The organism is Aureimonas flava (assembly GCF_003583935.1).
Classification (GTDB): domain Bacteria; phylum Pseudomonadota; class Alphaproteobacteria; order Rhizobiales; family Rhizobiaceae; genus Aureimonas; species Aureimonas flava.
Window position 1 is genome coordinate 1 of sequence record NZ_QYRN01000009.1, and the last position, 54,675, is coordinate 54,675.

At 66.3% G+C, this 54,675-nt stretch carries 56 protein-coding genes, 1 tRNA gene and 4 pseudogenes; 24 read left to right on the plus strand and 37 right to left on the minus strand.

Annotated features, from left to right (window positions below):
- Positions 1 to 256: 256 nt before the first annotated feature.
- Together D3218_RS15980 and D3218_RS15985 are read left to right on the plus strand one after the other, a co-directional pair.
- Positions 257 to 592, plus strand: a pseudogene (locus tag D3218_RS15980) (integrase core domain-containing protein); the annotation flags it as partial.
- Positions 593 to 655: 63 nt separating this feature from the next.
- Positions 656 to 823 (plus strand): DUF2934 domain-containing protein, encoded by a 168-nt coding sequence (locus D3218_RS15985; RefSeq protein ID WP_119541084.1) that lies wholly within the window; start codon positions 656 to 658, stop codon positions 821 to 823.
- Positions 824 to 1,098: 275 nt separating this feature from the next.
- Here the strand turns inward: D3218_RS15985 and D3218_RS15990 are convergent, their stop codons facing one another.
- The 6 genes from D3218_RS15990 to D3218_RS16010 all read right to left on the minus strand — a co-directional run bounded on the left by D3218_RS15990 (position 1,099) and on the right by D3218_RS16010 (position 3,398).
- Entirely contained in the window at positions 1,099 to 1,638 is a 540-nt protein-coding gene (locus D3218_RS15990) for a sensor histidine kinase (RefSeq protein WP_119541085.1), read from the minus strand.
- A 78-nt stretch (positions 1,639 to 1,716) separates the two neighbouring features.
- Complete coding sequence (locus D3218_RS15995; RefSeq protein ID WP_119541086.1) at positions 1,717 to 2,211, minus strand: hypothetical protein; 495 nt, start codon at positions 2,209 to 2,211, stop codon at positions 1,717 to 1,719.
- Positions 2,212 to 2,498: 287 nt separating this feature from the next.
- Complete coding sequence (locus tag D3218_RS16000; protein WP_245415074.1) at positions 2,499 to 2,759, minus strand: hypothetical protein; 261 nt, start codon at positions 2,757 to 2,759, stop codon at positions 2,499 to 2,501.
- Positions 2,756 to 2,926: a hypothetical protein gene (locus tag D3218_RS19840; RefSeq protein WP_168990560.1), complete on the minus strand. Its 171-nt coding sequence runs from the start codon at positions 2,924 to 2,926 to the stop codon at positions 2,756 to 2,758. Before D3218_RS19840 ends, D3218_RS16000 begins: the two co-directional genes overlap by 4 nt.
- Complete coding sequence (locus tag D3218_RS19845; RefSeq protein WP_168990561.1) at positions 2,923 to 3,084, minus strand: hypothetical protein; 162 nt, start codon at positions 3,082 to 3,084, stop codon at positions 2,923 to 2,925. The genes D3218_RS19840 and D3218_RS19845 overlap by 4 nt, the downstream gene beginning before the upstream one ends.
- A 95-nt stretch (positions 3,085 to 3,179) precedes the next feature.
- Entirely contained in the window at positions 3,180 to 3,398 is a 219-nt protein-coding gene (locus D3218_RS16010) for a hypothetical protein (RefSeq protein WP_119541088.1), read from the minus strand.
- A gap of 364 nt (positions 3,399 to 3,762) precedes the next feature.
- On the opposite strand from D3218_RS16010, the gene D3218_RS16015 reads away from it, so the two are divergent.
- Both D3218_RS16015 and D3218_RS19565 read left to right on the plus strand, forming a co-directional pair.
- Positions 3,763 to 3,972, plus strand: coding sequence for a cold-shock protein (locus tag D3218_RS16015; protein ID WP_055889324.1), 210 nt, complete (start codon positions 3,763 to 3,765; stop codon positions 3,970 to 3,972).
- A 23-nt stretch (positions 3,973 to 3,995) separates the two neighbouring features.
- On the plus strand, positions 3,996 to 4,322 hold the full coding sequence (locus tag D3218_RS19565; protein WP_136625118.1) for a hypothetical protein: 327 nt from the start codon (positions 3,996 to 3,998) through the stop codon (positions 4,320 to 4,322).
- A 270-nt stretch (positions 4,323 to 4,592) separates the two neighbouring features.
- On the opposite strand, the gene D3218_RS16020 is transcribed toward D3218_RS19565, so the two are convergent.
- From D3218_RS16020 to D3218_RS16035, 4 genes and pseudogenes are all read right to left on the minus strand, one after another.
- Positions 4,593 to 4,967, minus strand: coding sequence for a hypothetical protein (locus tag D3218_RS16020; protein ID WP_245415075.1), 375 nt, complete (start codon positions 4,965 to 4,967; stop codon positions 4,593 to 4,595).
- A gap of 55 nt (positions 4,968 to 5,022) precedes the next feature.
- Positions 5,023 to 5,232, minus strand: a complete 210-nt coding sequence (locus D3218_RS16025; RefSeq protein ID WP_119541090.1) for a hypothetical protein — start codon at positions 5,230 to 5,232, stop codon at positions 5,023 to 5,025.
- Positions 5,225 to 5,443 (minus strand): hypothetical protein, encoded by a 219-nt coding sequence (locus tag D3218_RS16030; protein ID WP_119541091.1) that lies wholly within the window; start codon positions 5,441 to 5,443, stop codon positions 5,225 to 5,227. Before D3218_RS16030 ends, D3218_RS16025 begins: the two co-directional genes overlap by 8 nt.
- Before the next feature lie 361 nt (positions 5,444 to 5,804).
- Positions 5,805 to 6,770: pseudogene (locus tag D3218_RS16035) on the minus strand (IS1595 family transposase); the annotation flags it as partial.
- 210 nt (positions 6,771 to 6,980) lie between these two features.
- On the opposite strand from D3218_RS16035, the gene D3218_RS16040 reads away from it, so the two are divergent.
- Entirely contained in the window at positions 6,981 to 7,214 is a 234-nt protein-coding gene (locus D3218_RS16040; RefSeq protein WP_245415076.1) for a DUF6894 family protein, read from the plus strand.
- A 251-nt stretch (positions 7,215 to 7,465) separates the two neighbouring features.
- Here the strand turns inward: D3218_RS16040 and D3218_RS16045 are convergent, their stop codons facing one another.
- From D3218_RS16045 to D3218_RS20390, 3 genes and pseudogenes are all read right to left on the minus strand, one after another.
- Positions 7,466 to 7,837, minus strand: a complete 372-nt coding sequence (locus D3218_RS16045; RefSeq protein WP_342635120.1) for a response regulator — start codon at positions 7,835 to 7,837, stop codon at positions 7,466 to 7,468.
- Positions 7,838 to 7,841: 4 nt separating this feature from the next.
- Positions 7,842 to 9,710 carry a PAS domain-containing protein gene (locus tag D3218_RS16050; RefSeq protein WP_245415087.1) on the minus strand — a complete coding sequence of 623 codons (1,869 nt, stop codon included), beginning with the start codon at positions 9,708 to 9,710 and terminating at the stop codon, positions 7,842 to 7,844.
- A gap of 60 nt (positions 9,711 to 9,770) precedes the next feature.
- Positions 9,771 to 10,148: pseudogene (locus tag D3218_RS20390) on the minus strand (PAS domain-containing protein); the annotation flags it as partial.
- Positions 10,149 to 10,718: 570 nt separating this feature from the next.
- On the opposite strand from D3218_RS20390, the gene D3218_RS16055 reads away from it, so the two are divergent.
- The 3 genes from D3218_RS16055 (at position 10,719) to D3218_RS16065 (ending at position 13,631) form a co-directional block, all read left to right on the plus strand.
- Positions 10,719 to 11,678, plus strand: coding sequence for an AraC family transcriptional regulator (locus tag D3218_RS16055; RefSeq protein WP_119541095.1), 960 nt, complete (start codon positions 10,719 to 10,721; stop codon positions 11,676 to 11,678).
- A 196-nt stretch (positions 11,679 to 11,874) separates the two neighbouring features.
- Positions 11,875 to 12,435, plus strand: a complete 561-nt coding sequence (locus D3218_RS16060; RefSeq protein WP_168990562.1) for a DUF305 domain-containing protein — start codon at positions 11,875 to 11,877, stop codon at positions 12,433 to 12,435.
- A 44-nt stretch (positions 12,436 to 12,479) separates the two neighbouring features.
- The gene (locus tag D3218_RS16065) at positions 12,480 to 13,631 is read left to right on the plus strand and encodes an alpha/beta hydrolase (RefSeq protein WP_210209692.1); all 1,152 of its coding nucleotides are present in this window, start codon (positions 12,480 to 12,482) and stop codon (positions 13,629 to 13,631) included.
- Between the two features lie 818 nt (positions 13,632 to 14,449).
- Here D3218_RS16065 and D3218_RS16070 read toward each other — a convergent pair.
- The 3 genes from D3218_RS16070 to D3218_RS16080 all read right to left on the minus strand — a co-directional run bounded on the left by D3218_RS16070 (position 14,450) and on the right by D3218_RS16080 (position 16,510).
- Entirely contained in the window at positions 14,450 to 15,292 is an 843-nt protein-coding gene (locus tag D3218_RS16070; protein WP_119541097.1) for an intradiol ring-cleavage dioxygenase, read from the minus strand.
- Positions 15,293 to 15,413: 121 nt separating this feature from the next.
- Positions 15,414 to 16,214 carry an SDR family NAD(P)-dependent oxidoreductase gene (locus D3218_RS16075; protein ID WP_119541098.1) on the minus strand — a complete coding sequence of 267 codons (801 nt, stop codon included), beginning with the start codon at positions 16,212 to 16,214 and terminating at the stop codon, positions 15,414 to 15,416.
- A 47-nt stretch (positions 16,215 to 16,261) separates the two neighbouring features.
- Positions 16,262 to 16,510 (minus strand): Dabb family protein, encoded by a 249-nt coding sequence (locus tag D3218_RS16080; protein WP_245415077.1) that lies wholly within the window; start codon positions 16,508 to 16,510, stop codon positions 16,262 to 16,264.
- A gap of 240 nt (positions 16,511 to 16,750) precedes the next feature.
- Between D3218_RS16080 and D3218_RS16085 the strand changes: the two genes are divergently transcribed.
- The 3 genes and pseudogenes from D3218_RS16085 (at position 16,751) to D3218_RS16095 (ending at position 19,683) form a co-directional block, all read left to right on the plus strand.
- Positions 16,751 to 17,665, plus strand: coding sequence for a LysR family transcriptional regulator (locus D3218_RS16085; protein WP_119541099.1), 915 nt, complete (start codon positions 16,751 to 16,753; stop codon positions 17,663 to 17,665).
- Between the two features lie 455 nt (positions 17,666 to 18,120).
- Positions 18,121 to 18,969, plus strand: a pseudogene (locus D3218_RS20155) (amidohydrolase family protein).
- A gap of 228 nt (positions 18,970 to 19,197) precedes the next feature.
- Entirely contained in the window at positions 19,198 to 19,683 is a 486-nt protein-coding gene (locus D3218_RS16095) for a nuclear transport factor 2 family protein (protein WP_168990563.1), read from the plus strand.
- A gap of 74 nt (positions 19,684 to 19,757) precedes the next feature.
- Here D3218_RS16095 and D3218_RS16100 read toward each other — a convergent pair whose 3' ends face one another.
- The 5 genes from D3218_RS16100 to D3218_RS16120 form a co-directional block, all read right to left on the minus strand.
- Positions 19,758 to 21,404 carry a Fic family protein gene (locus D3218_RS16100; RefSeq protein ID WP_119541101.1) on the minus strand — a complete coding sequence of 549 codons (1,647 nt, stop codon included), beginning with the start codon at positions 21,402 to 21,404 and terminating at the stop codon, positions 19,758 to 19,760.
- Between the two features lie 462 nt (positions 21,405 to 21,866).
- Positions 21,867 to 22,526, minus strand: a complete 660-nt coding sequence (locus D3218_RS16105) for a hypothetical protein (RefSeq protein WP_119541102.1) — start codon at positions 22,524 to 22,526, stop codon at positions 21,867 to 21,869.
- Between the two features lie 58 nt (positions 22,527 to 22,584).
- Positions 22,585 to 22,800, minus strand: coding sequence for a DUF3892 domain-containing protein (locus tag D3218_RS16110; protein WP_119541103.1), 216 nt, complete (start codon positions 22,798 to 22,800; stop codon positions 22,585 to 22,587).
- Between the two features lie 312 nt (positions 22,801 to 23,112).
- Entirely contained in the window at positions 23,113 to 24,114 is a 1,002-nt protein-coding gene (locus D3218_RS16115) for a zinc-binding alcohol dehydrogenase family protein (RefSeq protein WP_245415078.1), read from the minus strand.
- Between the two features lie 92 nt (positions 24,115 to 24,206).
- Positions 24,207 to 25,103, minus strand: a complete 897-nt coding sequence (locus tag D3218_RS16120) for a LysR family transcriptional regulator (RefSeq protein WP_119541104.1) — start codon at positions 25,101 to 25,103, stop codon at positions 24,207 to 24,209.
- 148 nt (positions 25,104 to 25,251) lie between these two features.
- Between D3218_RS16120 and D3218_RS16125 the strand changes: the two genes are divergently transcribed.
- The 5 genes from D3218_RS16125 to D3218_RS16145 all read left to right on the plus strand — a co-directional run bounded on the left by D3218_RS16125 (position 25,252) and on the right by D3218_RS16145 (position 31,359).
- Complete coding sequence (locus D3218_RS16125) at positions 25,252 to 25,842, plus strand: nuclear transport factor 2 family protein (RefSeq protein WP_210209695.1); 591 nt, start codon at positions 25,252 to 25,254, stop codon at positions 25,840 to 25,842.
- A 110-nt stretch (positions 25,843 to 25,952) separates the two neighbouring features.
- On the plus strand, positions 25,953 to 26,909 hold the full coding sequence (locus D3218_RS16130) for a ring-cleaving dioxygenase (RefSeq protein ID WP_119541105.1): 957 nt from the start codon (positions 25,953 to 25,955) through the stop codon (positions 26,907 to 26,909).
- Between the two features lie 239 nt (positions 26,910 to 27,148).
- Entirely contained in the window at positions 27,149 to 27,505 is a 357-nt protein-coding gene (locus D3218_RS16135; protein WP_136625120.1) for a GIY-YIG nuclease family protein, read from the plus strand.
- A gap of 897 nt (positions 27,506 to 28,402) precedes the next feature.
- Positions 28,403 to 30,337, plus strand: a complete 1,935-nt coding sequence (locus tag D3218_RS16140) for a putative bifunctional diguanylate cyclase/phosphodiesterase (protein ID WP_168990564.1) — start codon at positions 28,403 to 28,405, stop codon at positions 30,335 to 30,337.
- Positions 30,338 to 30,405: 68 nt separating this feature from the next.
- Entirely contained in the window at positions 30,406 to 31,359 is a 954-nt protein-coding gene (locus D3218_RS16145; protein WP_119541108.1) for a Gfo/Idh/MocA family protein, read from the plus strand.
- Positions 31,360 to 31,363: 4 nt separating this feature from the next.
- On the opposite strand, the gene mnmA is transcribed toward D3218_RS16145, so the two are convergent.
- Complete coding sequence (gene mnmA / locus D3218_RS16150) at positions 31,364 to 32,536, minus strand: tRNA 2-thiouridine(34) synthase MnmA (RefSeq protein WP_119541109.1); 1,173 nt, start codon at positions 32,534 to 32,536, stop codon at positions 31,364 to 31,366.
- Between the two features lie 248 nt (positions 32,537 to 32,784).
- Between mnmA and sciP the strand changes: the two genes are divergently transcribed.
- Positions 32,785 to 33,075: a CtrA inhibitor SciP gene (gene sciP / locus D3218_RS16155; RefSeq protein WP_055888338.1), complete on the plus strand. Its 291-nt coding sequence runs from the start codon at positions 32,785 to 32,787 to the stop codon at positions 33,073 to 33,075.
- Between the two features lie 158 nt (positions 33,076 to 33,233).
- Here sciP and D3218_RS16160 read toward each other — a convergent pair whose 3' ends face one another.
- Complete coding sequence (locus D3218_RS16160) at positions 33,234 to 33,593, minus strand: flagellar export protein FliJ (RefSeq protein ID WP_119541110.1); 360 nt, start codon at positions 33,591 to 33,593, stop codon at positions 33,234 to 33,236.
- Positions 33,594 to 33,971: 378 nt separating this feature from the next.
- Here D3218_RS16160 and ctrA point away from each other — a divergent pair, with 378 nt between their 5' ends.
- Positions 33,972 to 34,667, plus strand: coding sequence for a response regulator transcription factor CtrA (gene ctrA, locus D3218_RS16165; RefSeq protein ID WP_119541111.1), 696 nt, complete (start codon positions 33,972 to 33,974; stop codon positions 34,665 to 34,667).
- A 67-nt stretch (positions 34,668 to 34,734) separates the two neighbouring features.
- Here ctrA and D3218_RS16170 read toward each other — a convergent pair whose 3' ends face one another.
- Together D3218_RS16170 and chpT are read right to left on the minus strand one after the other, a co-directional pair.
- Positions 34,735 to 35,127, minus strand: a complete 393-nt coding sequence (locus D3218_RS16170) for a PleD family two-component system response regulator (protein ID WP_119541112.1) — start codon at positions 35,125 to 35,127, stop codon at positions 34,735 to 34,737.
- 99 nt (positions 35,128 to 35,226) lie between these two features.
- The gene (chpT, locus tag D3218_RS16175) at positions 35,227 to 35,910 is read right to left on the minus strand and encodes a histidine phosphotransferase ChpT (RefSeq protein WP_119541113.1); all 684 of its coding nucleotides are present in this window, start codon (positions 35,908 to 35,910) and stop codon (positions 35,227 to 35,229) included.
- A 251-nt stretch (positions 35,911 to 36,161) separates the two neighbouring features.
- On the opposite strand from chpT, the gene D3218_RS16180 reads away from it, so the two are divergent.
- Positions 36,162 to 36,758: a DUF1134 domain-containing protein gene (locus D3218_RS16180; RefSeq protein WP_119541114.1), complete on the plus strand. Its 597-nt coding sequence runs from the start codon at positions 36,162 to 36,164 to the stop codon at positions 36,756 to 36,758.
- 125 nt (positions 36,759 to 36,883) lie between these two features.
- Positions 36,884 to 37,885 carry a hypothetical protein gene (locus D3218_RS16185; RefSeq protein ID WP_119541115.1) on the plus strand — a complete coding sequence of 334 codons (1,002 nt, stop codon included), beginning with the start codon at positions 36,884 to 36,886 and terminating at the stop codon, positions 37,883 to 37,885.
- On the opposite strand, the gene D3218_RS16190 is transcribed toward D3218_RS16185, so the two are convergent.
- The 3 genes from D3218_RS16190 to D3218_RS16200 form a co-directional block, all read right to left on the minus strand.
- The gene (locus D3218_RS16190) at positions 37,824 to 38,669 is read right to left on the minus strand and encodes a TrmH family RNA methyltransferase (protein WP_119541116.1); all 846 of its coding nucleotides are present in this window, start codon (positions 38,667 to 38,669) and stop codon (positions 37,824 to 37,826) included. The genes D3218_RS16185 and D3218_RS16190 overlap by 62 nt on opposite strands.
- Positions 38,670 to 38,796: 127 nt before the next feature.
- A tRNA-Glu gene (locus D3218_RS16195) sits at positions 38,797 to 38,871 on the minus strand.
- A gap of 58 nt (positions 38,872 to 38,929) precedes the next feature.
- Complete coding sequence (locus tag D3218_RS16200; RefSeq protein ID WP_136625121.1) at positions 38,930 to 39,307, minus strand: fimbrial protein; 378 nt, start codon at positions 39,305 to 39,307, stop codon at positions 38,930 to 38,932.
- 27 nt (positions 39,308 to 39,334) lie between these two features.
- Here D3218_RS16200 and D3218_RS16205 point away from each other — a divergent pair, with 27 nt between their 5' ends.
- Positions 39,335 to 40,363 (plus strand): RluA family pseudouridine synthase, encoded by a 1,029-nt coding sequence (locus D3218_RS16205; protein ID WP_119541118.1) that lies wholly within the window; start codon positions 39,335 to 39,337, stop codon positions 40,361 to 40,363.
- A gap of 199 nt (positions 40,364 to 40,562) precedes the next feature.
- Complete coding sequence (gene rpoH, locus D3218_RS16210; protein ID WP_119541119.1) at positions 40,563 to 41,474, plus strand: RNA polymerase sigma factor RpoH; 912 nt, start codon at positions 40,563 to 40,565, stop codon at positions 41,472 to 41,474.
- Between the two features lie 132 nt (positions 41,475 to 41,606).
- Here the strand turns inward: rpoH and D3218_RS16215 are convergent, their stop codons facing one another.
- The 3 genes from D3218_RS16215 to D3218_RS16225 all read right to left on the minus strand — a co-directional run bounded on the left by D3218_RS16215 (position 41,607) and on the right by D3218_RS16225 (position 45,959).
- A complete protein-coding gene (locus D3218_RS16215; protein ID WP_136625122.1) occupies positions 41,607 to 42,374 on the minus strand; it encodes a YfdX family protein in 768 nt (255 codons plus the stop codon).
- Between the two features lie 133 nt (positions 42,375 to 42,507).
- Positions 42,508 to 44,421 (minus strand): hypothetical protein, encoded by a 1,914-nt coding sequence (locus D3218_RS16220; protein WP_136625123.1) that lies wholly within the window; start codon positions 44,419 to 44,421, stop codon positions 42,508 to 42,510.
- Positions 44,422 to 44,666: 245 nt separating this feature from the next.
- Positions 44,667 to 45,959, minus strand: coding sequence for an adenylosuccinate synthase (locus tag D3218_RS16225; RefSeq protein WP_119541122.1), 1,293 nt, complete (start codon positions 45,957 to 45,959; stop codon positions 44,667 to 44,669).
- Between the two features lie 207 nt (positions 45,960 to 46,166).
- Between D3218_RS16225 and D3218_RS16230 the strand changes: the two genes are divergently transcribed.
- On the plus strand, positions 46,167 to 47,072 hold the full coding sequence (locus D3218_RS16230; protein WP_119541123.1) for a DMT family transporter: 906 nt from the start codon (positions 46,167 to 46,169) through the stop codon (positions 47,070 to 47,072).
- Between the two features lie 63 nt (positions 47,073 to 47,135).
- Here the strand turns inward: D3218_RS16230 and serA are convergent, their stop codons facing one another.
- The 3 genes from serA to D3218_RS16245 form a co-directional block, all read right to left on the minus strand.
- Complete coding sequence (serA, locus tag D3218_RS16235; protein ID WP_119541124.1) at positions 47,136 to 48,728, minus strand: phosphoglycerate dehydrogenase; 1,593 nt, start codon at positions 48,726 to 48,728, stop codon at positions 47,136 to 47,138.
- Between the two features lie 94 nt (positions 48,729 to 48,822).
- On the minus strand, positions 48,823 to 49,275 hold the full coding sequence (alaE, locus tag D3218_RS16240; RefSeq protein WP_119541125.1) for an L-alanine exporter AlaE: 453 nt from the start codon (positions 49,273 to 49,275) through the stop codon (positions 48,823 to 48,825).
- A gap of 19 nt (positions 49,276 to 49,294) precedes the next feature.
- The gene (locus tag D3218_RS16245; RefSeq protein ID WP_119541126.1) at positions 49,295 to 50,470 is read right to left on the minus strand and encodes a phosphoserine transaminase; all 1,176 of its coding nucleotides are present in this window, start codon (positions 50,468 to 50,470) and stop codon (positions 49,295 to 49,297) included.
- Between the two features lie 189 nt (positions 50,471 to 50,659).
- Here D3218_RS16245 and D3218_RS16250 point away from each other — a divergent pair, with 189 nt between their 5' ends.
- Positions 50,660 to 51,175: a hypothetical protein gene (locus tag D3218_RS16250; protein WP_119541127.1), complete on the plus strand. Its 516-nt coding sequence runs from the start codon at positions 50,660 to 50,662 to the stop codon at positions 51,173 to 51,175.
- 12 nt (positions 51,176 to 51,187) lie between these two features.
- On the opposite strand, the gene D3218_RS16255 is transcribed toward D3218_RS16250, so the two are convergent.
- The 3 genes from D3218_RS16255 to glmM form a co-directional block, all read right to left on the minus strand.
- Positions 51,188 to 51,976 (minus strand): outer membrane protein, encoded by a 789-nt coding sequence (locus D3218_RS16255; RefSeq protein WP_168990565.1) that lies wholly within the window; start codon positions 51,974 to 51,976, stop codon positions 51,188 to 51,190.
- Positions 51,977 to 52,191: 215 nt separating this feature from the next.
- Positions 52,192 to 53,022, minus strand: a complete 831-nt coding sequence (locus D3218_RS16260; protein WP_119541129.1) for an outer membrane protein — start codon at positions 53,020 to 53,022, stop codon at positions 52,192 to 52,194.
- 232 nt (positions 53,023 to 53,254) lie between these two features.
- On the minus strand, positions 53,255 to 54,604 hold the full coding sequence (gene glmM, locus D3218_RS16265) for a phosphoglucosamine mutase (protein WP_119541130.1): 1,350 nt from the start codon (positions 54,602 to 54,604) through the stop codon (positions 53,255 to 53,257).
- Positions 54,605 to 54,675 lie beyond the last annotated feature (71 nt).

The window sequence follows — 54,675 nt, forward strand, 5'->3', positions numbered from 1 at the left end:
CCATCGGAAACATCCCGCCAGCCGAAGCCGAGGCCGCATACTACGCCCAGCTTGAGGCATTTCCGATCGCCGCGTAGGACTCAAACCAATCAGCCTCCGGCAAACCCGGGGCGGTTCAGTCACGCTCCAAAGTGTTGTCTCGACAACCTCACTTTAGAGACCTGTTGGCCGGCCATGGCCGCCTGAGAATGCCCTGCGCCCTATCGGGCTCCGCGCATCCTCAGGCGGCCCCAGCATCCGCTTCCCAATGTGCTACGGCCCGGAGTTCATCGCCAAGGCCGTGCGCAACTGGATTGCGGCAATCGGGGCCAGGAGCGCCTTCATCGAACCGGGCTCGCCTTGGGAGAACGGCTACTGCGAGATCTTCAACTCCAGGCTCCGCGACGAGCTTCTGAACGGCGAGATCTTCTACAGCCTCGCCGAAGCCCGGATCATCATCGAGAAATGGCGCTGCCACTACAACACCAAGCGACCACACTCGAGCCTGGGCTACCGTCCACCCGCTCCAGCCGTCATGGCATGGCCGGCTGCGCTACCCCAACCCGCTTCGCCGGCCACCTCAACCATCGCCGACAAGCCCACCGTGCATTAGATTTGAACCGGGCCACCTGATGGGGCAGGCCACCCTTTGAGCAGCATAGACGGGAGATGCTGGATGGTCATCGAGGATCGGGACGCCGAAGTACGAAAACGGGCCTATGAACTGTGGCAAGCCGCAGGTAGTCCTTGGGGACGTGAGCATGAGTTCTGGGCGGCTGCTGGATTGGAGATCGAGGGAGAGAGACAGGAACAGGAAGCGATCGAGCGGTCCGTGGCCAGGTGAATGATCACCCGACGAGTGCCGCTCCCCGCCGTCCGGGCGCGGGATCGTTACGCCTTCTCGTCGGGTTCCTCGTCCACTGCCGTGGCCCGATCGAGCTCCTCGAGCAGCCGAGCCAGGTGTTCGGGGATCGTAGGATCGATGCGGTGGCTGTCAGCCTTGCACATTGCCGTACGCACCTGCGCTCGGATAGCAGGCTCAGACAGCCCCTTGGCAACTTCGCTTTTCGGCAAGATCAATCTTCTATTGGTGTCGGATCGACGATGCTGCCGGATTGGCTATGATAGTGACCCGATCATGATGTATGTGAGGCCGCTCGAGGCATAGTCCAGCGTCGCCTTGCCGTTGAAATAGGTGGGCACGACCCGCCCGACGAGGCGCGAGCCGAAGCCCGTTGTCAGGTGCTCCGCAACCGTAGGTCCATCGACCTCGCTCCAGCGGAATGAGAAGTTGCCGTCTCCTCCGGTTTCCCACGAAATCTCGACGTTCCCCGATGCGTTCGAAAGCGCGCCATATTTGGCGGCGTTGGTCGCCAGTTCATGGATTGCCAAGGCAAGCCCCATTCCCTGCTGAGCGGTAAGATCCACGCTTTCGCCCTCGACCGTGAACCGGTTGCCCCCGTCCGTGTGCGGGGCGATCGCGGCCTGAACGACATCGCGGATGTCGGTCGTCTCCCAGTTCGTCTCGGTGAGCATATCCTGCGCCGGACCGAGCGCCTGGATACGATCGGCGACAGTGTGGGTTGCCGCTTCGAGGGAAGTCGCATTGCGCAGGCTCTGCGTGACCACCGCCTGCACCATGGCCAAGGTGTTCTTCACTCGAACGGTCCGGCGCTTCAACGAATGGGGTTGCGCAACTGGCCAAGAAACATTCGATGACGTGCCCGAGACAGCCGTTTACGGGCCAAGGGCCAGCATGTCCGGACCATCGGCGCTGTTCAGAACGTCCATCATCCGCTCGGCGTCGGGCAGGCTCATCCTGCTCATATCGACATCGTTGATCGAGACCATTTCCCCCGTCGCGACGGACGACACTGTCCAGGTCCCGTGCGGGTCCCGCGCGATCGCGTAAGCAGGCGTCCTCTGGGCGCCCAAGAAAAGGTCGATGCCGAAACGCCGTGAGGGCTGGGGCGACGGCGGCAAATCGGATGCCGGAAAATCCGGACGATCGAACACCATTTCGATTTCGTCGCCCTCGAAGTGAGCGATGTCAGTGTCGATCGTGCATTGGAACCGCTTCTCGCTTTTGTCGTCGACCAGAAACCGAACGGCCGCGTCGAGAGAAGCGAACTTCCGAAACCGCAGCGACCCTTTCGGCATCTGCCGCTTGGCGGACGCGCACCAGAAGACATCGGCCGGCCGAGTGTAGTCGATCGTCTTCGCGATGCTCATTTGCCTGACCTCGCTGCGTTGTCGGGAAGGCGGATCGCCGCGGCGGCGTCCTCTCGTTCCATGCGCCCCTTCCGAAGCAGCAGGGACTTCGCACGCGTCGCCCGTGCGGCAGCGTTGACGGCCTCGAAGGTCGAAAGGGGTGCGGACGCAGAGCGTGCCGCTTTGAAGTGCCTGTTGGCAGCGTCGAGTGAATGGGAGCGGGTCATTGATCACACCTTTCAAGGAAGCATGGGGTGGTCTGCGAAAGGCAGGTCTCTTCCGCGTTGCAGATGGGGGCTCGGAACGCTTCAGTCCGCCAGTCTCAGGCGTTCGATGTTGCCTCGAACGATGGTCCGGTAGTCGCCGATCATGCTCTCGAACGATCCGCCGGCTATCGCGGCCCCCATCGCGTCGGTGAACGCATCGATCTTTTCGCGCACCATCAGGCTCGCTTCGTCGAACGCTGCCGGTCCACCAAGCCGAAGGCGGTAGAGCCGCAGGTGCATCGCCTGCTGCGACTCCATCGCCAGAAGCACGACGTTCGTGGCGGACGCGAACAGGGCGTTCAAGTCGATGATCCGTCCGTTTCGCGGAGCGTGGCGAGATCGGCCATGGCGCGCCACGTAGCCTCTGCTTCGCTGTGCTTCTTCTGCACGTTCGCGAGCGAAGCGTTGGCTGCGGCCACTCGGGACTCGTTTGCCCGATCGAGATAGAACTGCGCGAAGGAAGACTTCACGACGGCACTCCGACCGGGGAGATTGGCAGGCGGATCGCATTCGCCTGATCCTCCAGTTCCATCCGGATCCTGCGCAGCCGCTTCTCGGCCATTGAGGTGACGATGGTCCGCATCTCCGAGCTTTGAAGTCCGGGGAAGAGTTCGATGACGAGCTTCAAATGGGCAGCCCGTGTGGGAGCAAAGCGGGAAACGGACATGCAAAACCTGCTGGATGAATGAGTTCGGTGGGTTGATGGCTAGCGCCGAAGCAGGCCTAGAAGGTCTTGCCTTCCATCCAGGTATGAACCTCCTCGTCGGCGTCAGCCTTCGATCGACCCGAGCGGTCACGTACCATCGTGGCGAGTTGCTGCTCGTTGTGGATGGTCGTGACGTCGAAGCGGGTCAGGAAGGGCCAGCGCTGTCGCGCTTCAGCCATGTAGCCACGTTTGCGCGCGACGGTTTCGCCGCTCTCGCCGCCTTGGTATCCGAACATGGGACTGGCTCCGTAGGGCGGAAGCGCCAGAGGCACGGATGGTCGAGGATCTCGCCAGACCGTCTTTCTTCAACGCCCTCGCGATAGAGATAGCCCTAATCTCTCGAATATCAAACGCCGATTGCGTATATTCGCTAAAGCAGATGGATTTTTCGGTACGGCTCAGGAATTCCAGACGAGATTAATGTCCTGTCATGCTTGTAATGCGATCGGCGAAAGCGTAGCTGTCTTGGATCGAACTTTGGTAGTCGATCTTATTTTTGGCGCTCAGGCGCCCGAGCGATCCTCTTTCTCACTGTCGATCTACGCATCGGAGCGCACGCGGCGCTGCGAGCAATTCGCCTTGTTTTGAAAGGGCATCCTCATGGCTACTGGAACCGTCAAGTTCTTCAACGACACCAAGGGTTTTGGCTTCATCGCTCCGGAAGATGGCAGCACCGATGTGTTCGTGCATATCTCGGCGCTGGAGCGCTCGGGGATCCGGGGCCTCGCAGAAGGTCAGAAGGTCAGCTTCGAGGTCGTCGCCGACCGTCGCTCCGGCAAGAATGCCGCCGAGAACCTCCAGGTGCTCTGAGATGATCCGACCCATGACCACGGATGGACTGGCATGGGATCTGGAAAAGGGAAAAGGTCGGGCTCTGCCCGGCCTTTTGTCGTTTTAGGATGGTGGACCCCCAACCTGTCGTCCTGTTATGGGGCGACGAGCAGATCAAACCTTCCCCGATCTCATGGAGCCGGAACGAAGGCGAGCGCTGGCCGAGCTTGAACGAAGCGATCGCGTTCGCCATGGCCATGCGATACGATAAAGCAGCGAAAGGGCTGCACCCGTGGATCTGGACGACGAACGGCAGCATTTACTCGCCGGCCACGATCAACACCATGGCGGAAGTGCTGTATCGCAACACTCGATTGGCAGATCTTTAGACTGCTTATCCCGCTCACTCAGCCGCATACAAGATATAGAGGTGCGGGAGTTCCGGACATCCCGAGGGCGAGCGGATGAGCCTCTCGGCCAGAGTGGCTGACCTGACAGGTGGAAAGGTTCGTGCAACTACCTGTGGGACGCGGCTTGCCGTCCCTCAGTCCATCGCCGAAGCTGGTGGCGGGCTGCTCCCGATGTCCTGCCAGACATCACGCCCGCGTTAGATCTTAATGCCCCCATTCAAGGCTTCGGGAGAACTGCCGGGGCCGTTTTCAGGTGTAACGGGCCGCTCGGAAGACCGCGTCTGTCCCGAGGTCGAGCGCCTCCGCCAATGCTTCCGCCAGGCGGACATGCAACGGTATCGCTTCGTCGAGATGGTTTTCGACGATCTCTCCACGCTCCAACGTCAGCAACATCCGGGGTTCACGACCGCTGTTGTCGAACAGGAGACTGTTGTCCGCCAGTCGCAACGCGTGCGGGAGGCGACCGAACGCCGTGTCGTAGCGGCGTCGGATCACCTCTGCCGGAATGTCGTGCCCGCCGCGGGACACCCGCTCTGCCACACGAAGGACGTTCAGTTCTGGACTGTCGAGGGCGACATAGACGAGCGCCACCTCGTATCCCAGCTCCTTGCACCGCTCCATCACGGCGAGGGATTGCCTGCTGCTGAGCGTTGTCTCGTAGACGAAGCTGCGTCGGTCGTTAAGATTTTTTGTCGATCGTCTTGAGCACGACGCGCCCCGCTGCCATCGACACGGATTCCGGGTGCGCAGGGCTGATCCGCCGGGCCACGATGTCGGCGTTCACGAACTCACCCACGAGCGACAACAGCGGGTAGATCGTCGATTTGCCAGAGCCGTTGGGTCCGGCAACGATGGTGCAGAAGGCTGTGGCGCGAAGGGTCTCAGCCACGCCGTACGAAGGCGGCAGCGAGGCGCTCCTCTTCGTCGGCCTCATCAACCAAGATGCGTCGCCCGTCCGGCATCTCCTTTACGATGCCGTCCCCAAGCGAGGGGTCGCGGTAGTAGGCCGGAACCCCAGCCGTGCGTGCTCGCTCGCGCGCGATCGCTCCGGCTTGCCGGACGCGGTCCTCGTTCTTCCGCCACTTGTCGAGAAGCATCATGGTTGGAAACCCGTTTCTACACCCGACCAATATACGTGATGCCGTAGTCGTTTGCGACAACGGTTTCGGTCCGACCAAGTGCGGGCAGGTAGCCGTTCAGGATCTCGGTACGGGGCCTGCGCGGCGGATGACGGTATCGGGCGGTCGAGCGCTCCTCCCCCGCCCGCCGCATCGGCAATGCCGGGCGCGTCGGCTTGCCCCGGATGTAACGCACGTCGGTGCGCGGCCCGATCTCGTCGAGCGCGTCGAGCAGATCCATGCCCTCTTGCCGCGCCAGCGCCTTGGCCATCGACAGGCGGCCCGGCGACACCATGGCGAGGATCTGCGCCCGGTGCGCCCGTCGCCATTCGGAGGTGTCGCCAACGATGTCGCGGTAGGTGGTCCGCGGCAGCGACTGCCCGACCCCGAGGAGGCGGTCCATGGCCGACTGGAACGAGCGCCTGCGGTTCCAGCGGAAGACGAACTCGTTGAGATAGGCGTCCATGTGCTTCTCGCGGAAGCCGTGGAAGGTGCCGAGCGCCCAGCGCTTCAGGTTCGAGAAGACGCGGTGGACGCGCTCGAAGGTCACGTGCGCGGGCAGCGCGTTGCGGCCGCTGAGGTTGCGCGGCACGTGGCGGCGCGCCGGGATGCCGACGTAGGAGCCGTTCGCGTCCGTGTGCAGCGTGCATTCCGGTGCGGTGTTGGCCAGCACGAAGGGCTTGATGAACGTCCCGGTGTCCTCGGCGATCCGCGCCAGCCGGACGCGGCCGGAGGTGCGGCCCGAGCGGCGCTCGACGGCACCGATGACGAACACCTTGCCGACCGTGCTCTTGCCCTGTCCGCCCGTCACGGGATCGGTCCTCCTGCGGTACGGGAACGAGGTCTCGTCGACCTCCACCTCGCCCTCCAGCGGCGTGCGCCCCGGGTCGACCATGGCGCGGCGCAGCTTATGCAGCAGGAGCCAGGCCGTCTTGTAGGAGCCGACGCCGATCTTGGCCTGGAGCTGGAGGGCCGAGATCGAGTTCGAGTGCGTCGCCGCGAGGTAGGCGGCGATGAACCAGGTGCGCAGCGGCAGGTGCGTGCCGTGCATCACCGTTCCCGCGATCACCGAGGTCTGCCGTCGGCAGCCGGGCTTCTCTCCCTTCCCCGCGCACTGGAACAGCCAGGGCCGCGCCTCGAGCCGCCATCCCTTTTGCGAGCCGCAGTGCGGGCAGGCGAAGCCGCCGGGCCACCGCTTCCGCGCAAGGTGCTCGGCGCATGCGTAGTCGTCCGAGAACGTCGCCATGAAGCGCTCGATCGACGGCGGCTTGTCCTTCTTCCAGCGGGTCGGGAACAGGGCCTCTGACATGCCGGGACCGTAAGCCGCGGCGTCAACCCCGTCATGCGGTTTCGCTAGATATGGTTAGCGGCTGAGCGAGGGGGATAAGCAGTATCTTTAGTCGCTCACGTTTTCACAGCCACAGTTTTTTGTGTCCCATCGTGCGAATATGAGAGTTACGAAGCTCCTTATGACTCGCAATACTAAAAGAAATGCGAGCCCATTTGGGCGGAGGACATTATGCGCTTCTTCTTCGACATCCGGGACAAAGAGACGCTGATCAGAGATCCTGATGGTAGCGAGTTCCCCAACCTTAGGACTGCATGCCAGGATGCCACGCTTGCCGCTCGCGAACTGATGGCTGAAGCTCTCCTACGCGGGAAGCCGCTTGGAGGGCGTGCCTTCGAAATTCGTGACGCGAATGGAACGCTGCTTTGCACACTTCCCTTCAACGAGGCTATCCCCATAGGCTGAGTGGGGTTCAAAGCATTCATCCGTCGGCTGCTGATTGCCTGTGCCGATTTCGGGCACATCGTTACTCTTCGAGTCTTGTTCGAAACAAGTAGCGTCTGATCGGCCTGTCCGAACACGACCCGGGCGCCAAGAGGCGTCCCGAAAGCGGAAGCCCGAAAGCGGTCATCCATTCTCTCCCCTTCGGTGGTCGACAAGGTAACCCCAGCGCACGCCGCAAGATGATATCGACGGAGCCGCACAAGGCTTGGTCCTCAGCCCCTCGTCCGGATGTCCGCCCGATGCAGTGCCTTCAGCATCGTCGCACGCAGGTAAGGCTTGGAGAAGAACATACCGCCGTTCGGCACATCAGCGTCAGTGAGCCGGGTATGTCCGGACACGATGATGATGGCAATGTGCGGCCAACGCTTGCGAACCGTGCGGGCGAGGTCCAGGCCGTCCATCTCGCCCGGCATGTCGATGTCGGTGAACAGGATGCCGATGTCGTCGCGGCTCTCAAGGATCACCAGCGCCTTGGCCGCATTCGGGGCATCGCAAACGGCGAAGCCCTCGTCTGCCACCATGTCGATGGCATCGACACGGATCAAAGGCTCGTCTTCGACGATCAGCACGCAGGTGTCTGTCACGATGTCATTCATGGTCCGCAACAGGGCGCGCCTCGCTTGGTTCCGCCGACGGGGGCGTTTCTCTTGGTAGTGTCCCAGCAAGGACATAGCACAGGCCATCCGGCGTAAACGCCGTTTCCCCACTGCCGTCGAAGTATGACGGAACGATCTGGTTGGTCAGGCGCGATCCGAAGCCACGGCGTGCAGGCTTCACGACCTCGGGGCCGCCTGCCTCACGCCACTCGAAGCGGAAAGCGTCGTCCGCCTCATGCCGCCACGAGATGCGGATGTGCCCCGTCTCGTTCGACAGGGCGCCGTACTTCGCCGCGTTGGTCGCCAGCTCGTGGATCGCCAGAGACAGGCCGAGTGCGGCCTGAGAAGGAAGGTCGAGGCGAACACCCTCGATCGTCACGCGATCGTCGCTCTCGAGGTGGACCTTCAGCGCGCCGCGCACGACCTCGTGGATAGTCGCGCTGGCGTAGGTCGTCTGGCGCAGAAGGTCCTGCGCGCTCGACAGTGCTGCGATCCGCTGGTCGATCGTGACAGCCGCCTCCTCTTTGGTGTCGGCATGCCGCATGGTCTGCGAGACGATGGCCTTGACCATCGCCAGCGTGTTCTTGATCCGGTGCGCCATCTCGTTCTGGAGTTCGCGCTGCTGCTGCTCGGCCCGCTCCTTGGCGGCGATCAGCTCGTTGGCGTCGCTCAATGCCTCGGCTTGCTCGGCCTCGGCGGTGATGTCGCGGGCACTGGAATAAAGTTTGTCCCCTTCCGGGAAGGCTACCCAAGACAGCCGGCGCCACTCGCCCGCCTTGGTACGGTAGCGGTTCTCGAAGCGCAGCACCGGGCTGCCCGCCCGCACCCGGTCGAACGCGGATAGGCTTGCCCCTACGTCGTCGGCATGGACGAAGCCCTGGTAGGACGCTCCTTCTATCTCGTCCGCCCGCCAGCCGAGCGCCGCGGTCCAGGCCGGGTTGACCCGGTCGAAGAGCGTGCTGCGCATGTCGATGACTGACAGGAGGTCGGGACTGAAGTGCCAGGTTCGCTCCTGCGCCGCCGACTGCTCGGTTATGGCTACGGCCTGCGCCCGCTCGTCGGTGACGTCGCGGGCGACGCAGTAGAGAAGGCCGTTCTCCGGCACCGCCGTCCATGACAGGGTCCGGTAGCCGCGCTCCTTCGAGCGGAAGCGGTTCTCGAACTCGAACGTCTCGCGGCCCGCCGCCAGATGGCCGATCTCGGACCGTGTCTTGGCGACGTCGTCGGGATGCTCCATCCATTCCGAGGTGTGCCCGACGATCTCCTCCTGCCGCCAACCCAGCGTGCGCGTCCAGGCCGGGTTGATCGACAGCCAGATACCTTGGTCGTCGGCGACACCCAGCATGTCGCCGCTGAGCTGCCAGATGCGGTCCCGCTCGGCAGTCTGTGCCGCGACCTGCTTTTCCAGGGACGCGTTCATGTCGCGCAGCCTATGTTCGGCCGCTCTGCGAGCAATCTCGACCTCGGTACGGTCCATCACACGTCGGGCGAACAAGACCTCGTCCGCGGTCCAGGCCCGTGGCTCGTCCTGGTTGAGGCAGAACACCACTTTGAGGCGACCGCGGTCCATGAGCGGCAGGTTGACGAGCGACCGGACCGCGATCGAGCGGAAGCTCGTGGCCTGATCGGCGGTTCGTGGATCGCTGGCGATGTCGTCTATCACCACGTCCTCGCCCCGCCGCAGTGACTCGATGTAGGAGCCGTAGGTCTCGAAGTCGTGCGTGCCGGCGAGGCTCGCCTGATCCGGCGCCAGCCAGTCCTGGTGGATGATCATATGCCGACCGGCGGCGTCCATGTCGCCATAGGCCACGCGCGACAGGTCCAGTGCGGTGCCGACCGTCTCGGACGCCAGGAGCGCCATCTCGTGTGGATCGTCCAGCGTGCGAAGGCGCTCGCCGAGTTCGTTGAGGATGTGCTCCAGGCGCCGCGACGCAACGTCGATCAGGACCCCGGGAAAGCGCAGCGGCGTGCCGTCCGGCCCGAGCTCGACGCGCCCGTTCGCCTCCAGCCAGTGGTAGCGCCCGGTGTGGCGGCGTACGCGGTACTGATGGGCGTAGGCTCCGCCGCGCTGAACTGCCGCGTTGATCGCCACCACAAGCCCAGCCTGGTCGTCCGGATGGACGGTGGCGACGATCTGGGCAAGCGGGATGCCCTCGCGGCCGAGCGCTGGATCGAGGCCGAACGCATTGGCGAACGCCTCGTCGATCATGAAGCGGTCGGCGACGATGTCCCAGAACCACGTGCCGATGATGGCGCCGGCGGCTAGGGCCAGTTGCACTCTCTCCGCATCCACCATTGCCGCATCGCTCTGCCGCGCAACCCCGAGGCGCTCAGTCTTCTCAGCAGTTGGCGCCGGCTCGAAAGGCTTGGTCATGGGCGGTACTCGACGGAATGGGTCGTTGATCGCTCATGCAGACAGTGACACGCGCGTTAACAAAAGCTCTGCATCGAAGGGGTTGGCGTTGCAAGTTTGGTCGCAATGAAGCGCCCGACTAACGATCTAAACGGCAGGTTTGAACGCATATCGTCAGAAAGCGGACGATCTCCTTCCCACCCGGTCGAGCCGACCGCCTCGGCGGAAGCAAACGCTAGGAAGCGATCGGACGGGTTTCGACCCTTCTCTTCTCTACAACGTCGCCCTCCCACGATCTAAAACCGGACGCGACGCTGCTCCAACCAGCGAGCCGCTCCGTCGCCACATCGGCGAAGTTCCCTGCGGGCTGTCGGCCTCGAACGTCCAGCCGGCATCAAGTGGACAGTCGCCAATCACCAAAACTCGGGTCGGTTCTGTCCAGGCAACGACATTTGCAACAACCTCCTTTGAAGGGCGCTTAAGAGAGGTCGGACTATAGCAGCGGGGTACGCAACGATGCAGACGGATCTCCTCGATCGGCTTCTTGTCACTCTCGCCGTCAGGGTTCGATCGTTCTCGGTCTGCCGAATCCAGCAAGGATGGCGGCTGGATTTCAGTCCGTTCGACGCCATCACGATCCACTATGTCCTGCGTGGAAGCGGAAGCCTCCAGGTCGGCGACGGTCCCTGGCAGTCCTTCTCACCGCACAGCATCATCATCATTCCCTCCCGACAACGGCATATGCTCGGCGAAGCCGACGATTTCCTTGGCGAAGCGCGCGCCGAGGATCATTGCGCCCTGCATGCTGACGGGCTCGTGAGGTTCACGGCGGGGGATGGCAGTCCCGATACGCTTCTCGTCTGCGGCCAGATCGCGGACACCCATACCGGCGCCCTCGGCTTGTTCGAACTGTTTCAAGGACCGATCGTCGAAGATTTCGCTGCCAATGCCATCCTGCAAGGCTCCTTCGAGCTGATGCTTGCTGAGGTCGCGGCTCCCGGGGTCGGAACCCAGGCGATGACGGAGGTTCTCATGAAGCAGTGCCTCATTCTTCTCCTCCGGCAACACCTGACGGCCGAGACGATCTCATCCCCCCTGATGACGGCGTTTCGAGAACCCAAATTGGCGCCGGCGGTGATCGCCATTCTGGAAACCCCAGGTGCGGCCTTCACCGTGGAAAGCCTGGCAACGCTATCCGGCATGAGCCGGGCCGCCTTCGCCGAACGGTTCTCGGACGTCTTCCATCAGGGTCCGATGGAATTCGTGCAGCAGGTTCGGCTGCGTATCGCGGCCCGCCTGCTCGGAGGCACCGACCTTCCCGTCAAGGTCATCGCCACCACGATCGGCTACGCCAGCAGGAGCGCTTTCAGTCGGGCTTTCGAGGCGATGTACGCTGTCGCGCCATCGAACTATCGCCGCTTCGGCGGGCAGGAAGAGGCCGAACCCGAGCCCGTCGATCAGTCGAACCCCGCCTGACGTCATCGGCATTTGATCGAAGACCGCGCCGATTGGTGCTCCATCATCCAGATTGTGACGCCGCACGTCCAGAACGACGCGAGCAGCGGAACACGGGGGGAAAGCGACTGTTGGGCTTCGACGTCGGATGAAGCGGGGGCGCCGTGATGGTCGCGACACCCCTTCCGACTTCCCAGCGATCAACAGGAGCCGACCGATGATCACCGACAGACGATCCATGCTGACAGGCCTCGCAGTCGCCGTGGCCAGTCCCCTCGCTCTTGCGACTCTATCGAGCCGGGCATTTGCCGCCATTCCGATGATCTCCCCGATGGATCTCAAAGCACCTTTGGATTTCTACGGCAGCGTTCTTCCGCGGGCCGAGCTTTCGCTCGCGACGTCTCAGATCGCTGTCGGCATGGCGACCCAGAAGAACACGATGGAGTTCGCCGGCTTCGAGCTCGGCGAAGCGATCACGGTGAACATGGTGCTGAAGGATCTTGGCGCGATGGCGCCGAAGATGGACGGCGACACCATGATGGTGGTCGAGACGATGAAGACCGCCGAGAAGGGTCGTGCGTTCGACGAGGCCTACATCGCCTTGCAGCTCAAGAACCACGAAGAGCTCCGCGATCTCGCGGACGCCTTCCTGCACAACACGGCGGGCGGCACCGATCCAGACGTCAAGCAAGGCCGCCATCTGGCGTCGCTGATGCTCGCCGTCTTCAAGGAGCACGTGGCGATCTGCAAGCGCATCACCGGCGAGCTGAAGGCTTAACGCCGCACCGTCCTTTTCCCGTCCTCGATTGCGAGTATCAATCCATGATGTCGATCAACACCAAATCTGCCCTCGCATTCAGCCTCATGGCCGGCGTCGTGATGACGTCACCGCTGGCAATGGCGCAGGGTGCGACGGCCGAGAAAGCCGCCGACGCCGCTATGTCGGACAAGCCGTCGGTCGCCGAAAGCCCGGACAGCGGCACGATGAAGCGTGCTGACCAGGAGGACATGGCCCTCTTGCTCAAGAAGTTGCAGGAGCTTGGCGTCAAGCCGATCGAGTCCCGCACCGTCGAAGAGGCACGCACGCAGCCGACCCCAGCCGATGCCGTGAAGGCTGTCCTCAAGGATCAGGGTAAGGATCCGATGGCCTTGATGGCCGCCATGAAGGTGTCCAAGAAGGACATGACCTACCCGACCGCCAACGGCACGCAGCCGATCCGCATCTACACGCCGGACGGCGCCGGGTCGGGGCCGTTGCCGGTGATCGTCTATTATCACGGCGGCGGCTGGGTCATCGCGAACATCGACACCTACGAGTCCTCGGCCATGGCGCTTGCCAAGAAGACAGGAGCGATCGTCGCCAGCGTGGAGTACCGGCATGCGCCGGAAAACAAGTTCCCGGCGGCACACGAGGATTCCTTCGCGGCGTATAAGTGGGTGACGGAGCATGCCAGGGAGTTCGGCGGCGATCCGAAGAAGCTGGCGGTCGCGGGCGAAAGCGCCGGCGGCAATCTGGCGGCCAACGTCGCCATCATGGCGCGGGACCAGAAGATCCAGGCGCCGCTACACATGCTTCTCGTCTACCCCGTGGCGGGCACCGATATGACCACGCCGTCCTACATCGCCAACCAGAACGCGATGCCGCTTTCGAAGGGCGCAATGGGATGGTTCGTCGACAAGACCCTCGGCAAGCCCGAGGACGCCAAGAGCCCGATGCTGAACCTGACGACGATGGCCGATCTCAAGGGCCTGCCGCCGGCGACGGTCATCACTGCCGAGATCGATCCGCTCATGTCGGAAGGCAAGATGCTTTCCGAGAAGCTCGCGGCCGCCGGCGTCAAGACGACCTACCAGAACAACGAGGGCGTCACCCACGAGTTCTTCGGCATGGACGCCGTACTCGACGATGCTAAGCGCGCACAGGACTTCGCCGTGAAGGACTTGAAGGAAGCGTTCGCGGCGAAGGCTGAATAAAACGAACGATCGAGAGAATTTCGACACCGGCATCGGGATCATGTGTCCCGGTGCCTTTCTGTCTATGAACCACAACCTCCTGCCAAGGCAGGTCGCGGCGTTAATGACAGCGAGCGTGAGCGGACTCAGCCGCGACACTGTCGCTATCGCGAAACGAACCTGCCGAGAGTGGGCATATCAGACGGGTCGCTACGCCATGCCAGCGCCGCACGCTTCCCCATTGCCGCAACGAACTATCTCCCCAGCGGCTGAGCATCGAGCGGAGGGGGAACGGCGGTTATCCCACTCAATCGTCCGAAAGCTGTCAGTCCGCTTTCCACCCCTGACGGACTACCGGAAGCGTCCATCGGTGGCTCGTGATCTACAGACGTCTAGGGTTTTGATGCGGATTTCAGCAAGAACGTTCCCGTATCGCCCATCAACTCCGCAGGCTGCATACGGACCGTCGATTTGAAGTGTGGGATTGGCGGACTCGCTTCACCATGGTCCGTGTGACCTCGACGTCCGACACTTACGAACTCCCTGTTGGATTCGAACGAGGCCTGGGCAGCGAGGCAAAAGCACCTTCCGTCGAATCCAACCATGAGTCCGCGTCAAGCCGGCACCGAGAACCTTCCGATGGTCCTCCTCGAACACCTTCGTCCAGACCACGACATTGGCGACGCCCGTCTCGTCCTTGATCGTGGCGACGATGACGTCCTTTGCCGAGCTCGGCCGCTGGCGGCCGAGGACCGGCTCGGCGACTTTTATCCAGCGTCGACCCCGTAACGATACTGCAGCCGCGCAGGTGATCGGACGGCGTCGTGGACAAACGAACGCTAGGACTTCGGGCTGAGGACAAAGTCGAAGTCGGCGTTCCAAGGGCAGTCCGGATTCTGGGAATGCTGGTAGTCGACGATCAGCGATTCCTTCACACCGAACACGGCGTCGCTGGCGATGTAGGGATCGCCGGCCACGAAGATGTGCGTCGTGACCTTATCGTAGCCCATCGCCCCTACGAGGAAGTGCATGTGCGCGGGTCGATACGGATGGCGGCCCAGACCCGCCAGCATCTTGCCCACGGGCCCGTCGTCCGGGATCGGGTACGAGACCGGCTTGATGCTACGGAACGAGTAGCGCCCGTCCTCCCCGGTGCGGAAGATGCCGCGATTGTTCATGGGCGGCTGGATGTCGGGCTGCTGGACATCGTAGAAGCCCTCGTCGTTGTCGGACCAGACGTCGACGAAGGCCCCTGCGATCGGCTGTCCCTGAAGGTCCACGACCCGCCCCGAGTAGAGACAGAGTTCGCCCTTGCCGTCGAGCGAGATGGTGTCGCCCATCGCCCTCTCCGGAGCATCCGCGACGTGGAACGGCCCGAAGACGGTGTTCTCCGTGGCACCACTTGGACGCCGGTGATTGATGGCATCAACGAGCATCGACACGCCTAGCGCATCGGAAAGCAGGATGAACTCCTGGCGCGAGTCGGAGCAGATCTGTCCCGTGCGCGTGAGGAAATCGATAGCGTACTCCCACTCCGACTCGGTGAGTTCGACGTCCTTCACGAAGGCGTGGAGGTGCTTCACCAAAGACTCCATGACGCGCCTGAGGCGCGGGTCCGCCTCGGGCAAGATCCGGGCGTTGACGGCCTCGGCCGATCCTTCCTCGGTGAAATAGACCTTCATGGAATTCTCCCTGTCGATGATGGACGGCCGCTCGAGCCGTGCTTCGTCGGGGCGGCATCGCCCTGCCCCGACGCTTCCAGACGGACCGTCCCCGATAAGGTGGGGCCCGGCGTCTCCTTGATCAGATCAGCGAACGGATGCTGCCGCCGTCCACGCCCCAGACGGAGCCCGTGACGAAGCTTGCGAGATCGGACGCCAGGAAGACGACGACGTTGGCTACCTCCCCCGGTTCACCCAGACGCGCGAGTGGCAGTTGCCGGAGCTTCAGTTCGTGCTCCACAGCCTCCTGCGGCGGCATCTTGTGGTGCTGTCCCATGGTCTCGGCGAAGCCACCGGGCTTCGTCCAGAAGGGGGTCCATACCGGACCGGGCGCTACGGCGTTGACCCGGATCCGCGGAGCCTCCGAGCGGGCCAGGCCCTTGGTCAGGGCGAGGACGGCCGCTTTCGAGGCCGAGTAGTCGATCGGAACGGGCTCGGGCTGTCGGGCGAGGTCCGAGGCGTTGTTGATGATGGCGCCACCCTTGTCCCGGAGCGTCGGCAGGACGGCCCGCGTCGCACGGACGTAGCTCATAAAGTTCAGGTTCATGGTGCGGTCCCAGTCCGCATCGGACAGGGAGTCGAAGTCGCGCACGGCTCCCGAGCCGACATTGTTGACCAGGACGTCGCAGGCCCCGTCGTAGGCTCGAAGGACGGAGGCGACACCGTCCCTCACCCCGGCATCCGTCGAGAGGTCGGCCCGGACGATCTCGGCAGTCCCGCCGTTCGACCGGATGCGATCGCGAAGTGTGGCGAGGCCTCCTTCGTCGATGTCCAGGAGCGCCAGCCGGGCGCCTTCCTCGGCGAACTTCTCGGCGGTGGCTTCGCCGATGCCGGCGGCGGCCCCGGTGATGAGCACGACCTTACCTTCGAGACCGGTCTTCATGTCTTCTCCTCCCATTGTTCTCCGCGATGCCGACGCCGACGTACGGACTACGCCGTCGCCAGTTCTGCCCGGATCGGATAGTCGACCTGGTATCGGGCGATCCGCATACCCGCCAGTTCGTCCCGGACCTTCAGGTGCAGAGGATGGTTTCCATAGTCGCGGAGCGCATCCGTCGACTGGAACACCGAATAGAGGACGACGTCGCAGGCGTAGTCGATTCGGCTGACGTCGATCCCGATCTCGAGTTCCAGCAGGCCAGGGATCTTGCCGACGAGGGCTTCGAACTTCTCCTTCACCACCGAGGCCGACTCGTTCTTCTCAGCCGGGTGTCCCCGCTGACGTTCCACATCACGATATGCTTGATCACCAGTGCGCTCCTGCGAACCTTGGTCATGTTCGGGCGCATCGTAGCGTGTCGGGGACTCGCTAAGATCCGGGATGACGAGAAACACCCTTGCAAAACGAGCAAGCTCTTCCCGATCATGGCCCCATGGATTGCCGCGACTGCAAAGCGTGCACGTACGATGGAGTTCGGAATGGATCGGTTCACCGAGACGGAGGTGCTGGTCAACGTCGCGGAACAGGGAAGCATCACCAAGGCGGCCGACGCGATGGGTCAGTCGGTGTCGGCGGTGAGCCGATATCTGTCCTCGCTCGAGGAACGCCTTGGGGTCCGGCTAGTCAATCGGACGACGCGACGTTTCTCGATGACGGAGGAAGGCGAGATCTTCTACCAGCACGCCAAGGCAATCCTGGCTGAGATGCAGGACGCCGAGGCACTGGTGATGCAGGGGTCGAGTTCCCCGTCGGGCACGCTGAAGATCACCGCGTCGACCTCGTTCTCGCTCCTTCACCTCATGCCGATCATCCCGGACTTCATGCGATCGCATCCGAAGGTCGCCGTCGAGGTGACCGCGCACAACCGGTACTACGACATCATCGAAAGCGGTGTGGATCTCGCGGTCCGCACCCGACGCGTGGAGGCCGACAGCTCGATCACGATCCGAAGGCTGGCCGAGACCAGGCGACGTCTCGTCGCATCGCCCGAGTACGTCGCCGAGATGGGAATGCCTCACACGCCGGACGATCTCGAGAACCACCGTCTCCTCGTCTACATGCTCGCCGACGATCCTCTGAAGCTGCACCTGAAGAAGGGGGGCTCGACGTTCACCGCCCAGATCCGTCCGACCATGACGAGCAACGAGGGGCAGCTTCTCCTCAGTGCCGCCCTGTCGGGCATGGGGATCATCGCCCAACCCTCGTACATCGTGGAGGACGCACTGGAGCGCGGCCAGCTCGTCCGGGTCCTCGACGACTGGGACCTCCCTCGCCTCACGATCAACCTTGCCTTCCCGACACGGCGCCACCTTCCCGCCAAGACCCGCATCTTCATCGAGTTCCTCGTCGAGCACTTTCGGAGGATGGACTACGAGCGGCTCTGGACAAACTGACCGAGGAGTCGTCCCGGCTTCCAGACCAGCCAACTCGGGTGACCCCGCCGGCCCAGAACGACGGAAGGGCCTACCCCACGCCAGGGTGCAGAACGAGGAGTGGTCGGAGTGTCCTCTCCCCTGTCGCTCCATGGCCTTCCAGCCCATTCGTGCACTTTGCGGGAAAGCGCTTCCCGCATGCTGCGGTTACATCGGGCCCGGCTGCCGACTAGCCTTCCCGACACACGCGCTCCTTCCTGTACGACGCAGTTCGTCGGAGGGCGTGGTGATCAGTGTCGATTCAGATGCGGCGGTGGGCCCCCCTTTCGCCTTGTCGCGAAGATCAGAGCAGCAAGGAGCTTCGGATGCGTGTCATCGCCCTCGAGGAGCATTTCACGACGGAGGCGTTCGCCTCGAACAGCGCCTCCACCGCAGCCATTGCCCAGCCCGGCGTTTGGGCGGAAGCGGTTCGGCAGATGCTCGACACTGCCCAGAACCGGATCGGCGCGATGGATCGCGCCGGCGTCGACATGCAGGTCCTGTCACTGAACTCACCGGGCATCCAGGCCGAGGCTGATGCCCGCTCGGCGGTCGAGCGCGCCATCGCGGCGAACGACATCCTGGCCGAGATCGTCGCACGCCGCCCCGACCGCTTCTCCGGCTTTGCCGTTCTTCCTCTTCAGGATCCGGAGGCTGCCGTCCGTGAGCTGGAAAGAGCGATCGGGGAACTCGGCCTGAAGGGAGCGATCGTCAACGCCCATAGCCAGGGCACATACCTCGACGATCCGAGCCTGCGGATCCTCTGAGCGAAGTTGAGCGACCTGGACGTGCCCATCTATCTCCATCCAGGCAGCAGTGTCGACGTCCCCCACGTCTACGGAAACCATCCACAACTCGCCGGCCCGATGTGGAGTTGGGGAAACGACACCGCCTCCCACGTGCTGCGCGTCGTCTTCGCTGGCGTCTTCGATCAGTTCCCTAACGCCAAGCTCATGGTCGGCCACATGGGTGAAGGGCTTCCCTACGTTCTCTGGCGCCTCGACTCCCGATGGGCCTGGCACAATCATCACGGCATCGAACTCGCCCGTCCCCATCCTTCGGACTACATCCGGGAAAACCTCTACATCACGACGAGCGGGGTCTGCGACAACGCCCCTCTTCTGTGCGCCCTCTCTGCGATGGGATCCGATCACGTCCTGTTCGCTGCGGACTATCCGTTCGAGGATGTGGATCTCGCGACGAAGTTCCTGCGCGAAGCACCCATCGACGAAGCCGAACGGCACAGGATCGCGCATGGCAACGCGGAACGCCTGCTGCGCCTCTGACATCCCGTCGGCCTGCGGCATCGTCCAACGATGTCGTCGGTTGGCGTCCGTAGACGACTGCTCTTCGTCAGCATCGACGGCCGGACGCGTGTCGAGCGCGAGGTGGCAGGACCGAAGCGTTCGATCCCCACGACCTATCCATCACATGGCGCGTCTGAGATCGCATGGGCGATCGCTTCGACCGCGCCCCCTTCGCCTCGAACACGGCGACTGAGAGAGGAATCATCCATGGTGCCTGCGACCGGCGACGACGCGAACAGCTACATCCTCGACCGGCTCGCCATCGCCGACGTCCTGGCGGACTGTGCTCGTTGCCTCGACGAGTACGACATCGACGGCATCGGCGCCCACTTCACCGAGGACTGCATGATGGATCAGGGTCCGATGCGTGGTGGCCCGATCCACGGACGGGATCCGGTGGTTGCGGGGATGAAGACGCGGCAGGCAAGATTCCGCCGCACGAACCATCAGCTCGGCCAGTCGCTCGTCCGGATCGTCGACGACACGGCGGACGTCGTGACCTACGTGCATGCCTGGCACGAGACCTGGGACGGCGAGAAGCAGGAGGCCAGGCTCCGCTACGTCGACCGGATGGTCAGGAGGCCCGATGGACGCTGGATGATCGCCGCCAGGCGATCAGAGGCGATGGGTGTCGATGGCTTCGAGGAGGCGATGTGGAACTGGGTTTCACGACGGGCTACGGAAAGGCCCTGAGGCTCACGCACTCCATCGCAGAACGATGCGTCGCGAGCCGTGGATGGCATGACCGCCCATGGACGCGGGAGCGGTCAGCGGCGTGGCCGGGCTTCTGGCGATCGCTTGACCGAGTTCGAAGCATCGCTCTCTGCGGGTTCGACCGGATCGGCCCGCTCCTCGAGTTTCTCTCCTTCGCGAAGTCGTCGCGGCGGCGGGGGCTCGAGGGAGAGGCACTCGACGACCAGTCGTGTGAATGGGCCGATGTCTCCCTGCCCGCTGGCCTCCTCCAGAGCCTCCATGTACTCGGTCCGGCGATCGACCGGGATGATCGTCCAGGGATACCCGCCCGATGCCAGCATCAGGTTCATCAGGAACCGGCCGCATCGACCGTTCCCGTCGGGCAGTGGATGGACATACGTGAAGACGAAGTGCCCCAGAATGGCCCGCACGCGCGGATCCTCCTCGGAGCGAAGGCATTCTATGAACGCCTCCATCGCGTCCGGAACGATCTCCCCAGCGGGCGGGATATGTCCCGATCCACGAAGCCTAATGGCCACGTTCCGATATCCAGCCAGACTTTCCGGCCGCATCAGACCAGCGGTGACGGCCGGCCGGAAGAGCGCTCCGAACCAGTCCTGGTGCCGTGTTTCGAATGCATCCACGCTGTTCATGCCGTCGAAGACCTCGACGATGGTCTCCTTGACCAGTTCGTGCGCCTCCAGGTAGCCCTTTGCCGCCATGGCGTCGCTCAGCCCCTCGTCCCGTCCGTTTTCGGCTGGATTCCAGTTGCCGCCCCTGACGCGTTCTATGAGTTCCTCGCTGACTCGGTAGCCCTCGATGGAGAGCGAGTGGTAGGCATCGGACGTGTGACTTTCGTCGATGGCAGCCAGATAGCCTTCCACGTCGAGGATCTCCCGTGGCTCGTCCGGGAACGCCTCCAGCACCTGCTTGCGCATACGCGACCACATCAGACGGATCCTCGTGGCGACAGGGGCCTCGGGGCGACGTCCAAGCGTGATGGAAATCTCGGTGCCGAACGGATCCATGTCGGGTCTGACATCATGTCCGGCCCGCTTCATCAGCGACACGATCTGATCGGCGTCGGTCGTTCTTCCGAGCAGGGCCAGTGCGCCTGAAAGACGCGAGGCTGCGGCGACGTTTCCGTCCCTGAGAAGAGGCCTCGAAAGGGACGCGACGCCGCGGATGGACCCAAGTAATGCCACGAAGGCTTCGTGCTGATCAGCCCATGCACGGGGGGGCGCTGCAGCCAATGCCTCTTCGGCCGAATAGGCGCGCACGCCCTCTCCGTCGATCTGGACGTCGACTGGCAGCGGCGCCCGGTAAACCATGATTGAGGTTCCATGGGGCAGCGCCTGGACACCGTTGTTGCCTCTTGGCGCGCGGACGAGGACCTGCGTGGGTATCCGATTGTCGGCGGTGAGGTGCCGGATGGAAGTCTCCGGGGCAAGGACCCAGTCCTCCCCGAAGCGATCGTCGAGATAGGCGCAACAGAACTGCCAGAAGGACGCATACCAGGACGTCGTGTCTCCACGCCGTTCCGTCGGACGCCCGACCATGACCCATCCAGCGATCACCTCCTCTAGATAGCCCTCGCTCAGAAGCCGTTCGCGGTCGGTCCTGGAAAACTCGGACGATCGGAACACGCGTCGGGAACTGGCCGCGGTCAGATCTTTCAACCGGGTCAGCGACGTCGCCATCTTTTCATTGAGGGATGCCATGCGACGTACTCCGGACCGTCAGAGACGTCAGAATTATCAAGCGACGTCGTGCATTTTATATCGGATGATGTGGTGCGTTTTCAATCGATCGATGCCGCGCATTTTCTATCGCTCGATGCCGTAGCATTAGCTGCAGATGGTATTGCGCTGGCGGCAGCGGTGTTAAAGCCGGCTACACCTGACATCGAAACGTGGACCGTTCGAACAAGGCGGAGGAAGGCGACCTCCCACAGCTCATGTGCTGGCCGGCGTCCTGCATTCGGGCCGCCAATGTAGGCGCAGCGGCCCTCCTTCGTTGAGGGATTGGTTGAGTACCCTACCAAGCACGCCTGGCAGGCCAGCCTGGCCGGCGACTTCGGGCGAGCGTCGGGAAGCTTTGCTCGCATGCCAGATGAACATTTTCGCCTCCATTTCGAGAATGGCGGCCTTCCTCGCAACGCTCACCGGCTGGATCGGCGGTTCTCAGCCATCCCGGAGTTCGTCACGACGTGTCAGGAGTTGGACGTACCGTTCACGAAAGTCTTCCTCCTCCCCGCCGGTCAACGGGTTGCGATCGATCGAGAAGGTGCGCCCCCGGATGACGTCGAGGATCCGCAGTTCCTCGTGCGGCACGTCCGGGAACGCCTGCCCCAGGACCCACAGGCCGAGTCTCGCCGCATGCTCACCCAGCGCCGGTTCTTCGGAGAAGTACGGGTACACGAAGTGCTCGACACCGCCTCCATCCTGAACCGAAAGCAGGTTGTCGATCTTCACGGTGGCATCCAGGCCGGGAACCTGGAACCGCGCACTCAGGCTCCGCCCCGTACGGAAAGGCTGGTTGGTCCAGCGTCGGCGCTCGTTCCACCAGAGAAGAAACCCGTCCCGCAGCCGTGGGTAGAGATTGGTGTAATGACGGTTCGACGCGACGCGAGCGGTTACGGACGCATGCAGGTCGCGCTCCCCGAGAGCATGGGCTTTCGCGTCCGACCAGAAGGGCTGATGAAAGTCGCCGCCGTTGCCGGTTCGTCCGGCTGCCCGTGCGGCATCCGTTCCGATGTCCCGCACCAGCGAACTTCTCTGCGCCCGTGCGTCGAGAAACATGATCTTTAGAAGCTTGCGAAGCGGTATGCTCTCGATCGCCATCCGTGAACCTCGGAGATTTGGACAACTGCCTTCGAAACTATCGGAGAGGGCGGAGCGGTCAGGTATCGCTCCGATTGACGTTATCCCGCGTCGATCGATCCGGATCGTCGCGCACGTACTCGCGGTCGTTGACCTTCACGACATGGTATCCTGGATGTTCCCCGCGCTTGACTTCCGCGACGACGTTCCGTCTCGGGACGTTCTTGCGGTCACCGACGTCGTAGTGCTCATTCCGTCGGCCGGGACAGTCGTTCTTGCCAATGATGCGTGTCATCCAACGAATCTCTTATAGAGTTTAGTATAAATGAGCTGGATACACGGACGCGACTCCGCAAGAGGGCCGTTTCGCAATATCGACAGTTTTCCGGCACCGACTGCCCCGAATTGTTCTACCGGAGCCTCGCCTTGATTCCTCGCGTTCGAACCATCGGGGTGTGCGGAAGGATTCGCGTACGGACCGGCGCACCGTCCTCGCTCTTCAAGGAACCAACGATGCTCCTCGCCCCTGCCATGGAAGTGGCGACACCAGTCCAGGTCCGATCGATCCGACGTTCGAGGCGACGTCCGACGAAGAGGTGCGGATGCCTCAGGGCAGGATGACGATCTTACCGCCTGCCTGATTCGTTTCCATGCATCGATGCGCTTCTTCGATCTCCGCAAGGCGGAAGGTCCGCCCGATCCTGACGGGCAACGTCCCGGCCTGCACGTCGTCGACGAGCTGCTGGAGCGGCATCTGCATGAACTCCTCGACGCCGCCGCTGTAGGTTGTGAGGGCGACGGACGTCGGGATCGCCGCCATCGGCTCGAACTGATCGAACGTCCATCTGTCTCCGACCATCCCGGCCATGCAGACGACCCCGTGCTGGGCAGCACAGGCGAGACTGTCGACGAGGGTCGTCGTACCGACGAGTTCCAGAACCTTGTCCACGCCCTCAGGGCATACCTCCCTGAGCCTGGAGGCGATCGATCCATCATCGACAAGGACGTGGTGGGCGCCGTGCGCACGAAGCAGGCCTTCCCGATCCGCCCGGCGGGTGGTCGCGTAGACCGTCGCTCCGAGGCTACGAGCGATGGAGGCGGCGGCCAGCCCGACCGACGTCGTTCCGCCCCGGATCAGGAGCCGGTCACCGGCCTGCAGCCGAAGCGAAACGGACAGGGATCCCCATGCGGTCTGGAGCATCTCCGGGAGAGCGCCGAGCTTCTCCCATGGCAGGTCGGTCCGCAGCGCCTGCACCTGACGGACAGGAACCTTGACGTATTCGGAGTAGCCGCCGTCGAAGTCGCGCCCCATGCCACCCATGACGGTCGCGACGGTCTGTCCCAATTCGAATTCGCCGCCTGGCGCCGACACCACCGTACCGGTCGCCTCGATCCCCAGCACGCGCGGAAACCGGACGTTCGGCGAGTGCCCCTGTCTCGTGAAGAGTTCGGAGCGGTTCAGCCCGAAGGCGCCGACCCGGATCAGCACCTCTCCAACCGACGCCTCCGGCACCGGCAGGTCGACGAGTTCGAGAACCTCCGGGCCACCGGGTGCCCTCACGATCGCCGCCTTCATCGTCGGACGGCTACCGAGCGCTTCCTGTGTCATACCTCCGACCTCCATCGACGTGGCTGGTGCACCTCTCCCTTTCGTATCCTGATCCGTGGCCGCTGTTCACGACGATCGCCTGGACGATCCGTTCACTGTGCGAGTTCCTCGCTCAGGGCCTGTGTGAACAGACGGGTCCGGGTCGGCAGCAGCCGTCTGCCCGGAAACACGGCCCAAATCGGAAGCCGGGACTGATGCCAGTCCATCAGGACGCGCACGAGTGCCCCCGACGAGACCTTGTCCGCCGCGAGGTGATTGGCCAACGGCGCGATCCCGGCCCCGTTCAGGGCCATGTGCATCAGCACTCCCGGAGAGTTCGCCGTCATCCGCCCTGGTGGACCACCGCTCCACGTCCCCTCGTCGGATGTCAGACGCAGTTCCGGTGGATGCCCGATCGTCTGTGTGAGGTGAAGGAACTCGTGCCCTGAAAGATCGGCAGGTGTATCCGGCGTCCCCCGAGCCGCGAGATATCCTGGGGCAGCGTACAGACCCATCTCGATGGTTCCGACACGACGGGCGGCGAGAGTTGCGTCGTCTTGCAGATCGCCGATCCGGATCGCGAGGTCGAAGTTCTCGGAGATCAGGTCGACACGCCGCCTCGAGACATCGACGTCGATGGACAGCCTCGGATACGTGGCCATGAAGCGCGCAAACAGGGAAGCCATCATGTCGGCGGTGAAGTCGGTCGGAATGGAAATGCGCAGGTGTCCGGTGGGCTCGGAGGAGCCGCTTCTGACGAGTTGGGCCGCCGCGTCGATCTCGGCGGCCACCTGTCTCGCATGTGGCAGGACGGAACTGCCGAGATCGGTCAACGCGAAGGAGCGGGTCGTCCGATGAAGCAACTTCTCCCCGAGTTGCTCCTCCAGAACCATGATCCGGCGGGATACGGTTGAGTTCGGAACGCGCAGCCTCTCCGCTGCACGTTTGAAGCTCCCCTCCTCGACCACGCACGCGAAGATGACGAGATCGTTCGGATCGAGATCCCTCAATGCCGCCTCCTTAACGTGTGCCCTTCGGTCAGCGATTATCTCATGAGCAGAATTCTGACCACCGAAAACCGGTATTTATCCCAAAAATGAATTCCGTATCTTCACGTCATCGGCTGATCGTCAGTCGCCCCGTTCCTCCGGAGATACCATGTTCCGCACCTCCCGCATCGTCGCTTCCGTGCTCGCCTCAGCCCTGTCCGTCGCAGCCCTTTCCGCCCCATCGACCGGCGCCGCTGCGCAGACCAGCGCCACTTCGGCTCAGTCGGACGCATCCCTGGCCGTCGTGATGGACTTCCTGTCCAACACGGCTCCCGACAAGGTGGAGGCTGCGGCCGAGCGGCTGGTCGCCCCGGATGCGACCTTTGTCTCCCTCAACTTCGAGAACCCCGAACTGAAGCAGATCCTGCCGTGGACCGGCACCGACAAGGGCCCGAGGGCTTACAGCGGCACGTTCCTGCGTGTGGCGAACTACTGGAGCATCGAGGACTTCACCGTCACCGACTCGCTGGCCTCCGACGAGGACGTCGCGATCTTCGGCAAGTTCACCTACCGCTCGGTCGCCGTGGGCCAGGTCGTCACGTCGCCGTTCTCGATCCATGCGAAGGTTCGCGACGGCAAGATGACCTACTTCCAGTTCATGGAAGACACCTATGCCACCGCCGCGTCGTTCCGTCAGTCCGGCACCTGGACCGTCAAGACGACGAAGGACGCCGCTCCGAAGGAGGTCGGTGCCCGGTAGTACCTTCTCCCGACACCGCCCGGCGCCAGGTCTACACCGCCGCACGCCGGGCGGATCGGCATCGACCGGCCCATGTCGCCAGCCCGGCGGCTAGACATGAGGAGACTCGCATGACCCTCGAACTCACCGGCATCCATCATCTCACGGCGATCACCGCACATGCCCCGGAGAACGTCCGGTTCTACACCGAGACGATGGGAATGCGGCTCGTGAAGAAGACCGTCAACCAGGACGACACGTCGGCCTACCATCTGTTCTACGGCGATGGTGCCGCCTCGCCGGGAACCGACCTCACCTTCTTCGACTGGCCGACGGATCGGGAGAGGCGTGGACGCGACGGCGTCACGCGCACTGGCCTCAGGGTTTCCGGCGAGGGCGCGCTCGCGTGGTGGAAGACGAGGTTCGACGAGAAGAGCGTCGTGTCCGGTGAGATCGCCATGATCGACGGACGCGCCTCGCTCGAATTCGAGGATTTCGAAGGACAGCGCTTTCGCCTCGTCGACGATGGTGGCCCCACGTCGTCGCATCCCTGGGATCGCAGTCCAGTGCCCGCGCAGTTCCAGATCAAGGGTCTCGGACCCATCGTCATCGCCGTGGCGGACCTGCGTCCGACGTCGACCGTCCTCACCCATCTGATGGGTATGACCGAGATGCGGACCTATCCGTCTCCCGACGCCCTGCGCGACGTCCATGTGTTCACGATGGGGCCAGGCGGACCGGCCGCCGAACTGCACGTCGCGGTTCAACCTGCCCTACCAGGCGCCCGCCAGGGAGCCGGTGGCGTCCATCACGTCGCCTTCCGCACCCCGGACGGTGACCAGTTGAGGCAGTGGGCCGAACGACTGAGGTCCGTGAGGCTTCCGTCCACGGGCGAAGTCGAGCGGTTCTACTTCCGGTCCGTGTACTTCCGGGAGCCAGGCGGAACCCTGTTCGAGATCGCGACCGACGGACCGGGGTTCACGGTGGACGAGCCCCTGGAGACACTGGGTCAGTCACTGTCACTTCCCCCTTTCCTGGAGCCTCGTCGGACAGAGATCGAGGCTGGGCTCGTTCCTCTGACATCGTGAGCGCTCTAAACATTCAGGTATCTGGGAACGGTTAGGGTGATCGGAGCGGATCGGCAGGACGGCCGATCCCGGCATTGGGCTCACCGGCCGTCCCGCCGGTTTCTGGAAGGCACCGAGCGGTCATGTCACCGGAGTTTTTCGCCCATCTCCGACCTCTGCACTCAGCCTTCGAGGAGCTAATCGCGTCCCCGAGATACCCACTGATCGATCCCGTGACGCGGCCTCCCAAGAGTGGCGGCGTGTACGTGTTCTGGTCGAACGGAAAAGCCCTCTACGTGGGTCGGTGCCGAAACCTGCGTCAGCGTCTGGCCGGTCACCATCTTCCCAGCATGGGCACGCAGTCGGCCGGCTTCGCCTACCGGCTCGCGCGGATCGCGACGGGCCATGTGACACCCACCTACAGATCAGGCCGCGGTTCGCGAAAGTGGCTTCAGACCGACCCGGAATTCATGGCCGCCTTCGCCACCGCGAAGTCTAAGGTCGCCGCGATGTCCGTCCAGTACGTGGTCATGGAGGACGACATCACGCAGGCGCTTCTCGAGATCTACTGCGCGGTCGCCTTGCAGACGCCCCACAACTCTTTCCGAACAACCTGAATTCGCATCATTTACAGCCACTTAGAGAAGTATGCCGTGTTGCATTTGCCGCAGATCCAAGTTGGATCTGCGGTAACTCCGGGCGGGTGGGTCGCATCGATTTGCGCTTTGTCGCAGATCCAATCTGGAAAGTGCCGCAGAAAGGAAGGCGGAGCTTCAACTAAATCAACCCTTTAGTTGCCGCAGATCCAAGTACCCCGGACATCATCTCCGCCGCTTGTTCGGCACGGCGCTCCGGTATCACGCGGCGCACTCGCGGAACGTCGGAGTTCCGAAAGCCCTCGGTCCGCCCGTACGGTCCAGTCCCCTGACCGACCGATCCGTTCCGAAACCGGCGCAAGGCAGGCTCGCCGACCGCGCGCGATGACGCCGACGCGGTCTGCCGAATTGGACCCCCAAACGCGATCACGCCGCGGGCTCCCCTTGCCGACCGGCAGCGGGAACAAGCCTTCCCGGCATGCTCCGGCGCTGGGTTCGCTTCGGTTCGGGTGATCCGCCCTTCGGCAACTTCCGCAGCCGAAAGGCCGAAGAGAATGACGGCGATCGTCAACTTCGGCATGCAACGCCTGCAACACGAGCCTGGCGCGTAGTCTATGAGACTCTACGGCGGCGACAATCTGCGGTAGTATACGATCTCGCCTACTGCACCGGCTTCAGTTCACGCAGCCGTTGTGTGCCCGGACGAACCAGAACAGGAAGATGCGCGACAGACGTGTATCGATACACGCACCGCAGATCGGCTCGATGTCCAACATCGCCCTCTTGAAAACCCCCATGAGGAAGATACGAAACTCCCGCTACGGCGTCGCGACGTGGCATTCGACGCATGTTGCGACACGGAATATCAAGACCTGCAGGGTTAGCGTCGCTTCGATATTGGCAGACGCCGGATGGCTCATGTTCCTCAAAGCAATGCAGTGGCTGACCCTTTCGTCGGTCGACCGCGAACTGGCGCAAAAGCAGTTCCACGACCTGCGATCGCAGATCCCGCTGCTCTACACGCTTCTCGCGGTCAACGCCGTGGCCCTCGGATATACGCATTACGGCGTCGCGCCCGACTGGATGTCGGTCTGGGTGCCAGGTGCGCTCGTCATCGTGGGCGTCGCGCGCACGATCGCCTGGATCCGCTGCAAGCACGTCGAGCACGACCAAACCGTCATCATCCGCCACCTGCGGTACACGACCGTTCTGGGCTGCCTGATCTCGCTGGCCTACATCGGATGGTCGCTCGGGCTCTCCAACTTCGGCGGACCCGACGAACGCGCCCACGTCGCCACCTTCGTCGGCATCACGGTCATGGGCTGCATCTTCTGTCTCAGCCCCCTTCCGCAGAGCGCCATTCTCGTCGCGGCCCTGACCACGACCCCCTATCTCGTCTTCTGCCTGCTCACGCCGGGAAGCGGCATCTACGTCGCGATCGCGTTCAACATCGTCGTCGTGACGCTGGTCGTCCTTCGCGTCCTGATGAACGGCTTCTCCGCCTTCGCCGATCTCGTCCTGTCGCGGAGCGAAGCGGCACGGCTGGCTCGCGAGGTGACGGTCCTCGCCCATACAGACATGCTCACCGGCCTGCCCAACCGGCGCCGGTTCTTCACCGATCTCGAGCGACGCATCGCGGGGCGCGGCGCGAACAGCGAACCCCTCGCGGTGGGCGTCATCGATCTCGACCGGTTCAAGGCGGCCAACGACACCTACGGTCATGTCGTCGGGGATCAGATCCTGGCGGAGGTCGGCGCGCGGCTGGCGGCCGAACTGGAGGGGCGCGGCAGCGTGGCACGGCTCGGCGGCGACGAGTTCGCGTTCGTCATGGACGGTGACGGAGAGGCCGCGATGGCGCTGATGTCGGGGGTCTGCCAGCGCCTGGCGGAACCCTACATGGCCGACGATATCGCCATCTCGATCGGCGCGTCCTGCGGCATCGCCACGATCGAGGGAGCCGACCCACGTTCCGCGACGCTCTACGAACGGGCGGACTACGCCCTCTACACCTCGAAGAGCACGCGGCGCGGCCTGCCGACCCTGTACTCGGAAACGCACGAGAAGGCCGTGCGCTCGGAACGCGCGATCGAGGCCGCCCTCCAGGTCGCCGACCTCGACGCCGAACTCGCGATCCATCTCCAGCCCGTGGTGGACACGCGCACGCACGGCCTGTCCGCCGTCGAGGTCCTGGCGCGCTGGACCTCGCCGACGCTCGGACCGGTCAGCCCGGCCGTGTTCGTGCCGGTGGCCGAGCGCACCGGCATCGTCCACCGGCTCACCGTGAAGCTGTTCGAGATGGCGCTGGCGCAGGCGGCGCAGCTGCCGGAAGCCGTCTCGGTCTGCTTCAACCTGTCGGCCCACGACCTGACCTCGCCGGCCACGATCCTGTCGCTGGTCTCGGCGCTTCGCCAGTCCGGCGTCGCACCCGCGCGCATCGTCTTCGAGCTGACCGAGACGGCGATGCTGCGCGACTTCACCGCCGCGCGCGAATCGCTCGGCATGCTGAGTGCCCTGGGGGCGCAGGTCGCCATCGACGATTTCGGCACCGGCCATGCGAGCCTCAGCTATCTGCGCGAGCTGCCGATCCACCGCGTCAAGATCGACCGCAGCTTCGTGTCGGGCGACAAGGCGTTGGCGCGCCGCGACCTCCTGGGCGCGGTGATCGCGATGTGCCGTTCGCTCGACCTGCAATGCGTGGCCGAGGGGGTGGAGACCGAGGAGCAGATGGCCTTCCTGCGCACGGCCGGCTGCGACGCGCTGCAGGGCTACCTGATCGCGCGTCCCATGCCGCCGGCCGCCCTCGACGACTGGATGAACGGACCGCGGGCCCGTCTCGCGGCGGGCGCGGCCTGACCCCGCCCTTGCGAAGGCTCCGCCGCGAAGCTACGCAGCGCGCGTAGGGAAATGCGGATGGAGCTGTCATGACACCGCGCGTTGCCGTCGTCGGCTGTGGGCATTGGGGCCAGAACCACGTGCGCACGCTGAAGGAGATCGGGGCGCTGGCGGCCCTGTCCGACGCGGACCCGGCCAAGGCGGCCGCGCTGTCGGAGCGCTTCGCCGTGCCCGCCGTCGCGCTCGACGCGCTGCTCGCCGACCGCGCGATCGACGCATTGGTGCTTGCCCTTCCCCCCTCGCTGCACGGCCCGACCGCGCGTCGCGCCTTCGCCGCAGGCAAGGACGTGCTGATCGAGAAGCCCATCGGCCTCGACGCCGCCGACGCCGCGCGGACCGCCCATGCCGCCGCCGAGGCCGGCCGCATCCTGATGGTCGGGCACGTCCTGCGCTTCCACCCGGTGTTCGAGCGCCTGGAGGCGGCGGTCGGCGAAGGCCGCGTCGGCGCGGTGCGCCACATCGTCTCGACGCGCCTCGGCCTCGGCCGCTTTCTCGGAATGGACGCGGTCTGGGACCTCGCGCCGCACGACCTGTCGCTCGTGCTGCGGATCGCCGGCGAGCATCCGTCGTCGGTGGACACGCTGCGCCGCACGGTTCTCAGCGACGAGACCGACGTCGCCGACATCGCCCTGCGCTTCCCTTCCGGGATCGGAGCCGAGATCCACGTGTCGCGCGTATCGCCCTTCCGCGATCGGCGATTCTCGGTGATCGGCACCGAGGGGATGCTCACCTTCGACGACCTGGCGCCCGAAGGGCAGAAGCTCGCCTTCCACGGCCACAAGGTCTGGCGCGAGGGCGCCGCCTTCGCCTTCCGCTCGGCGGACGCGGACTATCTGGACACCGAACCCGGCCTGCCGCTCGACCGCGAGCTGCGCCATTTCCTGGAATGCGTCGCGACGCGCGAGGCGCCGCGCACCGGCGCGGAGGAGGCGGTGGAAACGGTTCGGATCCTGGAGACGGCGTCGCCCCGCAAGGCCGCCTGACGGATCAGGCGACGAGGCTCTCGCCGCCCGTCTCGGCTGGCAGCGCGCGCTCGGTTCGCGCGATCACGCCGCCGCCGAGCACCTGCGCCCCCTCTCCCTCGCCGGCATAGAACACGCAGGCCTGGCCCGGCGACACGCCGTCCTCGCCGGCCGCGAGTTCCACAACGGGCGTCCCGTCCGTTCCGCTCGTCAGCCGGGCCGGCGCGGGCGGGCGGGTGGAGCGGATGCGCACGAAGAGATCGATCGCCTCCTCGCCCGGCCGAGGCATCGCCGCGCGGCCCAGCCAGTTGACCGAGCGAAGCGACAGCCGGCGCGTTTCCAGCGCGGCGCGCGGGCCGACGGTGACGCGGTTCGCCCGCGCGTCGATGCCCACTACATAGAGCGGCTCCCCCGAAGCGACGCCGAGGCCGCGACGCTGGCCGATGGTGAAGTGGACGATGCCCTGGTGGCGGCCGAGCGGCCGCCCGTCGAGATGCACGATCTCGCCGGGCTCGCCGGCTTCCGGCCGCAGGCGCGAGATGACGTCGCTGTAGCGCCCCTTCGAGACGAAGCAGATGTCCTGGCTGTCGGGCTTGGAGGCGACGCCGAGCCCGTATCGGGCGGCGATCTCGCGCGTCTCGGGCTTGGTGAGATGCCCGAGCGGAAAGCGCAGGAAGTCGATCTGCTCCTGCGTGGTCGCATACAGGAAATAGCTCTGGTCGCGGTCGAGGTCGGCCGGCCGGTAGAGGCTGCGGCCTTCGCCGTTCGGCCGCGACAGGATGTAGTGGCCGGTCGCCAGCGCGTCGGCGCCGAGCTCGCGCGCGGTGCTCAGAAGGTCGCGGAACTTGACCGTCTGGTTGCACGCGACGCACGGGATCGGCGTCTCCCCCGCCAGATAGCTCTCGGCGAACGGATCGATCACCGCCTCGCGGAACCGCTGCTCGTAGTCGAGGACGTAGTGCGGAATGCCGAGGATTTCGGCCGTGCGCCGCGCGTCGGCGATGTCCTGGCCGGCACAGCAGGCCCCGGCGCGCCGGGGCGTCGCGCCGCCGTCGTAGAGCTGGAGGGTGATCCCGACGACGTCGTAGCCCTCGTTCTTCAGGATGGCGGCGGTGACCGACGAATCGACGCCGCCCGACATGGCGACCACGACGCGCGTCTCGGCGGGCGCCTTGGGCAGGTCGAGGCTGTTGGGCATGACATGCAAACTCGGCTGCGCCGGACAGGCCGGCAGATATGTCCCCTTTTACTGCGCCGGTCCCGGCGTGCCAACCATCGGGGACCGCACGCGTTTCGGGCTGCGCACTCCACCGGCCGAGCACCCGCGCGCTGCGGGAGCTTGATTCAACCTGTTATCGAATTGCTAATAACGGCTTAGCGGAATGTTTAGAGCCGCTGGTCTAGCTTGGCGATGCGATTAGGTCTTTGCGTAATGTAGAGAGTTCAATGACCGATCAGGTTAGACCAAGAGTGAAATACGTCATTGGACCCGATGGGAGTCCGCTGACGATCGCCGACCTCCCGCCCTCCAATACGAGGCGCTGGGTGATCCGCCGCAAGGCGGAGGTGGTGGCGGCGGTGCGCGGCGGGCTTCTCAGCCTCGATGAAGCCTGCTCGCGATACACGTTGACCGTGGAAGAGTTCCTTTCCTGGCAGGCGTCGATCGACAGCCATGGCCTGGCCGGGCTGCGCACCACGCAGCTCCAGGAATACCGGAAGAAGATCGATCTTCACTGATCGCTTCGCCGGCGGCGAGACGAAGGAAGGGTCGGCCCGAAAGGCGCCGGCCTTTTTTCATGGGCGGCCCCTGCCCCCGCCGCGCAGGACGGCCACGAAAAAGGGGCCCGGCGCTTGGCGTCCGGGCCCCGATCGGGAGGTCTGGGAAATCCTGCGGATCAGGCGACGGCGGTGCGGCGGTCCTCGCCGGCATCGCGCTGCTCGAGCTTTTCGGCGTTGACCAGTTCGGCCTCGGCCTCCTCGAGCGCGATCCGCGCGGCGTTCATCTGGATGCGCAGGTCGCCGGCCGAGTTCGTCAGATTGTCGCGGCGGGTGCGCGCGGCCTTGGCGAAGGTCGGATAGGCGAAGTGATTGAGGTCCGTGATGCCGGACTTCTTCTCCTCGCTGGCGATCTGGGCGTCGAGCTCGCCGGCCATCCGCTCGAATTCGTTGAGCATCATCTGCAATTGGTCGGTCTGCCGCCGCTTCTCTGCCACCTTGAAGCGCGCCAGCCGAACCAGGTTGTCACGTTTGGCCATGACGCCCTCATCTCCTGTGTTCCATAGGGGTTCTCAACATGAACCCCCGTTTCGCGGCGCATCTGCGGCTTCGGGCAAGCCTCGTCGGCTACACCTTAACCGTCTGTTTACGCGCGCCGTTAATCATAGCCATGGATCATTTAAGGCAGGGTAAACCGATCGAGTCCAAGTCGAAGCGAGGAAGCGCCGTGCGTCCCCATGCCGATGCCCCACATCTTCGCCCTGATGCGGACACAGATCGAAAGACTCGGTTGAACAAAGGATTCGAGCGGAAGGCATTGTTAACCATTCACTGGCACGATGCCCTCAAGCTCTAAGACGAACTCCAACCTAGTCGGACGACCCGCCCCGGCCGGGCTGATGCAGAGGATTTAACTGATGCGCGTTCTTTTGATCGAGGATGACAGCGCGATTGCGCAAAGCATCGAGCTCATGCTGAAGTCCGAGAGCTTCAACGTCTACACGACGGACCTCGGCGAAGAGGGCGTGGATCTTGGTAAGCTTTACGACTACGACATCATCCTGCTCGACCTGAACCTGCCCGACATGTCGGGCTACGAGGTTCTCCGGACGCTGCGCCTCGCCAAGGTGAAGACGCCGATCCTGATCCTTTCGGGCATGGCCGGCATCGAGGACAAGGTCCGCGGCCTCGGCTTCGGCGCCGACGACTACATGACCAAGCCCTTCCACAAGGACGAGCTGGTCGCCCGCATCCATGCCATCGTGCGCCGCTCCAAGGGCCACGCCCAGTCGGTCATCGTCACCGGCGACCTGACGGTGAACCTCGACGCCAAGACGGTCGAGGTGAACGGCCAGCGGGTGCACCTCACCGGCAAGGAATACGCCATGCTGGAGCTCCTCTCGCTCCGCAAGGGCACGACCCTCACCAAGGAGATGTTCCTGAACCACCTCTACGGCGGCATGGACGAGCCCGAGCTGAAGATCATCGACGTCTTCATCTGCAAGCTGCGCAAGAAGCTGGCCACGGCCACCGAGGGCAAGAACTACATCGAGACCGTGTGGGGCCGCGGCTACGTGCTGCGCGAGCCCGAATCGGATACCCGCGCGGCCTGACCCTCTCGCCGATCGCGACTTTCGAGGCCCGCCTTCCACCGGAACGGCGGGCCTTCTCGCGTCGGGCTCAGGCCGCGGCCGGCGTCGCCGCCTCTACGAAGGGTCCCACCCAGTCGAGCAGCGAGGCCCGGTCGAACGGGCGGAAGATGAAGCCGTCGGCGCCGGCGCGCTTGGCACGCGTCATCGTGCCGAGGTTCGATTCCACCAGCGAGACGAGGATCCGTGCCTTGGCGGTTCGCGGGTCGGCGCGCAGGGCGCGAACCGACGCCTCGATCGTGGTGCTCTGCAGCGAGGCGGACACCAGCACCAGGACCGGCGCGTCCGCGCCCGGCTTGCCCAGCACGCGCGCGGCCTCCTCCATGCTTTCGGAGCCGAGCGTCTCGAGCCCGATCCCGCCCAGGATGCGGGCGGCGACCTTGGCGACGATGCTCGATTCGTCGATGACCAGGCAGGTTGACATGCTCGGGCTCCCGCTCCGGCCGACCTCGAGGCCGGCGCGTGTCGAAGACGCTAGCAGCCGTAGTTTAGGGAGGGGTTCACGAAGAGGGCGAACGTTTCCTCAACGCGGCGCCTCGATTTCGACGGATCGCAAGGCCTCCTCCGATTCGTCCGCAGGCACGACATGGAAGACGACCTCCTCCTCGCCCTGCTCCAGCCGGACCGAGAGCCCCGCTTCCCGCGCCAGCAACAGCGCGTAGTAGGGCTGGATCCCGTGGGCGTCGATCGATTCGGGCGTCGTCTCGCCGGCCAGGAGCTCGCGGAACTTGGCCGGCACGCGCAGCGGCTTGCCGCGCGCGCGGAGGGTGAAGCGGGCGGTGGGCTCCAGCCGCTCGATCGAGACCTCCACCTCGCGCCCGCGCGGCACCGAGGCGTTGGCCACTACCAGGAGATTGAGAACCAGCTTGGCGATGTTCTTGGGCACGTAGGCGCGCTCGCCCGACCACTGGAGGTTGGCCTTCTCGAAGGCCATCCACCCCTCGGCCACCGTCCGCGCGTCGCCCATGTCGATCTGCGCGGTGGAGGAACCGGACGCGCCGTAGGCGATGCGCGCGAACTGGAGCTTGGCCACCGCGCTCTTGGTCGAGGAGCGCACGAGCGCCATGGACTCCGGATCGTCCGGCATGTCGTCCAGGAGCTCGAGCCCGCTCTGGATCGCCCCGACCGGGGAGATGATGTCGTGGCAGAGGCGGCTGGCCAGGAGAGCCGCCAGATCCGGCGCGGACAATGCGGGCAGGTTCGTCATCGGCGTTCCGTCTCGGTTAACATTCGATGAAAATGCGACACAATCGCCCTATCACGGGGCCGCCCGAGCCGCGAGGCAAAGGCGCGCCCCGGCCACCCTTTCCCGCGCCTGTGACATCCGCACGACACCTGACGGAGGGGCAACGGGGCGCCGTTAGCAAAGCGGAAACCATGGAGCGCGCAAGCTGTGGGCGAGACCTCAACCCTGCGTGCGCACGCAGGGGCTGCCAGAGCTTTCGGAAGGATATCCCGATGAACCGCACGACCCGGCTGGTCCGCCGCCTCGCTTTCGCCGCCCTGGCCGCCGTCGCCCTGCCCGCGGCGCTCGGCCTGTCGAGCCTGCCGGCCGCCGCCCAGGCGCAGAGCGGCGGCTACACGATGGAAGAGATCGTCGGCGAGGGTCATCGCTTCTTCGGCGCGACGTCGGGCGGCCTGGCGACCGTGATCGAGCGCGCCTTCCAGGAGCGCGGGCTGCCCAACGGCTACATCCTCGGCGAGGAGGGCTCGGGCGCGCTGATCGGCGGCCTGCGCTTCGGCGAGGGCACCTTGTTCACGAAGAACGCGGGCGAGCACCGCATCTACTGGCAGGGCCCTTCCATCGGCTTCGACGCCGGCGGCGACGGCGCCCGCACCATGATGCTGGTCTACAACCTGCCCTCGGTCGAGGGCGTCTACGGCCGCTTCATCGGCATGAGCGGCAGCGCCTATCTCGTGGGCGGCGTCGGGATGACGCTCCTGCAGCGCGATTCCATCACACTCGTTCCCATCCGCACGGGCCTCGGCGCTCGCCTCGGCGTCAACGTGGGCTACCTGAAACTCACCCCGAGCCCGACCTGGAACCCGTTCTGATCGCCGCGACGCGCTAGGCAGATCGGGCCGCTTTGACGTAAGACAACCGGCATGGCCCCATGGTGCCGACCGGCGACGGGCGGGGCCGCGGGACGCCGGCTGTCAGGCACGAGGTCGACTAGTTCATGATCGCAACCGCGCTCGTCTTCGCGCTCGGCGCCCTGGTCGCCAGCTTCGTCGCCCTGATCTTCGCCCCCGTCCTCTGGAGCAACGCGCAGCGCCTTGCCCGCCGCGAGTTCGAGGCGTCGATCCCCACCGACGTGCGCGAGATGCGCGGCGAGATCGACGCCGCGCGTGCGCGCGCCGCCTTCGAGCTGCGCAGCGACGCCATGCGCCACCGGGCCGCCCGGGAAGCGGCCGCGCGGGAGCGGGCCGAGGCCGGGCGCGTGATCCTGGAGAACGGACAGCTTCTGGCGCGGCAGGCCGATCTGGACCGCCAGATCGCCGACTCCGCCGGTCGGACCGAGCATCTGGAAAGCCAGATCCAACTCCTCGTGACCGAACGCGACGCCCTCCTGGCCGCGCGTCAGGACCTGCGGACCCGGCTGGAGCGACGCGACGGCGAGCTGGCGACCCTTTCGGCCAAGCATCAGGCGCTGAGCGAAGGCTTCGACCAGCAGCGGTTTCGTCTCGCCACCGCGGAGGCCCGGGCCGAGGACATGGCGGTGGCCCTTCGCGCGCAGGCTCCGGGACGTTCGCCTCCGCCCTCCCCGGCGAAGGAGACCGTGGAACGGCCTCGGGGCGACCTGCGGGCCCTCGCGGCGACCGCGCCCACGCTCGCAGGCGACCCGCAAGACGGCCTCGCCTCGCCCACCGGAAACACCCGCCTGCGCGCGGCCATCGCGCTCGGCGGCGCGGGGAAGCCGTCGACCGCCAGCGCGGACCATGCCGAAATCCGCGAGCGGATCGGCGACATCGCCGCCCGCGTCATCCACGAGCGCATCAAGGTCGAGGGGCCGGAATCCCGGCTTGCGCGCATCATCGCCGACGCGCCGCCCCCCGCCGACGCGGGCGAGCCCCTGCTCGCCGACCGGGTGCGCCGCCTTCAGGCCGACGAGACGCCCGTCACGGCTGCTCCGGCCAAGCCAGGTGGTGCAGGACGAGCGCGGCGGAAGTCGCGACGTTGAGGCTGTCGAGGCCGGACGCCATCTCGATGCGCACCGGACGGCAGCGGGCGATCACATCGCCCTCCAACCCCTCGCCCTCCGCACCCAGGAACAGGGCCCGCGCGCGGCGGTCGCGCAGGGCGCGCAGCGGCTCCGGCGCGCCGGGGCTCAACGCCACGCATTCGAAGCCGAGCCCGGCCAGCCGATCCGCGATCGACACCGCGCCGCCCCAGCGCGCGAAGGGAACGGTGAACACCGTTCCGACCGATACCCGAATCGCCTTGCGATAGAGCGGATCGCAGGCCCGCCGGTCGAGGATCACCGCGCCCGCGCCGAAGGCGGCCGCATTGCGGAACGTCGCTCCCATGTTGTCGTGGTTGGACAGGCCGCACGCGACCACCACGCAGCCGCGCGCCGCGACCGTGGCCGCCAGCGCGGCGTCGAGGTCGGCCGCTGCGGCGGGCTCGACGGGCTCGGCCAGCGCCATCACGCCGCGATGCACGGGAAAGCCGGCGATCCGATCGAACAGCTCGCGTTCGACCCGGTACACGGGCGTGTCCGCCGGCAGCGCGGCCAGGCGCGGCGCAAGGCCGGCCAGCCGCTCGCGCAGCACCAGCAGCGCCACGAGCCGGAACCGGCGCGAGGCCAGGATCTGGTCGAGCACCACCGCCCCTTCCGCGATGAAGCGCCCGCTGCGCGTCAGGTCGCGCTCGCGCACGTCGCGAAAGGCGGCGATCCGCTCGTCCTCACGGTCGGCGATGTCGATCACGGCCGGACCGAAGTCCGCCCCCTCGTGCCCTCGCATGGCACCCCTCTCGTCCGCCGACGCACCCCGCGCCCACCCCGCCTGATCCGACGAACCGCCGCCCGGCGCAAGAGCCGACGCTCGGCTTGGCGACCGTGAAACCAGATATACGAACTTGAGGAAAGACTGGTACGCCCAAGGGGAATCGAACCCCTGTTTGCGCCGTGAGAGGGCACCGTCCTAACCGCTAGACGATGGGCGCGAACCAGTGATTGGGGGTATAGTCGGCCCGTTTCGGCTTGGCAAGCGGTTTCTGCGGGTCAGTTTCCAATCGGCGCCGGAGCGGCCACTGGTGTCGCCTGCACGGGGTAGCGTGCGGCCACGGTGCCGCTGCGCAGGTCGAGGAGAAGGAGGTCCTGCCCGCCGTCGGTGCGCTCCACCGTCAGCAGCGCCTGGTCGCCGTCCAGCGCGGAGCTGGTGATTCTCGCGCCTGCACCGATCGCCAGCGGCGGCAGCGTGCCGCCGGCGCGCGCGTCGTCCTTGGCGTCGGAGGTGCGATAGACAACGGCGCTCAGAACCGCGATAAGCCCGACGAACAGGACGGCGATCGACACGCCCAGAAGGCGGACCATCTTGCGTCGCACCTTCTCGAAGGCCGGATCGTGCGGCACGCCGCCGGTTTCAGTGTTTCCCGTCACGTTCTTCCCGCGCCGCTGGAGTGTCTGATGTCGATCGTTGGTACAGGGGGAGACGAAACGGACGCAAGCGAGTTCCGCGTCGGCGACGATGACGCGGGCCGCCGGCTCGACCAGTTCCTGGCCGCGGCGCTCGGCGGCGAGCTGTCGCGCTCGCGCCTCCAGTCGCTGATCGAGGACGGCCAGGTCCGCATCGACGAGACGCCCGTGCTCCTTCCGAAACGCAAGGTCGCGGCCGGCGAGACGGTGCGCCTCGACATGCCCGAGCCCGAAGCGCCCGAGCCCGTGGCCGAGGACATCCCGCTCGACATCCTCTACGAGGACGAGCATCTCGTGGTGCTCGACAAGCCGGCGGGGCTGGTGGTGCATCCGGGCCCCGGCAACTGGACCGGTACGCTGGTCAACGCCCTCCTCTTCCATTGCGGCGACACGCTGTCGGGCATCGGCGGCGTGAAGCGGCCCGGCATCGTCCATCGCCTGGACAAGGATACGAGCGGCGTCATGGTGGTGGCGAAGTCCGACGCCGCCCACCGTTCGCTCGCGGCGCAGTTCGCTGCCCACGGGCAGGACGGACGCATGGAGCGCGCCTACCAGGCCGTGGTCTGGGGCGTGCCTGCGCGACCGGTGGGAACGGTCGAGGCGGCGCTCGGCCGCTCCAACTCCGATCGCACCAAGCGGCAGGTGGTGCCCGACGGACGGCCGGACGCGCGCCACGCGGTCACCCATTTCGAGGTGCTGGAGCGCTTCGGCTCGGAGGGTGCCAACGCGTCGCTGATCGCCTGCATCCTGGAAACCGGCCGCACGCACCAGATCCGCGTGCACATGAGCCATATCGGACATCCGCTGATCGGCGACGACGTCTACGGCGCGCATTTCCGGACCAAGTCGCGCAAGCTCGGCGAGGTCGGCGAGATCGTCGCGGCTTTTCCCCGGCAGGCCCTCCACGCGTTCCGCCTCGCCTTCGAGCATCCGGTGACGGGCGAGCCGATGGCGTTCGAGACCGAGCTGCCGGAGGACATGCAGGAACTTCTGGAGGCGCTGGCCCGTTTGCCCGCCTGAACCGCCCGCGACGACGGCGAGGCGAGACCGGCCCGGCGTCTTCCGCGGGTGAACGAATTGTAACCTTCGTCCGCCCCCTTCCGGCCGTGTAATCGGGGCATAGAGTCCCCATATCCAAGCTCGGCGGACCGCGCCTCAGGGGCGGCACGCGGCCGATCGGCTCGGGATACGAGCGATCCAGGCAGAAGGAGGGTTCCATATGGCGAGAGCCAATCTTCCCAGCATCGCCTCCGGCGAAGGCGGCCTCAGCCGCTATCTCGACGAAATCCGGCGGTTTCCGATGCTGGAGCCGAACGAAGAATACATGCTGGCTAAGCGCTATGCCGAGCACGACGACCGTGACGCGGCGCATAAGCTGGTGACGAGCCATCTGCGCCTCGTGGCGAAGATCGCGATGGGCTATCGCGGCTACGGCCTGCCGATCGGCGAGGTCGTGTCGGAGGGCAATGTCGGGCTGATGCAGGCGGTGAAGCGGTTCGACGCCGATCGCGGCTTCCGCCTCGCCACCTATGCGATGTGGTGGATCAAGGCTTCGATCCAGGAATACATCCTGCGGTCCTGGAGCCTCGTGAAGATGGGCACCACGGCCAACCAGAAGCGCCTGTTTTTCAACCTGCGCAAGATGAAGAGCCGGATCCAGGCTCTGGACGAGGGCGACCTGCGCCCCGACCAGGTCGACCAGATCGCCACCCAGCTGGGCGTGTCCGCGGAGGAAGTCGTCTCCATGAACCGGCGCCTGTCGGGCGACGCCTCGCTCAACGCGCCGATCCGGGCTACGGAAGGCGAGTCCGGCGAGTGGCAGGACTGGCTGGTCGACCAGTCGGAGAGCCAGGAGGACGTTCTGGTCGAGCAGGACGAACTGGAGCAGCGCCGCGGCATGCTGCATCAGGCGATGGACGTGCTGAACGACCGCGAGCGGCGCATCTTCGAGGCGCGCCGCCTGTCCGAGGATCCGCTGACGCTCGAAGCCCTGTCGGGCGAGTTCGACATCAGCCGCGAGCGTGTGCGCCAGATCGAGGTGCGCGCCTTCGAGAAGGTGCAGAAGGCGGTGCAGGATACGGCGGAAGCCGCCCGCCGTTCGCTGCGCGTGGTCGAGGACGCGCACGCCTGACGGCGGCGGCCCCGGTCGAAACACGAAAGCCTCCGATGCCGCACGGCGTCGGGGGCTTTTTCCTGTCCGACGCGGGTGCCGGATCGATGGAGGCACCGCTTCCGCGGCGCCTCTCCGTTGCGCGGGCCGCGCTCAGTCGGCCTTGGTCTCAGGCGTCGCCGCCTTTGCCGCCGGCGCCGGCGCGGAGGCCGCCACCTTGTCCTTGGTCTTCGCCGCGACCGGCTGGCCGTAGATGTCAACCACGTCCAGGCGCACCTGATCGGTGACGTCCTTCAGGACGGCGTTCGCCTCGTAGTACTTGCCCTGCCCGATCAGGTCGGCGGCCTTGCCGACGTCGCCGGTCGTCCGGTCGAGCGGCACGACGGCGGTCACGAACTGGACGTCGTCGCCCACGAGCTTCAGCTTCTCCAGGGCCGCATGCCGATCCGACTGCAGGCTCTTGCTGGCCTCGGTCACGGCGGCCACCTTCTCGGGCGTCGCCTTGAAGTCCGCACCGAACGAGAGCTGGGTATCCACCGGCACCCAGGCGACCGGGCCTTCGCCTCCCGTCTTCGCGTCGGTCTTCGCCGTCGCCGGCGCGTTCATCGCCTCCATCTGCGAGGCCACCTTGGTGAACACGGCATCGTCCTTCGCTGCCTTGCGCATGGCGTCCTGCGCCTGCCCGATCAGCGTCTTGGCGTCGTCCGGCCGGGCGTCGAAGATGGCGAGGCGGGTCGCCTGGATGTCGCGCATGGCCTGCGCGCCGTCCGCCGAGAGCCGGCCGACATCCTTGTCGACCGCCTTCTCGGCCCTGGTTTCCTGGGTGGACGCGGGCTTGGCACCCTGGTCGGCCGCGTAGGCCGCACCGCTGACGACGGTCCCGGCGAGAAGCAACGCGGCAACGCTTTTGCGTATCGACATGACACGACTCCTGATTTCGTCTCGAGGATCGACACCGCTTTCCGATGCCGATGCCGTTGAAACGCCATCAGTACTTGCGTGTTGCGTTACGAATGCTTCATGAACGAGAGTTCACCCGCCGCCGCGAAGGGCGTCAGGTGCGCCCGTTCCAGGCCTCAATCGCCTCACGGAACACGCGCTCGCCGGGGATGCCCTTCTCGATCGACATCAGCGCGCGCTGGCCGGACGTGTAGGCGATCGGGATGTCGATCCACTCCTCGCGGCCGAGTAGCGCCAGGTTGCTCTGCACCGCCTGCGGCAGGTCGTTCAGCGCGATGATGAAGAACCCGTCCGAGATCTTGCCGGCGACGCCGATCAGCGGCTCCCCGCGCGCCTGCTCGGTCGGCTTCAGCGCCAAGCGCTGAACGTTCTCGATCTGGCCGCCAGGGAAGCCGGACGGCGTGTCGAACATGAGTTCGATCACGTGGCTCGCCGGCAGCGTCGTGTCGGCGTTGCGTCGGATCGTCATGGTCATGCGCAGGTTGGTGTCGGGCATGTCCACCACGGCGCGGATGGCGGGCTCGGCCGGCTGCCCCTCGGCCGGCGGCTCGCTCACGAGGCTCCAGACGACGTTGCCGTTCTGCTGCGTTCCCTCGCGGTCGGCCGACCGCTCCTCGTAGAACACGGCGCGCTGTCCGACCGGCACCGTGCCCGACGCCGCGGCAGGCGCTCCGGCGGGGGCCGTCGGCGCGGTGGTGGCGGCAGGCTCCGTCGGCTGTGCGGCGGCCGGCGGCGATTCGACCGGCGCGGTGATCGTTGCGGCGGCGACGTCGGTGCCTTCCTCGAAGGCGTTGGGGGCACTGGCACCCGGCCCCTCGTCCACTTCGCTCCCGTCGGCGAGCAGCCGCTGGGTGAAGCGGCGCCCGCCCGGCGCCGGCGGCGTGGTGACCGGGTTCGCGGGCGCGACGTCGGTCGCCGTGCCGCTCGGCGGCGCCGCCGTTTCGGGCGTCGTACCGGTGGACGGCGCAGCGGTCTCGCCGCCGTCGGTCGTCTGGCCCGACGTGGTGCCGGCGGGCAGCGAGGCGGTCTCGGTCGAGCCGAGCACCACGGAGCGGATGTCGTCGAGGTAGATCCAGCCGAGGGCGCCGAGGCCGATCAGGCCCGCCGCCGCGACGCCGGCGAGAAGCGGCGACCGCTTGCGGCGCTGGGGACGCCGCACCGGATAGCGCGGCGCCGCAAGGTCGGCCTCGGGAATGCCCGAGAGCATCGCGCCGGGCGACGGCGCTCCGGAGCGCGCATCGGCGCTCGCCGGCACGGGCGTGGCGGGGCGCAGCGCGCCGCGTGGGGGCCGCGGCTCGCCGGTCGGCGCCGCCGCATCGGCGGGCGCCCGACGCTCGCGCGTGGTGAACGGAGGCGGTGCGGAAGGCGCGGGTCCGAGATCGCGCGGCGCCTCCTCGGCGACGGGGCCGACCACGCCCACCTGCGGCGTCTCGCCTTCGGTGGGTCCGACATCGACGCGCGACGGCGCGGGCGCGCGCTCCACCGGCGGCTCGGCGCGTTCGGCGCGCGGCGGGGCGGCCGGCATGGACGGCGCGGCGGGCGCGCGAAAGGCGGGCGCGGCCGGCGGCTGCACCGTGGGGGACGGCGAAGCGGGCGACGGAGCGGGCTCGGGCGCGCGCATCGTCGGCGTCGCACGTGCGAAGGCGGGGATCGGCGGGCGCGGCGCCGGGCGCTCGGGCGCCGGGGCGGGTTCGGGAGGGGGCGGCGATGCCGGGGCCTCGGACGGCGGAACCGGGTCGGCGGTCGGCGCGGCGGCTTCGGCGGCGCTCGGCGCGGGCGCCGGCGGCGCGCTCTCCTGTCCCTGGTAGTGCGCCTCGGACTCGGCGATCGCATCCTCGAGCACGCGGTATCGCTGCTCGGCCACTTCCGGGGCGAGCGGCGGATCGGCGGCCTGGATCTGGCGGGTGATGGCCGCCCGCGCCTTCTCGTAGACCTTGGCCCGCAGTTGCGGCGTGGCATTCGGCAAGCCGTCGATGGTCTTGCGGAGAACGGCGGTCAGATTCGCCATGAAGCGCTGCACTCACTCGAGGTCGGTACCGGGAACGGATCGAGCCTCGCGGCAATCCAGCCCCCGTCCGGCCCGGCCCGGAGCCGATCCCGCCTGCCAGGGAATCGATACGGGTCGCAACCGGAGGAAGGAAGACGGAACGTCTCCCCTCCGGTTGTGGCCGATCCCCGCGACCGTCGGGCGCGGGGGCCGCGCGGCGCAGCCGAAAGTTCGTACGAACCTGAAAACCTTATATCAAGCTTTCATTAATCCTGAAACGGATCCCGGACAAGGATCGTGTCGTCACGCTCGGGCGAGGTGGACAGAAGCGTCACCGGCGCACCGACCAGTTCCTCGATCTGGCGAACGTACTTCACGGCCTGGGCCGGCAGGTCCCCCCAGGAGCGGGCGCCCGCTGTGGTGCCCTTCCAGCCCTCGAAGCTCTCATAGACCGGCTTCACGCGCTTTTGCGCCGCGAGGCTCGCGGGGAAGTAGTCGATGCGCTGCCCGTCCAGCTCGTACGCCGTGCAGATGCGGATCTCGTCCATCCCGTCCAGCACGTCGAGCTTGGTGAGCGCCAGGCCATGGATGCCGTTGATCGCCACCGCCTGGCGCACCAGCACCGCGTCGAACCAGCCGCAGCGGCGCTTGCGCCCCGTGACCGTGCCGAACTCGTGCCCCTTGGTGCCGAGGAACTCGCCCACCTCGTTGTCCTGCTCGGTCGGGAACGGGCCCTCGCCGACGCGCGTCGTGTAGGCCTTGGTGATGCCAAGGACGAAACCGAGGCTGGAGGGGCCGAGACCCGACCCCGCCGCCGCCTGCCCCGCCACCGTGTTGGACGAGGTGACGAAGGGATAGGTGCCGTGGTCGATATCGAGCAGCGTGCCCTGCGCGCCCTCGAACAGGATGCGCTCGCCCGCCTTGCGGCGCTCGTCGAGCAGGCGCCATACGCGGTCGATATAGGGGGTGATCTCGGCAGCCACCGAGGTCAGCTCCTCCAGGATCGCGGCGGCGTCCACCTCGGGCTGGCCGAGGCCGCGGCGCAGCGGGTTGTGGTGGGCGAGCAGGCGCTCGATACGCTCGGGCAGCGCCTCGGGCTCGGCGAGATCCATGACGCGGATCGCGCGACGACCGACCTTGTCCTCGTAGGCCGGGCCGATGCCGCGCCCGGTGGTGCCGATCTTGGTGCCCGCGGCGGCGGCCTCGCGCGCCGCGTCGAGCTCGCGGTGCAGCGACAGGATCAGCGCCGCGTTGTCGGCGATGCGCAGGGTCGAGGGCGTGATCGAGACGCCCTGCCCCTCGATGCGCTTCTTCTCGGCGACGAAGGCGTGCGGATCGAACACCACGCCGTTGCCGATCACCGAGAGCTTGCCCTGCCGCACTACGCCGGACGGCAGCAGCGACAGCTTGTAGGAAACGCCCGAGACGACCAGCGTATGCCCGGCATTATGGCCGCCCTGGAATCGCACGACCACGTCGGCCCGCTCGGAAAGCCAGTCGACGATCTTGCCCTTCCCTTCGTCTCCCCACTGGGAACCGACGACGACGACGTTTGCCATGCAGTCTCCTGGAGGGCTCGTGGCCCTGCGATTCTGAATTCGGGACGCGCGAAGGACCCGTCGGGGGTCCGTCGGCGCAAACGCGGCGGACTATAGTCAAGCCTCGCCCGCCGCGCGAGGTCGCGAGCGGGCTTTTTCCCAACCAGCCACGAGAATCCGGGCGGGCGGACGATTGCCTGCCGGGGCGCGATCCGCGAAAGCTGGTCCATGGTCCAGCGACTCGCCCATCCCTACGTGCTGCTTCTTCTCACCGCGCTCATCTGGGGCGCCAACGCCGTGGCGGGAAAGCTGGCGATCGGGCACATCTCGCCCATGACGCTGACGCTGCTTCGCTGGGTGGGCGCGGTGGTCGTCCTATTCCCCTTCGCGCGGCCGCACCTGGCGCGCGAGGCACGCACCCTTCGCCGCTACGCGCCTTACTTCGTCGGCCTCGGCCTACTCGGCTTCACCTGCTTCAACGCCCTGTTCTACGTCGCGCTGATGCACACGAGCGCGATCAACGCGATGATCATCCAGGCGTCGATGCCGCTCGTGGTGTTCGTCGGCATGTTCCTGGCGTTCCACGTCCGGGTGACGGGTCTGCAGGTGGTCGGCTTCGGCCTGACGCTGGCGGGCGTGCTCCTCGTGGCCTCGCACGGCGCGCCGGAGACCATCCTGTCGCTCGACCTCAACCGCGGCGACGCGCTGATCGCGCTGGCGGTGCTGATCTTCGGGATCTACACGATCCTCCTGTCGCGCAAGCCGCGCGTCCACTGGCTGAGCTCGATCTTCCTGCTGAGCCTCGGTGGGGTGATCGGCGCCGTGCCGCTGATGGCCTGGGAGCTGTGGTCCGGCGGCTTCGCGGCGCCCGACGCCCAGGGTCTGGCCGTGCTCGCCTTCACGATCGTCTTTCCCTCGATCCTGTCCCAGGCCTTCTACCTGCGCGGCGTCGAGGCGATCGGCGCCAACCGGGCCAACATCTTCGTCAACACCGTTCCGGTGTTCGGGGCGATCCTCGCGATCCTCGTCCTCCGCGAGCCGTTCCACCTCCATCACCTCGCGGCGCTGGCCCTGGTGCTCGGCGGCGTCGCGCTGGCCGAGCGCGGGCGGAGCCCCGTCGCGAAACCGGCCTGAGCGGCGACGAAAAGGGGCGGGACGGTCGCCCGCCCCGCCCCCGAAACGCCGTCCGCCGGACGCTCAGACGTCGAAGGTCAGCATCTTCGCCTGGCCGATCGCGTTCATGCCGCGCAGCTCGTCCAGGAACTCCTCCGTCAGCGGCTCGTCGAGGTAGATCACCGCGATGGCGCTGCCGCCCTTGTCGTCACGCCCGAGATGGAAGTTGGCGATGTTGATACCCGCCTTGCCGAAGGCCGTGCCGATCTGTCCGATCACGCCCGGCACGTCCTTGTTGGCCGTGTAGAGCATGTAGCGGCCGACGTCGGCCTCCATGTTGATGCCCTTGATCTGGATGAATCGGGGCTTGCCGTCCGAGAAGGTCGTGCCGGCCACCGAGCGCGTCTGCTTCTTGGTGGTGATGGTCACCTTGATGTAGCCGTCGAACACGCCCGACTTGTCGCGCCGCACCTCGGACACGGCGATGCCGCGCTCCTTGGCCATCAGCGGCGCGGAGACCATGTTCACCGTCTGCACCTGCGCCTTGAGGAGGCCGGCGATCGCGGCGGCCGACAGGGCGCGCGTGTTCATCGTGCCCGGCGCGCCGTCGTAGAGGATCTCCACCGCGTCGATCGGCTCCTCGGTGAGCTGGCCCGCGAACGAGCCGAGGATCTCCGCGAGCTTGACGTAGGGCGTCAGGATCGGCGCCTCCTCGGCGGTGATCGAGGGCATGTTGAGGGCGTTCGACACCGCGCCGTTGACGAGGTAGTCGGCCATCTGCTCCGCCACCTGGAGGGCGACGTTCTCCTGCGCCTCGGTGGTGGATGCACCGAGATGGGGCGTGCACACGACGTTGTCGAGGCCGAAGAGCGGCGACTCGGTCGCCGGCTCCACCTCGAACACGTCGATGCCCGCGCCCGCCACCTGGCCGGACTTGATCGCCTCGGCGAGGTCCTTCTCCACGATCAGGCCGCCGCGCGCGCAGTTGATGATGCGCACGCCCCGCTTCATCGTGGCGATGGCCTTCGCATCGATGATGTTGCGCGTCTTGTCGGTCAGCGGCGTGTGCAGGGTGATGAAGTCGGCGCGCCGGAACAGGTCCTCGAGCTCGACCTTCTCGATGCCGAGCTGCGCGGCGCGCTCCTCGGACAGGAACGGGTCGAAGCCGATCACCTTCATGCGAAGGCCGACGCCGCGCGAGGCGACGATGGAGCCGATGTTGCCGCAGCCGATGACGCCCAGCACCTTGCCGGTGATCTCGACGCCCATGAAGCGGTTCTTCTCCCACTTGCCGGCCTGCGTGGAGGCGTCGGCGGCAGGCATCTGCCGGGCCACGGCGAACATCATCGCGACCGCGTGCTCGGCCGTGGTGATCGAGTTGCCGAAGGGCGTGTTCATCACGATGATACCCTTCCGGCTGGCGGCCGGAATGTCGACATTGTCGACGCCGATGCCGGCGCGCCCGATCACCCGGAGATTGGGCGCCGCGTCGATGACCTTTTCCGTCACCTTGGTGGCGGAGCGGATGGCGAGGCCGTCGTACTGGCCGATCACCTCCAGCAGCTTCTCCTTGTCCTTGCCGAGATCCGGCAGGTAGTCGACCTCCACGCCCTTGTCCTTGAAGATCTGGACGGCGGTGGGGGAAAGCTTGTCGGAAACCAGAACGCGGGGTGCCATGGGGACCTCCTGATGGGGTGGGAGCGTGCGCTCCCGATCGTGAACGAGGATGAAGACGGTGCCCCGCCGCTGGCGGCAGGGCCGGGCCCGGCGGTCAGCCGCCGAGCGACATGGGCTTCTGGCCGGGGCCCGCGAGCCCGAAGCGGGCGCGGACCCATTCGAGCCACAGGCCGTAGGGGCGGCCGAGAACCAGCATGAGGACGGCGAAGCCGGCGGCACCGCGCAGCGCGGCGGGGACGTCGGCACCGCCCGCGAAGAGGATCACGACGTAGATCGGCACCTGGAACAGAAGCAGCGCCGCGCCGTCCGCCAGGAGCGTCCCCACCCGCGTGCGCGGATCGAGGCGCCGCATGACCCAGTTGCGCCAGAGGCCGTAGGGTCGCGCCGTCAGCACCATCAGCACGGCGCCGAGCGAGCGCGACACGGCCACCTCGCCCCATTCCATCCCCGCCACGAAGCGCTCGTTGAGACCGCTCGTGACGGTGAAGAACAGGATCAGCGCCACCGTGTCGGCGACGAAGCTGCGCGCTGTCTCGGAAAGCCGCATCGCGATGCCGCCCGAGCCGTCAGGCGGCCTGGGCGAGCGTCGCCTTCTGCGCTTCGTAGGCGAAGGCGATCCACGGCATCAGCGCCTCGAGATCCGACGCCTCCACGGTCGCGCCGGCCCAGATGCGCAGGCCCGGAGGGGCGTCGCGATAGGCGCCGATATCGAGGGCGACGCCCTCCTTCTCGAGCCGCGAGGCGACACCCTTGGCGAAGGCGTCCTGCTCGTCCTTGGGAAGGGCCACCACGGCCGGGTCGGTGAACTGGAGGCACACGGAGGTGTTGGAGCGGATCTCGGGCGACTTGGCCAGGAAGCCGATCCAGTCGTTCGCCGCGACGAAGCGGTCGATCACCGCGAGGTTCTTGTCGGCGCGGGCCTTGAGCGCGTCCAGCCCGCCGAGCGACTTCGCCCACTGCAGGGCGTCGAGATAGTCCTCGACGCAGAGCATGGAGGGCGTGTTGATGGTCTCGCCCTTGAAGATGCCCTCGATCAGCTTGCCGCCGGAGGTGAGGCGGAAGATCTTCGGCAGAGGCCAGGCCGGCTTGTAGGTCAGCAGGCGCTCGACGGCGCGGGGAGAGAGGATCAGCACGCCGTGCGCGCCCTCCCCGCCCAGAACCTTCTGCCAGGAGAAGGTGACGACGTCGAGCTTGTCGTAGGGCAGCGTCTGGGCGAAGGCGGCCGAGGTCGCGTCGCAGATCGTCAGGCCCTTGCGGTCGGCCGGGATGGCGTCGCCGTTGGGCACGCGCACGCCGGAGGTCGTGCCGTTCCAGGTGAACACCACGTCGCGGTCGAAATCGACCTCGGCGAAGTCCACGATCTCGCCGTAGGGCGCCTCCAGGACGCGGGCGTCGGCGAGCTTGAGCTGCTTCAAAGCGTCGGTCACCCAGCCGGCGCCGAAGCTTTCCCATGCCAGCATGTCGACGGGGCGCTCGCCGAGGAGCGACCACATGGCCATCTCGACGGCGCCGGTGTCGGAGCCGGGAACGATGCCGATGCGGTAGTCGGCCGGAACGCCGAGCACGGCGCGCGTGTCCTCGATCGCCTGGGCCAGCTTGGCCTTGCCGAGCTTGGCGCGGTGCGAGCGGCCGAGCGGCGCGTCGCTCAGCGCATCCAGCGTCCAGCCGGGACGCTTGGCGCAAGGACCAGAGGAGAAACGGGGATTGGCCGGACGAGCGGCCGGCGGTGCGATGTTCGCCATCAGAAGCTATCCTTACAGATAGAAGCGCCTCGTTGGGGAGGCGTGTCCCGGGAGTGCGGATATGCCTCTCCCGCACGACGGTCAAGTGACAATGCGACGACGCTCACGCCGCGATCACGGGGTTGCTATGAAACGCCCGGGTCGATCCTCGATTGCTCCGTCGGCAACGAGACGAAAGGAAGCATCACCATGGCGACGGGACGAAGCGAGGAGCGGCGCGTTCTGGATAAGGACGAGCTGGAGCTGGTGGCGCAGACGCGACACCCGGCACTGGCCGAGCTCGGCACGAGTGAGATCAACGACATAACCCGGCGCTTGCGCGAGCGGCGCGACCGGGCGCGGGAGATCGCCAACCGCCGTCGCGGGGCCGCGCGTCGGGGCCAGGGCGCGACCGAGCCGGAGAACTCGGGCATGCGGCAGAAGGCGGGCGTCCTGTCGGAGGCGCTGGCCCGGCTCAACAAGGAGCGCACCCGTCGCGAGCGCGAGGACGCGTCCCCGTCGCTCCAGGCGAACGCCCGGCGCGCGCTGCGGCTCAAGCGGGCGAACGCCGGCCGGGCGAATCGACCGGACGCCGGGCGCACCGCGCACGAGGGCATGAACCCCGTGGCGGCCGAACCGACGGGGCGGATCGGCAGCCCGATGGAAGCGGGGCGCGTGTCGCAGTTCGTGCGCGACGCCCAGGCCGCGCGCGACGGCCGCGGCTGAGCGGCGCGGTGCCTACCAGAACTTGAAGCGGAGGCCGGCCCGGATCGTATGGCGCTCGAAGCCGTCGTCCTCGCCGACCAGGACCGTGCCGGCGGCCGGTTCGTAACGGTAGGCGTCGCCCGCCTCCGCGTTCAGGTAGCGGTAGCCGGTGTCGATCGTCAGCGTCTCGGTCACGTCGTAGGAGACGCCGGCCGAGACCGCGTAGGCGAAGCGCCAGGAGTCCTCGCCGGCATAGGTCGCCGAGAGGCCCGCCGCCGCGCACGAGGCGCCGTCGGCGCAGGTCGCAGCGCCCTGCACGTCGCCGTAGCTCACGTGCACCGCGCCGAGGCCAGCGCCGACATAGGGCGTGAACCCGGCCAAGGTGCCGAGGTCGAGATAGGCGTTCCCCATCACCTCCACCGCGCGGATGTCGGCTCGGTCGCGCGAGCCGCATGTCCGGTCGAAGCCGCAGAACCAGCCGGCGCCGTTCACGGCCTCCACGTCGCGCTTCCAGGCGTCCACCGTCGCGTCGAAGCGCAGCCAGTCGCTCGCCTTGTAGCCGAGGCCGGCGCCGGCTCCCAACCCTTCGTCCAGCCGCCAGTCGCGATAGCGGTCGGCGATCGCGCCGCCGCCGGCGAAGAGACGCTGGGTTCCGCCGAAGGACGCGTCGAAGCCGTAGGCGACGTCGGCGCGCAGATACCATCCCGTATCGGGCTCGACGGTCGTGATCTCCGGCGCGGCCAGGATGTCGATGTCGGCGGCGAGCGCCGGGCCGGCGGCCGCCAGGAGGCTTCCGGCGAGGAGAAGGCGAGCGACGGACATGGCAACGGTTCCTGCAAGGCAAATCGGACCGCCCCGGCCGCGAGAACGGCGCATGGGGCCTCGTGCCGCCACCATCGCCGCGAAAGCGTTAATCCGCGGTTAACCATGCCGCTTAACCTTTGCCGAACCTTTCGGCCGGCTCGCTCGCCTGCGCCGAACGCGAAAGGGCCGCCCTGGTGGGGCGGCCCTTCGGATCTGCGAAGCGGTGCGTCGGCTCAGAAGAAGCTGTAGCGAAGGCCGGCGCGGACCGTGTGGATGTCGAAGCCGTCGTCGCGGGTCTGGGCACCCGTCGCGCCATACGCCTTGTCGGCGCTGTCGAACTCCCAAGCGTCGCCGCTCCAGACCTTCGTGAAGCGGTAGCCGATGTCGAGCGCGAGCTGGCTCGTGAGGTCGACGCTGGCGCCGGCCATCAGCGCGGATGCGAAGCGCCAGTCGTCCAGGCCCTCGTGCGTGCCCGAATAGGGCGTGTAGCTCGGGCTGCACGGCGGGCAGACTTCCTGGGATTTCACGTCGCCGTACTTCACGTAGGCCGTGCCGACGCCGGCGCCGAGATAGGGGGTCACGACGCCGAAGCTCGGCAGGTCGACATAGGCGTTCGCCATGATCGTCCAGACGTCGGCCTTCGACGTGTCGTTGTAGTTGCACTCCTCGAACGGGCCGAGGCCGTGGGCCGGGTCCGTGATGATCATGAGCGGGCACTTGGTCTTGCCGTTCACGTCGCTGCGGAAGTAGTCCACGGTCGCGTCCACGCGGAACGTGTCGGTGAACCGGTAGCCCGCGCCCACGCCGAAGGTCGCCGCGTCGCTCAGGCGCAGGTCGTCGTAGCGGTAGTGGTCGTCGATGCCCTCGACACCGGGGAAGATGTTGTAGAAGGCCCATTTGCCTTCGGTCTTGGACTCGAAGTTGTAGCCGACGTCGCCGCGGATGTACCAGCCGCTGTAGGGCGCCTCCTCGACCACCGGGATCGCCGGGATGTAGTCGGCCGCCTGGGCGAGGGTCGGGTAAAGTGCGGCGGAGGCCAGAAGGCCAAGCGCAAGCCGTAGCATATCATCATCTCCAGATTTCACGACAGGTCGCGGCTTGGGTTCCGCAATGATGAGAAATCTAAAGATTAATGATTAAAAGACCGTTTACCTTGCGGGACGACGGCCGCCGACGTGCATCGGGCGTTGTCCCCTCCCTCGCGGACGCGCGCGGAGCGAGTGGGCGCCGCCGGGAAATCGGACGACGCCCTCCCCCGAACGGCCGGATCCAAGGGGCCCGCGCGGACGGGTCCGGTCAGGCCGCCTCGCGCTTCAGCGCTCCGACGATGTCGTCCACCACGGCGTTCACGAGCTGGCTGTCGTCGCCCTCCGCCATCACGCGGATCAGCGGCTCGGTGCCGGACGGGCGGATCACCAGCCGGCCGCCCTCGCCCAGCCGGTCGCGCCCGGCATTGATGGCGTCCTGCACCCGCGCCTTCTCCAGCGGCGCGCCGCCCGAGAAGCGCACGTTCTTCAGCACTTGCGGCACCGGCGTGAACTTGCGGCAGACCTCCGACACGGTGCCGCCGGCCGAGCGCACCACGGCCAAGATCTGGAGCGCCGAGACCAGCCCGTCGCCCGTGGTGCCGAAGTCCGACAGGACGATGTGGCCGGACTGCTCGCCGCCGACGTTGTAGCCGTGCTCGCGCATGTGCTCCACGACGTAGCGGTCGCCGACCTTGGTGCGTGCGAGCTGGATCTGACGCTCGTTCAGGAAACGCTCGAGCCCGAGATTCGACATGATGGTGGCGACCACGCCGCCGGCGGCCAGGCGCCCGTCCTGCGCCCAGGCCTCGCCGATCACGGCCATGATCTGGTCGCCGTCCACCACCTCGCCGCGCTCGTCCACGATCAGGACCCGGTCGGCGTCGCCGTCCAGCGCGATGCCGATGTCGGCGCGCACTTCCTGCACCTTCGCCATCAGCGCGGCGGGGCTGGTGGAGCCGCAGTTGCGGTTGATGTTGGTGCCGTTCGGCTCGACGCCGATCGACACGACCTCCGCGCCGAGTTCCCACAGGACGTCCGGCGCCACCCGGTAGGCCGCTCCGTTGGCGCAGTCGATCGCGACGCGCACCCCGTCCAGCGACAGCTCGCGCGGCAGCGTCCGCTTGGCGAACTCGACATAGCGGTCGCGGCCGCCGTCGTCGTAGCGCTTGGCCCGGCCGAGATGGGCGCCGACGGCGAGGCGCGGCGTCAGGTCCTCGTCGATCATGCGGTTGATCTCGGCTTCCAGCTCGTCGGACAGCTTGTAGCCGTCCGGCCCGAACAGCTTGATGCCGTTGTCCTCGAACGGGTTGTGCGAGGCAGAGATCATCACGCCGATGTCGGCGCGCATCGAGCGCGTCAGCATCGCCACCGCCGGCGTCGGCATCGGGCCGAGCATCAGGACGTCGACGCCCACCGCGGTGAAGCCCGCGCACAGCGCCGGCTCCAGCATGTAGCCGGACAGGCGCGTGTCCTTCCCGATCACCACGCGGTGCCGGTAGTTGCCGCGCTTGAAGGCGAGGCCGGCGGCCATGCCGACCTTCATCGCGATCTCGGGCGTCATCGGATGCCGGTTGGCGAGGCCGCGGATCCCGTCCGTCCCGAAATAGGATTTCGTCATGGCGTGTCGTCTCCGCTGGCCCGTCGCTCGGCTGTAAGGGCACGAGCATGGTGCAGAAAGTAAAAAAGAAT

Excerpts from the sequence above, each read along its gene's own strand:
- D3218_RS15985 (WP_119541084.1), top strand. The coding sequence starts at position 656 with ATGGTCATCGAGGATCGGGACGCCGAAGTACGAAAACGGGCCTATGAA.
- D3218_RS15995 (WP_119541086.1), bottom strand. The coding sequence starts at position 2,211 with ATGAGCATCGCGAAGACGATCGACTACACTCGGCCGGCCGATGTCTTC.
- D3218_RS16010 (WP_119541088.1), bottom strand. The coding sequence starts at position 3,398 with ATGTTCGGATACCAAGGCGGCGAGAGCGGCGAAACCGTCGCGCGCAAA.
- D3218_RS16015 (WP_055889324.1), top strand. The coding sequence starts at position 3,763 with ATGGCTACTGGAACCGTCAAGTTCTTCAACGACACCAAGGGTTTTGGC.
- D3218_RS19565 (WP_136625118.1), top strand. The coding sequence starts at position 3,996 with ATGGACTGGCATGGGATCTGGAAAAGGGAAAAGGTCGGGCTCTGCCCG.
- D3218_RS16030 (WP_119541091.1), bottom strand. The coding sequence starts at position 5,443 with ATGATGCTTCTCGACAAGTGGCGGAAGAACGAGGACCGCGTCCGGCAA.
- D3218_RS16040 (WP_245415076.1), top strand. The coding sequence starts at position 6,981 with ATGCGCTTCTTCTTCGACATCCGGGACAAAGAGACGCTGATCAGAGAT.
- D3218_RS16050 (WP_245415087.1), bottom strand. The coding sequence starts at position 9,710 with ATGGCGCTCCTGGCGTCCGAGACGGTCGGCACCGCACTGGACCTGTCG.
- D3218_RS16055 (WP_119541095.1), top strand. The coding sequence starts at position 10,719 with ATGCAGACGGATCTCCTCGATCGGCTTCTTGTCACTCTCGCCGTCAGG.
- D3218_RS16060 (WP_168990562.1), top strand. The coding sequence starts at position 11,875 with ATGATCACCGACAGACGATCCATGCTGACAGGCCTCGCAGTCGCCGTG.
- D3218_RS16065 (WP_210209692.1), top strand. The coding sequence starts at position 12,480 with ATGATGTCGATCAACACCAAATCTGCCCTCGCATTCAGCCTCATGGCC.
- D3218_RS16070 (WP_119541097.1), bottom strand. The coding sequence starts at position 15,292 with ATGAAGGTCTATTTCACCGAGGAAGGATCGGCCGAGGCCGTCAACGCC.
- D3218_RS16075 (WP_119541098.1), bottom strand. The coding sequence starts at position 16,214 with ATGAAGACCGGTCTCGAAGGTAAGGTCGTGCTCATCACCGGGGCCGCC.
- D3218_RS16085 (WP_119541099.1), top strand. The coding sequence starts at position 16,751 with ATGGATCGGTTCACCGAGACGGAGGTGCTGGTCAACGTCGCGGAACAG.
- D3218_RS16095 (WP_168990563.1), top strand. The coding sequence starts at position 19,198 with ATGGTGCCTGCGACCGGCGACGACGCGAACAGCTACATCCTCGACCGG.
- D3218_RS16100 (WP_119541101.1), bottom strand. The coding sequence starts at position 21,404 with ATGGCATCCCTCAATGAAAAGATGGCGACGTCGCTGACCCGGTTGAAA.
- D3218_RS16105 (WP_119541102.1), bottom strand. The coding sequence starts at position 22,526 with ATGGCGATCGAGAGCATACCGCTTCGCAAGCTTCTAAAGATCATGTTT.
- D3218_RS16110 (WP_119541103.1), bottom strand. The coding sequence starts at position 22,800 with ATGACACGCATCATTGGCAAGAACGACTGTCCCGGCCGACGGAATGAG.
- D3218_RS16115 (WP_245415078.1), bottom strand. The coding sequence starts at position 24,114 with ATGACACAGGAAGCGCTCGGTAGCCGTCCGACGATGAAGGCGGCGATC.
- D3218_RS16125 (WP_210209695.1), top strand. The coding sequence starts at position 25,252 with ATGTTCCGCACCTCCCGCATCGTCGCTTCCGTGCTCGCCTCAGCCCTG.
- D3218_RS16130 (WP_119541105.1), top strand. The coding sequence starts at position 25,953 with ATGACCCTCGAACTCACCGGCATCCATCATCTCACGGCGATCACCGCA.
- D3218_RS16140 (WP_168990564.1), top strand. The coding sequence starts at position 28,403 with ATGTTCCTCAAAGCAATGCAGTGGCTGACCCTTTCGTCGGTCGACCGC.
- D3218_RS16145 (WP_119541108.1), top strand. The coding sequence starts at position 30,406 with ATGACACCGCGCGTTGCCGTCGTCGGCTGTGGGCATTGGGGCCAGAAC.
- mnmA (WP_119541109.1), bottom strand. The coding sequence starts at position 32,536 with ATGCCCAACAGCCTCGACCTGCCCAAGGCGCCCGCCGAGACGCGCGTC.
- sciP (WP_055888338.1), top strand. The coding sequence starts at position 32,785 with ATGACCGATCAGGTTAGACCAAGAGTGAAATACGTCATTGGACCCGAT.
- D3218_RS16160 (WP_119541110.1), bottom strand. The coding sequence starts at position 33,593 with ATGGCCAAACGTGACAACCTGGTTCGGCTGGCGCGCTTCAAGGTGGCA.
- ctrA (WP_119541111.1), top strand. The coding sequence starts at position 33,972 with ATGCGCGTTCTTTTGATCGAGGATGACAGCGCGATTGCGCAAAGCATC.
- D3218_RS16170 (WP_119541112.1), bottom strand. The coding sequence starts at position 35,127 with ATGTCAACCTGCCTGGTCATCGACGAATCGAGCATCGTCGCCAAGGTC.
- chpT (WP_119541113.1), bottom strand. The coding sequence starts at position 35,910 with ATGACGAACCTGCCCGCATTGTCCGCGCCGGATCTGGCGGCTCTCCTG.
- D3218_RS16180 (WP_119541114.1), top strand. The coding sequence starts at position 36,162 with ATGAACCGCACGACCCGGCTGGTCCGCCGCCTCGCTTTCGCCGCCCTG.
- D3218_RS16185 (WP_119541115.1), top strand. The coding sequence starts at position 36,884 with ATGATCGCAACCGCGCTCGTCTTCGCGCTCGGCGCCCTGGTCGCCAGC.
- D3218_RS16190 (WP_119541116.1), bottom strand. The coding sequence starts at position 38,669 with ATGCGAGGGCACGAGGGGGCGGACTTCGGTCCGGCCGTGATCGACATC.
- D3218_RS16205 (WP_119541118.1), top strand. The coding sequence starts at position 39,335 with ATGTCGATCGTTGGTACAGGGGGAGACGAAACGGACGCAAGCGAGTTC.
- rpoH (WP_119541119.1), top strand. The coding sequence starts at position 40,563 with ATGGCGAGAGCCAATCTTCCCAGCATCGCCTCCGGCGAAGGCGGCCTC.
- D3218_RS16215 (WP_136625122.1), bottom strand. The coding sequence starts at position 42,374 with ATGTCGATACGCAAAAGCGTTGCCGCGTTGCTTCTCGCCGGGACCGTC.
- D3218_RS16220 (WP_136625123.1), bottom strand. The coding sequence starts at position 44,421 with ATGGCGAATCTGACCGCCGTTCTCCGCAAGACCATCGACGGCTTGCCG.
- D3218_RS16225 (WP_119541122.1), bottom strand. The coding sequence starts at position 45,959 with ATGGCAAACGTCGTCGTCGTCGGTTCCCAGTGGGGAGACGAAGGGAAG.
- D3218_RS16230 (WP_119541123.1), top strand. The coding sequence starts at position 46,167 with ATGGTCCAGCGACTCGCCCATCCCTACGTGCTGCTTCTTCTCACCGCG.
- serA (WP_119541124.1), bottom strand. The coding sequence starts at position 48,728 with ATGGCACCCCGCGTTCTGGTTTCCGACAAGCTTTCCCCCACCGCCGTC.
- alaE (WP_119541125.1), bottom strand. The coding sequence starts at position 49,275 with ATGCGGCTTTCCGAGACAGCGCGCAGCTTCGTCGCCGACACGGTGGCG.
- D3218_RS16245 (WP_119541126.1), bottom strand. The coding sequence starts at position 50,470 with ATGGCGAACATCGCACCGCCGGCCGCTCGTCCGGCCAATCCCCGTTTC.
- D3218_RS16250 (WP_119541127.1), top strand. The coding sequence starts at position 50,660 with ATGGCGACGGGACGAAGCGAGGAGCGGCGCGTTCTGGATAAGGACGAG.
- D3218_RS16255 (WP_168990565.1), bottom strand. The coding sequence starts at position 51,976 with ATGTCCGTCGCTCGCCTTCTCCTCGCCGGAAGCCTCCTGGCGGCCGCC.
- D3218_RS16260 (WP_119541129.1), bottom strand. The coding sequence starts at position 53,022 with ATGCTACGGCTTGCGCTTGGCCTTCTGGCCTCCGCCGCACTTTACCCG.
- glmM (WP_119541130.1), bottom strand. The coding sequence starts at position 54,604 with ATGACGAAATCCTATTTCGGGACGGACGGGATCCGCGGCCTCGCCAAC.